General features: G+C 54.6%; 54 protein-coding genes, 2 tRNA genes and 1 other RNA gene (2 of these 57 cut by a window edge). 27 read left to right on the top strand and 30 right to left on the bottom strand.

Annotation, left to right across the window (positions count from 1 at the left end):
• The 5 genes from B5E56_RS00815 to B5E56_RS00795 form a co-directional block, all read right to left on the bottom strand.
• Positions 1-3,295, bottom strand: the 5' portion of a protein-coding gene (locus B5E56_RS00815) for a DEAD/DEAH box helicase family protein (RefSeq protein WP_087387849.1). Its footprint begins 80 nt before the window's first position; the window shows 3,295 of its 3,375 coding nt (coding positions 1-3,295); its start codon is at positions 3,293-3,295; its stop codon lies beyond the left edge, outside the window.
• A 23-nt stretch (positions 3,296-3,318) separates the two neighbouring features.
• Positions 3,319-4,299, bottom strand: a complete 981-nt coding sequence (locus B5E56_RS00810) for a DUF2971 domain-containing protein (protein ID WP_087387847.1) — start codon at positions 4,297-4,299, stop codon at positions 3,319-3,321.
• A gap of 9 nt (positions 4,300-4,308) precedes the next feature.
• Positions 4,309-5,487, bottom strand: a complete 1,179-nt coding sequence (locus tag B5E56_RS00805; protein ID WP_242958703.1) for a restriction endonuclease subunit S — start codon at positions 5,485-5,487, stop codon at positions 4,309-4,311.
• Positions 5,487-7,076 (bottom strand): type I restriction-modification system subunit M, encoded by a 1,590-nt coding sequence (locus B5E56_RS00800; RefSeq protein WP_087387845.1) that lies wholly within the window; start codon positions 7,074-7,076, stop codon positions 5,487-5,489. Before B5E56_RS00800 ends, B5E56_RS00805 begins: the two co-directional genes overlap by 1 nt.
• A 110-nt stretch (positions 7,077-7,186) precedes the next feature.
• Positions 7,187-7,585: an SLOG family protein gene (locus B5E56_RS00795; RefSeq protein WP_242958702.1), complete on the bottom strand. Its 399-nt coding sequence runs from the start codon at positions 7,583-7,585 to the stop codon at positions 7,187-7,189.
• Positions 7,586-7,772: 187 nt separating this feature from the next.
• On the opposite strand from B5E56_RS00795, the gene B5E56_RS00790 reads away from it, so the two are divergent.
• A complete protein-coding gene (locus B5E56_RS00790; RefSeq protein WP_087387841.1) occupies positions 7,773-8,015 on the top strand; it encodes a helix-turn-helix domain-containing protein in 243 nt (80 codons plus the stop codon).
• A 42-nt stretch (positions 8,016-8,057) separates the two neighbouring features.
• Here B5E56_RS00790 and B5E56_RS00785 read toward each other — a convergent pair whose 3' ends face one another.
• From B5E56_RS00785 to B5E56_RS00775, 4 genes are all read right to left on the bottom strand, one after another.
• Positions 8,058-9,623, bottom strand: coding sequence for a recombinase family protein (locus B5E56_RS00785; protein WP_087387839.1), 1,566 nt, complete (start codon positions 9,621-9,623; stop codon positions 8,058-8,060).
• Positions 9,574-9,765 (bottom strand): hypothetical protein, encoded by a 192-nt coding sequence (locus tag B5E56_RS14335; protein ID WP_143383101.1) that lies wholly within the window; start codon positions 9,763-9,765, stop codon positions 9,574-9,576. Before B5E56_RS14335 ends, B5E56_RS00785 begins: the two co-directional genes overlap by 50 nt.
• 273 nt (positions 9,766-10,038) lie before the next feature.
• Positions 10,039-10,857, bottom strand: coding sequence for a hypothetical protein (locus B5E56_RS00780; RefSeq protein ID WP_143383100.1), 819 nt, complete (start codon positions 10,855-10,857; stop codon positions 10,039-10,041).
• 1 nt (position 10,858) lies between these two features.
• Positions 10,859-11,758: a hypothetical protein gene (locus tag B5E56_RS00775; RefSeq protein ID WP_087387835.1), complete on the bottom strand. Its 900-nt coding sequence runs from the start codon at positions 11,756-11,758 to the stop codon at positions 10,859-10,861.
• Positions 11,759-12,171: 413 nt separating this feature from the next.
• Between B5E56_RS00775 and B5E56_RS00770 the strand changes: the two genes are divergently transcribed.
• Positions 12,172-12,375 carry a hypothetical protein gene (locus B5E56_RS00770; RefSeq protein ID WP_087387833.1) on the top strand — a complete coding sequence of 68 codons (204 nt, stop codon included), beginning with the start codon at positions 12,172-12,174 and terminating at the stop codon, positions 12,373-12,375.
• Positions 12,376-12,413: 38 nt separating this feature from the next.
• On the opposite strand, the gene B5E56_RS00765 is transcribed toward B5E56_RS00770, so the two are convergent.
• The gene (locus B5E56_RS00765) at positions 12,414-13,352 is read right to left on the bottom strand and encodes a site-specific integrase (RefSeq protein WP_087387831.1); all 939 of its coding nucleotides are present in this window, start codon (positions 13,350-13,352) and stop codon (positions 12,414-12,416) included.
• A 1,296-nt stretch (positions 13,353-14,648) separates the two neighbouring features.
• Between B5E56_RS00765 and B5E56_RS14550 the strand changes: the two genes are divergently transcribed.
• Positions 14,649-14,819 carry a hypothetical protein gene (locus B5E56_RS14550; RefSeq protein ID WP_158098628.1) on the top strand — a complete coding sequence of 57 codons (171 nt, stop codon included), beginning with the start codon at positions 14,649-14,651 and terminating at the stop codon, positions 14,817-14,819.
• 217 nt (positions 14,820-15,036) lie between these two features.
• A complete protein-coding gene (locus B5E56_RS00760) occupies positions 15,037-15,669 on the top strand; it encodes a hypothetical protein (RefSeq protein ID WP_087387829.1) in 633 nt (210 codons plus the stop codon).
• Between the two features lie 154 nt (positions 15,670-15,823).
• On the opposite strand, the gene B5E56_RS00755 is transcribed toward B5E56_RS00760, so the two are convergent.
• Positions 15,824-15,899, bottom strand: a tRNA-Ala gene (locus tag B5E56_RS00755).
• 239 nt (positions 15,900-16,138) lie between these two features.
• Here B5E56_RS00755 and ffs point away from each other — a divergent pair.
• The 5 genes from ffs (at position 16,139) to B5E56_RS00730 (ending at position 19,511) form a co-directional block, all read left to right on the top strand.
• Positions 16,139-16,403: signal recognition particle sRNA large type (gene ffs / locus B5E56_RS00750), an RNA gene on the top strand.
• A 95-nt stretch (positions 16,404-16,498) separates the two neighbouring features.
• Positions 16,499-18,205, top strand: a complete 1,707-nt coding sequence (dnaX, locus tag B5E56_RS00745) for a DNA polymerase III subunit gamma/tau (protein ID WP_087387828.1) — start codon at positions 16,499-16,501, stop codon at positions 18,203-18,205.
• Positions 18,206-18,219: 14 nt separating this feature from the next.
• Complete coding sequence (locus B5E56_RS00740; protein WP_087187190.1) at positions 18,220-18,567, top strand: YbaB/EbfC family nucleoid-associated protein; 348 nt, start codon at positions 18,220-18,222, stop codon at positions 18,565-18,567.
• A 79-nt stretch (positions 18,568-18,646) separates the two neighbouring features.
• Entirely contained in the window at positions 18,647-19,303 is a 657-nt protein-coding gene (locus B5E56_RS00735) for a YoaK family protein (RefSeq protein WP_087387826.1), read from the top strand.
• A 132-nt stretch (positions 19,304-19,435) separates the two neighbouring features.
• A tRNA-Ala gene (locus B5E56_RS00730) sits at positions 19,436-19,511 on the top strand.
• Positions 19,512-19,878: 367 nt separating this feature from the next.
• On the opposite strand, the gene B5E56_RS00725 is transcribed toward B5E56_RS00730, so the two are convergent.
• The 7 genes from B5E56_RS00725 to B5E56_RS14330 all read right to left on the bottom strand — a co-directional run bounded on the left by B5E56_RS00725 (position 19,879) and on the right by B5E56_RS14330 (position 25,408).
• Entirely contained in the window at positions 19,879-21,297 is a 1,419-nt protein-coding gene (locus B5E56_RS00725) for a protein kinase domain-containing protein (protein WP_158098627.1), read from the bottom strand.
• On the bottom strand, positions 21,266-22,003 hold the full coding sequence (locus B5E56_RS00720; protein WP_087387821.1) for a protein phosphatase 2C domain-containing protein: 738 nt from the start codon (positions 22,001-22,003) through the stop codon (positions 21,266-21,268). Before B5E56_RS00720 ends, B5E56_RS00725 begins: the two co-directional genes overlap by 32 nt.
• The gene (locus B5E56_RS00715) at positions 22,000-22,695 is read right to left on the bottom strand and encodes a vWA domain-containing protein (protein WP_087387819.1); all 696 of its coding nucleotides are present in this window, start codon (positions 22,693-22,695) and stop codon (positions 22,000-22,002) included. Before B5E56_RS00715 ends, B5E56_RS00720 begins: the two co-directional genes overlap by 4 nt.
• On the bottom strand, positions 22,682-23,560 hold the full coding sequence (locus B5E56_RS00710) for a hypothetical protein (protein ID WP_087387817.1): 879 nt from the start codon (positions 23,558-23,560) through the stop codon (positions 22,682-22,684). Before B5E56_RS00710 ends, B5E56_RS00715 begins: the two co-directional genes overlap by 14 nt.
• Positions 23,561-23,573: 13 nt before the next feature.
• Positions 23,574-24,191 carry a TM1812 family CRISPR-associated protein gene (locus B5E56_RS00705; protein ID WP_087387815.1) on the bottom strand — a complete coding sequence of 206 codons (618 nt, stop codon included), beginning with the start codon at positions 24,189-24,191 and terminating at the stop codon, positions 23,574-23,576.
• A gap of 285 nt (positions 24,192-24,476) precedes the next feature.
• The gene (locus B5E56_RS00700) at positions 24,477-24,683 is read right to left on the bottom strand and encodes a helix-turn-helix domain-containing protein (RefSeq protein ID WP_087387813.1); all 207 of its coding nucleotides are present in this window, start codon (positions 24,681-24,683) and stop codon (positions 24,477-24,479) included.
• 419 nt (positions 24,684-25,102) lie between these two features.
• Positions 25,103-25,408, bottom strand: coding sequence for a hypothetical protein (locus B5E56_RS14330; RefSeq protein ID WP_143383098.1), 306 nt, complete (start codon positions 25,406-25,408; stop codon positions 25,103-25,105).
• A gap of 827 nt (positions 25,409-26,235) precedes the next feature.
• Between B5E56_RS14330 and B5E56_RS00690 the strand changes: the two genes are divergently transcribed.
• The 5 genes from B5E56_RS00690 (at position 26,236) to B5E56_RS00675 (ending at position 30,886) form a co-directional block, all read left to right on the top strand.
• A complete protein-coding gene (locus tag B5E56_RS00690; RefSeq protein WP_242958701.1) occupies positions 26,236-26,796 on the top strand; it encodes a hypothetical protein in 561 nt (186 codons plus the stop codon).
• 22 nt (positions 26,797-26,818) lie between these two features.
• Positions 26,819-27,343 carry a hypothetical protein gene (locus B5E56_RS00685; protein ID WP_158098626.1) on the top strand — a complete coding sequence of 175 codons (525 nt, stop codon included), beginning with the start codon at positions 26,819-26,821 and terminating at the stop codon, positions 27,341-27,343.
• A gap of 41 nt (positions 27,344-27,384) precedes the next feature.
• Entirely contained in the window at positions 27,385-27,945 is a 561-nt protein-coding gene (locus B5E56_RS14800) for an InlB B-repeat-containing protein (protein ID WP_242958716.1), read from the top strand.
• On the top strand, positions 27,833-28,156 hold the full coding sequence (locus tag B5E56_RS14795; RefSeq protein ID WP_242958700.1) for an S-layer homology domain-containing protein: 324 nt from the start codon (positions 27,833-27,835) through the stop codon (positions 28,154-28,156). Before B5E56_RS14800 ends, B5E56_RS14795 begins: the two co-directional genes overlap by 113 nt.
• Positions 28,157-28,411: 255 nt before the next feature.
• A complete protein-coding gene (locus B5E56_RS00675; RefSeq protein WP_087387808.1) occupies positions 28,412-30,886 on the top strand; it encodes a toll/interleukin-1 receptor domain-containing protein in 2,475 nt (824 codons plus the stop codon).
• A 76-nt stretch (positions 30,887-30,962) separates the two neighbouring features.
• Here the strand turns inward: B5E56_RS00675 and B5E56_RS00670 are convergent, their stop codons facing one another.
• Entirely contained in the window at positions 30,963-31,865 is a 903-nt protein-coding gene (locus tag B5E56_RS00670) for a LysR family transcriptional regulator (RefSeq protein ID WP_087387806.1), read from the bottom strand.
• Positions 31,866-31,990: 125 nt separating this feature from the next.
• Between B5E56_RS00670 and B5E56_RS00665 the strand changes: the two genes are divergently transcribed.
• The gene (locus B5E56_RS00665; protein WP_087187174.1) at positions 31,991-32,920 is read left to right on the top strand and encodes an AEC family transporter; all 930 of its coding nucleotides are present in this window, start codon (positions 31,991-31,993) and stop codon (positions 32,918-32,920) included.
• A gap of 54 nt (positions 32,921-32,974) precedes the next feature.
• On the opposite strand, the gene B5E56_RS00660 is transcribed toward B5E56_RS00665, so the two are convergent.
• On the bottom strand, positions 32,975-34,351 hold the full coding sequence (locus tag B5E56_RS00660; RefSeq protein ID WP_087187173.1) for a PucR family transcriptional regulator: 1,377 nt from the start codon (positions 34,349-34,351) through the stop codon (positions 32,975-32,977).
• Between the two features lie 420 nt (positions 34,352-34,771).
• On the opposite strand from B5E56_RS00660, the gene B5E56_RS14790 reads away from it, so the two are divergent.
• The 6 genes from B5E56_RS14790 to B5E56_RS00635 all read left to right on the top strand — a co-directional run bounded on the left by B5E56_RS14790 (position 34,772) and on the right by B5E56_RS00635 (position 39,223).
• Positions 34,772-34,927: a hypothetical protein gene (locus B5E56_RS14790; RefSeq protein WP_242958699.1), complete on the top strand. Its 156-nt coding sequence runs from the start codon at positions 34,772-34,774 to the stop codon at positions 34,925-34,927.
• A gap of 23 nt (positions 34,928-34,950) precedes the next feature.
• Positions 34,951-35,436 carry a hypothetical protein gene (locus tag B5E56_RS14785; RefSeq protein ID WP_242958698.1) on the top strand — a complete coding sequence of 162 codons (486 nt, stop codon included), beginning with the start codon at positions 34,951-34,953 and terminating at the stop codon, positions 35,434-35,436.
• Positions 35,345-36,571: a CocE/NonD family hydrolase gene (locus B5E56_RS00650; RefSeq protein ID WP_242958697.1), complete on the top strand. Its 1,227-nt coding sequence runs from the start codon at positions 35,345-35,347 to the stop codon at positions 36,569-36,571. The genes B5E56_RS14785 and B5E56_RS00650 overlap by 92 nt, the downstream gene beginning before the upstream one ends.
• Complete coding sequence (locus tag B5E56_RS00645; protein ID WP_158098625.1) at positions 36,538-36,771, top strand: hypothetical protein; 234 nt, start codon at positions 36,538-36,540, stop codon at positions 36,769-36,771. The genes B5E56_RS00650 and B5E56_RS00645 overlap by 34 nt, the downstream gene beginning before the upstream one ends.
• A 110-nt stretch (positions 36,772-36,881) precedes the next feature.
• On the top strand, positions 36,882-38,231 hold the full coding sequence (locus tag B5E56_RS00640) for an MFS transporter (RefSeq protein WP_158098624.1): 1,350 nt from the start codon (positions 36,882-36,884) through the stop codon (positions 38,229-38,231).
• A 23-nt stretch (positions 38,232-38,254) separates the two neighbouring features.
• Positions 38,255-39,223 carry an alpha/beta hydrolase gene (locus B5E56_RS00635; RefSeq protein WP_087387799.1) on the top strand — a complete coding sequence of 323 codons (969 nt, stop codon included), beginning with the start codon at positions 38,255-38,257 and terminating at the stop codon, positions 39,221-39,223.
• Positions 39,224-39,273: 50 nt separating this feature from the next.
• Here the strand turns inward: B5E56_RS00635 and B5E56_RS00630 are convergent, their stop codons facing one another.
• From B5E56_RS00630 to B5E56_RS00615, 4 genes are all read right to left on the bottom strand, one after another.
• A complete protein-coding gene (locus B5E56_RS00630) occupies positions 39,274-40,092 on the bottom strand; it encodes a cyclase family protein (RefSeq protein WP_087187165.1) in 819 nt (272 codons plus the stop codon).
• Positions 40,093-40,137: 45 nt separating this feature from the next.
• The gene (locus B5E56_RS00625) at positions 40,138-40,410 is read right to left on the bottom strand and encodes a hypothetical protein (RefSeq protein ID WP_087387796.1); all 273 of its coding nucleotides are present in this window, start codon (positions 40,408-40,410) and stop codon (positions 40,138-40,140) included.
• 2 nt (positions 40,411-40,412) lie between these two features.
• Positions 40,413-41,699: a DUF362 domain-containing protein gene (locus B5E56_RS00620; protein ID WP_087387794.1), complete on the bottom strand. Its 1,287-nt coding sequence runs from the start codon at positions 41,697-41,699 to the stop codon at positions 40,413-40,415.
• A gap of 186 nt (positions 41,700-41,885) precedes the next feature.
• A complete protein-coding gene (locus B5E56_RS00615; RefSeq protein ID WP_087387792.1) occupies positions 41,886-42,791 on the bottom strand; it encodes a 3-hydroxyacyl-CoA dehydrogenase family protein in 906 nt (301 codons plus the stop codon).
• A 341-nt stretch (positions 42,792-43,132) separates the two neighbouring features.
• Between B5E56_RS00615 and B5E56_RS00610 the strand changes: the two genes are divergently transcribed.
• Together B5E56_RS00610 and B5E56_RS00605 are read left to right on the top strand one after the other, a co-directional pair.
• Positions 43,133-43,999 (top strand): nitroreductase family protein, encoded by an 867-nt coding sequence (locus B5E56_RS00610; RefSeq protein ID WP_087387790.1) that lies wholly within the window; start codon positions 43,133-43,135, stop codon positions 43,997-43,999.
• Positions 44,000-44,071: 72 nt separating this feature from the next.
• Entirely contained in the window at positions 44,072-45,643 is a 1,572-nt protein-coding gene (locus B5E56_RS00605) for a sigma-54 interaction domain-containing protein (protein ID WP_087387788.1), read from the top strand.
• A 90-nt stretch (positions 45,644-45,733) separates the two neighbouring features.
• On the opposite strand, the gene B5E56_RS00600 is transcribed toward B5E56_RS00605, so the two are convergent.
• From B5E56_RS00600 to B5E56_RS00590, 3 genes are all read right to left on the bottom strand, one after another.
• Complete coding sequence (locus B5E56_RS00600) at positions 45,734-47,032, bottom strand: MFS transporter (RefSeq protein WP_087387786.1); 1,299 nt, start codon at positions 47,030-47,032, stop codon at positions 45,734-45,736.
• Positions 47,033-47,268: 236 nt separating this feature from the next.
• The gene (locus tag B5E56_RS00595; RefSeq protein WP_087387784.1) at positions 47,269-48,435 is read right to left on the bottom strand and encodes an iron-containing alcohol dehydrogenase; all 1,167 of its coding nucleotides are present in this window, start codon (positions 48,433-48,435) and stop codon (positions 47,269-47,271) included.
• A gap of 14 nt (positions 48,436-48,449) precedes the next feature.
• Complete coding sequence (locus tag B5E56_RS00590; RefSeq protein ID WP_087387782.1) at positions 48,450-49,628, bottom strand: thiolase family protein; 1,179 nt, start codon at positions 49,626-49,628, stop codon at positions 48,450-48,452.
• Positions 49,629-49,931: 303 nt separating this feature from the next.
• Between B5E56_RS00590 and B5E56_RS00585 the strand changes: the two genes are divergently transcribed.
• The 4 genes from B5E56_RS00585 to B5E56_RS00570 are packed head-to-tail and all read left to right on the top strand — an operon-like array spanning position 49,932 to position 52,775.
• Positions 49,932-50,777 carry a 3-keto-5-aminohexanoate cleavage protein gene (locus tag B5E56_RS00585; protein WP_343214214.1) on the top strand — a complete coding sequence of 282 codons (846 nt, stop codon included), beginning with the start codon at positions 49,932-49,934 and terminating at the stop codon, positions 50,775-50,777.
• Between the two features lie 19 nt (positions 50,778-50,796).
• On the top strand, positions 50,797-52,248 hold the full coding sequence (locus B5E56_RS00580) for a 4-hydroxyphenylacetate 3-hydroxylase family protein (RefSeq protein WP_087387780.1): 1,452 nt from the start codon (positions 50,797-50,799) through the stop codon (positions 52,246-52,248).
• Positions 52,249-52,254: 6 nt separating this feature from the next.
• Entirely contained in the window at positions 52,255-52,566 is a 312-nt protein-coding gene (locus B5E56_RS00575; RefSeq protein ID WP_242958696.1) for a NifU family protein, read from the top strand.
• Complete coding sequence (locus B5E56_RS00570; RefSeq protein ID WP_087387778.1) at positions 52,551-52,775, top strand: hypothetical protein; 225 nt, start codon at positions 52,551-52,553, stop codon at positions 52,773-52,775. Before B5E56_RS00575 ends, B5E56_RS00570 begins: the two co-directional genes overlap by 16 nt.
• Before the next feature lie 66 nt (positions 52,776-52,841).
• On the opposite strand, the gene B5E56_RS00565 is transcribed toward B5E56_RS00570, so the two are convergent.
• The 3 genes in view from B5E56_RS00565 to B5E56_RS00555 are tightly spaced (each overlapping or abutting the next) and all read right to left on the bottom strand, a layout consistent with a single transcriptional unit that may run on beyond the window.
• Entirely contained in the window at positions 52,842-55,187 is a 2,346-nt protein-coding gene (locus tag B5E56_RS00565; RefSeq protein WP_158098622.1) for an ABC transporter permease, read from the bottom strand.
• Positions 55,175-55,837, bottom strand: coding sequence for an ABC transporter ATP-binding protein (locus tag B5E56_RS00560; RefSeq protein WP_087387774.1), 663 nt, complete (start codon positions 55,835-55,837; stop codon positions 55,175-55,177). The genes B5E56_RS00565 and B5E56_RS00560 overlap by 13 nt, the downstream gene beginning before the upstream one ends.
• On the bottom strand, positions 55,827-57,175 hold the 3' portion of the coding sequence (locus B5E56_RS00555) for a zinc ribbon domain-containing protein (RefSeq protein ID WP_087387772.1). Its footprint extends 373 nt past the window's final position; the window shows 1,349 of its 1,722 coding nt (coding positions 374-1,722); its start codon lies beyond the right edge, outside the window — the gene reads right to left on this strand; its stop codon occupies positions 55,827-55,829. Before B5E56_RS00555 ends, B5E56_RS00560 begins: the two co-directional genes overlap by 11 nt.

The following is a 57,175-nucleotide window of genomic DNA, read 5'->3' as shown; positions in this document are numbered from 1 at the left end:
GCTTCAAAAAGCTGATGGGCTTGTCGAAAGGTGGTTTGGTCAATACCGCTACGCTTTCCATGTAACCATTGAGCTCAATATGATTGATAACCTTGTGTAAGAAGGCAATCTGCTGCTGATTGAGAGACTGGTCGTTGATAAATGTGGAAAAGGCCTGCATGGCTGCGCCGTGGTCCAGCTTGGCGATTTTCCGCACCAAAAGTCCAAAGGGTGTATCGCCAAACTCCCGGGTATAGTCCTCTTTATTGCCCAGTTCGCTGGTAAGTACCCGCTCCAATTCCTGATAGTCGCCCATAGACAGCGGAATATTGTGGGTCAGCTTGTAGATGGCCAGCGTATTCCCGTGCTCATTCACATAGCGGTTGACCTTGGCCCGGTAGTCCTCAAAGTCATAGGCGGCATCCAGTGGAGAACCCTCCTGCCGGTCAATGACCGGGTCGGTGAGTTTGGTGATGATGCGCTTCTGTTCGCCGCCGCCGTCGTCCAAGAACTTGATGAGATCCCGCAGCTCTTTCCGCGCCCGCTCAAAAAGCAGAATGTCACCCGCTTCCCAGAAGGCGTCAGTCTGAACCTCCCGAATCACATCCAGTTTGTCTTTCACCTGAGGGATGCTGACCTTACGCTCCAGAAGGGCGGCGGTGTCCCGCAGTTGCTTTTGGGCATAGCGGAACGCCGGCAGCTGTTCAATGCTGGAGAGAATCAGTCCATACATGAAATTGTCGAAGCGCTTGGCAAACTCATCGGTGTCGTTCAGTCGAACCAGGGGCGCGATATGCTCCAGCAGTTCTCCCTTGTCGCTCTCACTGATGAGAGTGAATGCCTCCGGCTTCTTAAACTTTTCCACATACTGCATCCGCAGTTTCACGGAAATCAGTTCCGGCTGAAGCTCGGCAACCTGTCCATGGCAGGCAGATACCAACTCACTTCGCCAAGCCTGATAGTCCTCCCCGGCAAAGGCGCTCTCCTGGAGGGCCATAGCGATTTTTACCTGCTTGCCGAAGATGTTTTCCGATAGAGTTTTCGTCTCCCGGGTTTCATAGCCCTCTTTGTGCTCCCGGAAATACTCAAAGTTACCGCAGTAGTCAAAAATCAAAAAGCGGCGCTTGTCCGTATATTCCCCGTCAATCTGGTCGATGCAGGCAAGTCCTTTGCACAGCCGGGTGCCCCGGCCAATCATCTGCCAGAACTTTGCCTTGGAGCGCACCTTCTTGAAAAATACCAGATTGACACACTCCGGCACATCGATGCCCGTATCCATCATGTCCACGGATACGGCGATGTGAGGCTCCTTCTCCGCCTGCTTGAAGTCGTCGATAATGGTCTGGGCATAGGCGTCGTCGCAGATGACCCGCTGGGCAAATGTCCCGTGGTACTGAGGATAGAGCTTGTTGAACCGCTCCAGAATGAACTCCGCGTGGCGCTTGTTCTGGGCGAAGATGATGGTCTTGCCCAGCCGGTCGCCGCCGGCCACCTGGATGCCCCGCTCCATGAGATCCTGGAGCACGGTGTCCACCGTCAGCTCATTGAATACAAATTTGTTCAGTGCCGCCGAGGGGATGAACTCCGGCATCACGCCGTCCTCGATGAAATCGTCCTCATAGCGCTCCTTGTCCTCCTCGGACAGGTCGTCGTAGGTGATGCCCTCGTCCAGAAACTTGGTCTTGACCTCGTAGTTGTAGTAGGGAACCAGCACATGGTCCTGATGGACCGCCGTCTCGTAGTCGTAGGCATAGGTGGGCACGCCGTGCTCCATCTCAAAGAAGTCGTAGGTGTTGCGGTCCACATCCGTCTTGGGCGTGGCAGTGAGACCCACCATCAGGGCGTCAAAATACTCAAAAATTGCCCGGTACTTCTTGAAAATACTCCGGTGGCTCTCGTCGATAATAATGAGGTCAAAGTGAGCTGGGGTAAAGAGCTGCCGCCCGTCCTTGGATTTTGTGTCGTCGATGGCGTTGAGAATCGTGGGATAGGTGGAAAACACAATGCGGGCGTTTCGGTCGTCCTTGTTGGAGCAGAGATTGCACAGGGACATATCCGGCAAATAGTTTTTGAAATCGTCCTTGGCCTGCTTCACCAAAGCGGTGCGGTCGGCCAGAAACAGAATATTGGTGACCCATTTGCCCCGGCTCAGCACATCCGTCAGACTGGAAGCCGTCCGGGTCTTACCGGTGCCCGTGGCCATGACCAGCAGATGCTTTCGGAAGCCCTTCTGTACCTGGCCGCAGACGGCCCGGATGGCCTCCTTCTGATAGTAGCGGTCGGTGATTTTGTCGTCGATGGGGATGTCGTCCAGGTTCTGCCGTTCCTCCCGGCGGTTCATCAGCTTCTGCAAATCGTCCTTGCTAAAAATACCGCTGACCTTCCGCTGAGGGCCGCTCTGGTCGTCCCAGAAATAGGTCTCAAAGCCGTTGGTGGTGAACATCATGGGGCGGCGGCCAAACTTCTGCTCCAGGCAGTCGGCGTATAAAACCGCCTGCTTACGCCCGATGTTGGGGTCCTTGCTCGACCGCTTGGCCTCCACCACCGCCAGGGGCAGACCGTCTTTGCCGAAGAGGACATAGTCACAGTAGCCGGGCTGACCGGGCACGCCGGCCATGCCCTCCACCTCGTACTCCTCCCGCACGTCGGCGTCGGGGCCGTCGAACTTCCAGCCCATCTGCTTCATGTCCACATCGATGTAGATTTTCCGGGTCTTGAACTCCGAGAGTTCCTCCGGCTGGAAGGTGCGCGCCTGCTGGTGCTGCTCCTTGGCTGCCGTGTACTGGGCGGCCATCTCTTCGATTTGCTTGCGCAGCGCCTCGATTTGAGCCTCTTTTTCGTCCAGCAGGCTCTCCTGCTCCTTGACCTTGGCGGCGTCCACTTCCACCTGTCCAGAGGGAATGAGGGAGGGGTCAAACCTGCGTTCCTGATAGTCGCTGCCGTAGCAGTAGTCGATCCACTCCACGAACTCAAAGAGGCCCCGGAGCGCCGCCAGGGCGTCGCTCTTCTGCACGCTGCGCTCCGTATGTACCGCCAGATTGCCCAGCTTGATGATAAAGGGAAACTTGCCCCAGGTGTTGGAGTCCACGGCAAAGCGGAAGGTGGGCTCGTGGATGAGGGACTGGAGATTGTCCTTGTAGGGCAGCTTCATGGTGATGTCGGCAGCGTAGACCCACTTCACCGCCAGCTCCAGCGCCTTGCGGCAGCCCACGGCGCACAGGGCCGGGGCGGAGGCAAAAATCTTCTCCGCCTCCACACACGCCGGTGCAAAGAGGGCGTATTCAGTTCTTTCAGTCAAAAATGAGAAGTTAGGCATAATTGGTCACCGCCTAAGACAATTTAGTACCGCAAATCAATCTCTGAATAGTCTCCTTTAGCCCCATACCCATACCGACATAGCATATCCTCTAAAACAGTTTTTTGCATATCTTTTATATCTTTTTCACATCCCATTGGTGCTAGAGTCACACTTTTTAGAGAATTCTTACTTAAACTCAATTCAATAAATGGGATAATATATCCATTACTGTCCCGATATTTGATTGGTATAGGAGATTCTTGCAGAACACCATTATTTGTTTTTCTTCCTACATCTATGATAATCCGAACTTCTTCCTCATGAGAAAAATGCTGACTCTTAAAAACCAACGCCCACTGCGCTAATTGGGCTGAAACAAGCGCCCGCACTAATTTGTCATCCTGATTGTACTTTCTGGACTCTTTTATAATGCTTATAAAACCTGTAATCAGTTCTTTTTGTTTTTCTTTTCTGTATACCACAGGATATATTTTAAAGGCGACTTCTTTACCTATAAATTGCGCTTCTAACGACTTTTCAATTTTATTGGTCGCAAGTTCAATGTTACGCCCATCATATAGGTTTCCCTTAGCGTAATATTTCCACATTGCCAAAGAATCCCCATCTAGCGATAATGATGCCAAAAATTGCTCGCTATTTATTCTTGTGGTTTTTCCTCTATCTCCCACATGATAAAATATTGTGGTTTTAGTAGGTGGGGTATTCACTAAAATAGAATATAACTCCTCGTTTATCTCACCTTTTTGATACATTTCATTGCAAATTTCCACAAAAACTTTTCTAGCGAATATTCCTTCTGTTTTATCATTTAAACAGTCAAAACGGCTTGCCCACAATATCAGTTTATCAGGGACACCGTTTAAAATGGATTGCAAAGCAGAAGATGATGTATAATGATAAATTACCTCTCCTGCAAAAATCGGAGGCATGAACTTCTTATAAAGCTCATTGCAGGATTCAAAGCCTAGATTGTTCACTAATATATCTAATTCGCTTATCATCGTGTCACCTTACCCAAAATACTTCTGCATCAGCGCCTTTTTCAGCGTTTCCAGCTTTTCCAGGCTGCGGCTGACGGTAGCTTTTGTTTTTTCTGTTTGCTCGACAAGTGCGGCAAATTGGTTTTGTAATGTCAGCGCTGGTATATATACCATAAGACCTTGCACATCTTTTTGGTTTATACTGGCTTGATTAACAGACTTCTTTGCCTTACCAAGAATTTGATTGTAGATAAATTGGGAGCATAGCAGATAAACTATATAGTATACATTGAATTTGCTTTCGTCGATATGTAGCCGCATCATATTGGATTCATATACCGTTTCTTCAAGCAACCCCTGTATTAATCCACATTTCCCCAAATATTCTATACTGTTTACACGATTTATCACAATATCATTTTCGTGCAGCAAAAATTTCTGTATCTCTTCATCAGAACACAGTAGCCGTTTAAGTTTCTGGAAATCTGTTACTTTACCATTATAAAAACCGTCTATCCTCAGAATGGGGATTCCGCTTCCATCAACTACATAATCAGATTGCGGTTTATAGAGTCCATTTTGTGGTTCGACAGTTAATACAGACCCCAATTTAACCATCGGAAATCTATAAGGATTTACTACCGGGTCCCCAAACATCTCCACAAAACGCGCTTTGACCAACTCGTCCAGCTTATCCAGCTGCTGGCGGCGTTTGGCAATCAGGTCGCTGACCTTGTCCAGCACAGCCGCAATTTTGCGTTGCTCATCAAGGGGAGGGAGAGATATTGCTAAGTTTCCGATTTGTTTTAAGTATATGCCTTTCTGCGCTACACCTCTGGATTCTTGTTCAAGATGTGGGCGCATATTTTGCAAGTAATACATGAGAAATCGATTATAGACAATATCTGATTTTGGTTTAAGAACTGCTACGCTACGTTGAACACAGATATTAGTCAATCTGTTAGGCACAATAGCCACACGACCGATTGTACCTACAATAGTCATAAGCAAATCGTTTGCTTCAATATTTGTTCGTTTGTTTTCTGTATCAAAAGCGTCTTTGGATAAATACCGTGGGTCGTTTAGCGTGATGCAATCATCATCAATATTTTTTGAGCTTAGCATTAAGTATTTGCTTTCTCCAACACCGGTAGGTGGATTATGGCTTCCGTCTGTAATCTGTATACAAATATCCCCCAGTCTTACCATTACAGCATCCCCTCCAGCTCCGCCCAGGTCTTTCCTTCGAGTTCAGACCAAGGTGTTCCTTCCAAATCGGACCACAGCAATTTGATGCCCTTCTGAATCTCTGACTCCGTGGCGACAATATCCTTCATAATTTCCTGCGTAGAGGGATACTCCACCGGCACATACTCCACCTTCTTGTACTTATTGATGGAGAGGTCATAGTCGTTGTCCGCAATCTCCTGCTTCGGCACAAAGAAGCTCTGCTCCGTGCGCTGCCGGTCTGCCTCCTTATCCAAATTGTGGAACCGCCCGATGATATCGGGAATGTCGTTGTCCGCAATCTCACTGCGCTTGTCGTCCAGAGAGAAGCCGTCGGCCTTCATGTCGTAGAACCACACATTTTCCGTGCCGCCTGCGCCGGTCTTGGTGAACACCAGCACCGCCGTGGACACCCCGGCGTAGGGCTTGAACACGCCAGAGGGCATGGAGATGACCGCCCGGAGCTGATGGTTCTCCACCAGCTCCTTCCGAATGGCCTTGTGGGCCTTGGAGGAGCCGAACAGCACTCCGTCCGGCACGATACAGGCGCACTGACCGCCCTTTTTCAGCATCCGCAGGAAGAGAGCCAGAAACAGCAGCTCGGTCTTTTTCGTGTTGGTGACGGCTTTCAGATTATCGCTGATGCTCTCGGCGTCCACCGTGCCCTTGAAGGGGGGATTTGCCAGGCACATGGTAAACTTGTCCCGAATCTCGTTCTGCTTGGACACGCTGTCCTTGTAGTCGATCTCCGGGCGGCTGATGGAGTGGAGCATCAGATTCATGGCGGAAATGCGCAGCATGGTCCGGTCGGTGTCAAAGCCGGTGAACATGGGGCCTGCAAAATGCTCCCACTGCTCGCTGGTCATGGTGTTTTCATAGTGGCTCCGAACATACTCCGCCGCCGAAACCAGAAAGCCCGCCGTGCCGCAGGCCGGGTCGCAGATAATGTCCTCCGGCGTGGGACGCAGCAGCTCCACCATCATCTCCCGGATGTGCTTTGGTGTGCGGAACTGGCCGTTCTGGCCTGCGGTGGACAGCTTGCTCAGCATATACTCATACAAATCGCCCTGCATATCCAGCCCCGTCAGGTCGTGCTCATAGAGGTCGTCCAGGCCGGTGATGATTTTTTGCAGTACCTGGGGCGTGGGGATAAGGAACATGGCGTCGCTCATATAGCGGGCAAAGGCGGTGTTGCCCTCGCTGCCGTCCGCCTCGTTCTCGATTTCCACCAGTTCGCCCTGCTGGTTGAAGTCCGGCAGATGGCCGTGCTTCATGTTCTTGATGGCAGGGAAGACCCGCTGGGAAATCACGTCGTAAATCGCCCGGGGGTCGTCGTTTTTGAACTTGCTCCAGCGCATGGACTGGCCCACAGCGGACTGGGGAAAAATCTTGTCCAGCTTCTCGCCGCTCAGGTTCTCAAATTCCTCGGTCTCCAGCTCTTTTTCATCCAGAGAGCGGATGAACATGAGATAGGTCAGTTGCTCAATGACTGTCAAAGGGTTGGTGATGCCACCGGCCCAGATGTCCGTCCAGATTTTATCCACTTTATTTTTAATGGTGCCTGTGACCATGTGTGTTCCTCCTGCCGCCCGGTTTTCAACAGAATCTCCGGGCATTTTCTATGATATTCCATTTTATCGTATCCAAGCGCTTCCCGCAAGAATGAGTTGCAAAGTGGCAGCTATCTCCACACAACCCGTACATCTTTTCCCTTGGCATACCGCACCGTGGCGGCGGTGCCGCCGGTGAGGCGGCCGTCGTAGACGGCAACCACCCGCTGAGATTGGTCCACCATATAACGGTTGCGGCGCATATAGCAGCCTTTGAAATACGAATCAGAATGAATCTTCACCGTATCGCAGCACTGGATGAGCCTTTGAAAGGTTTCATCCGGTGTTTTCATGCGTCCGGGGTAGGGGATAGCAGCTTCCAGGGTGATGGGGTAGATCTCCTTCAGCTCCGCTATAATGTCCGCAAAGAGTAAATCGGCTCCGGTAGCAAAACCGCTGATAAAATGGGTATAGCCGTCCTCAATAGCTGCCAGAATCTCTTGACGCAGCAATTTCTGAATTCTGTCCATTTTTTCCTCCGGAATATCACGGTGCCCCGTGACACAACATGTCTTTTCCGTTCCCATCGTACTACCTCCAAATTAGTGATGTATCACTATATTACCACAAATTTTCGAGTTAGTGAAACATCACTAATATGCCAATCCGGGATGACATATCATATGGAAAAGACGATATGTCACTAAGGAGAAGGCGATGGATACACGGGAAGCGATTGTATTCCGAATTAAACAACTGTGCGAGGAACGCGGTCTGACGCCGAACGGTTTGAGCAATCTTGCCGCTGTACCCCAGGCCACGGTCAAAAGCATTCTGAACGGCGAAAGTCAGAATCCGGGTACCGTCACCATCAAAAAATTGTGTGATGGCCTGGAAATCACATTGGGGGAATTTTTCTCCACGCCGGAGTTTGATGCTCTGGAGCAGGAAATCAAATAAATGCAAAAAAGCCGCCGATGCAACGCACCGGCGGCTTGTCGTTTAGTTATCCAGACTGTTTAGCACATCCAGACCCACACGGAACTGAATGTGAATCTCATACCCCCGAGAGACGGTCACGCGCTCGACGAGCGCTGAAACAATACGGCGCTTTTCTTCCATGGTAGCGTTCTGATAGACCTGGGCGTAGCCCTTGAGCTGCTGGAAATGCTCCTCGACCGCCTCCTGTCGCAGCTGGGTCTCCCGCAACAGAGCCTTCTGTGCTTCCATCTGCTGCGCAAATTCCTTCGCCATTGCCTTGGCTTCGTCCATCCGCTCCTTCAAATCTTCGGCGGTAAAAGGGCTTTTGCCTTCCAGCACATCCACCATATGACTGCTCAGCTGTTTACGCTCCTCCACCGCCCTATTATACGAACTCTCCAGCTGACGCAGCTTGATGCGGGCGGCGTTCAGCTCCTGTTGGCGGCGCTTTTTCAGATAGTCCTTCTGGTCGATGACACGGATGCGGTCCAGAACCTCACAAACTGCCGCCTCCACCACCGCATCTACCTTATCAGCCCGGTATGTACTCTGCCCGTCGCACAGCTCTTTATGCTGAATGCGATTGTAACAGCGGTAGATAGGTACCCGGGGATTGACGCCCTTTTTCGGATGGTGTGTGCTGCGTACCGTGGTGGAGATGAGCCGCCCTCCGCAGGTTCCGCAGAAGATATTGCCGGAGAGCAGCGCCTGTCCGTTCCGAGTCACCGGCGAGAGTCGGGAGCCCTCGTAGTCGCTGCGATGCTGCTGAATCTGTGCCTGCACATGGTTAAACACCATTTCCGGAATGATTTGCAGATGGGGAAAGACTTCTGACAGGGACTCTACGCTACGGAGTACGCCGGTGTAGAGCACATTCTTCAGCATATTCTGAATGGTGGAAGGATGAAACGGTTTTCCATTCCGGTTCCGATAACCTTCCTCCGTCAGCGCAGTGGCAATTTTCCGGCTGCCGTACCCATTGAGTGCCGACAGCGCAAAGATATGCGCTACCACAGGTGCCTCCTCTTCGTTCACGAGGATCTCATAGACCTCATGTCCGCGGGCATTTTTGCGCCCCTGCTTTTCCAGACGGTAGCCATAGGGAGCCTTCCCGCCCCGGAAACGTCCCTCCAGAACAATTTGTGCCAAGCGGGTTTTGGTCCGCATGGAGGTTTTGACGCTCTCGCACTCTGCCGCCCAGCTGCGGATGTAGTTCATCAGATGGTCGCTTTGGGTATCGAAATGCTGCTGTCCTTCCATGACGCTCCAGATTTCCACGCCACAGGAAGCAATGGTTTTGGCGATAACCGGCGTATCATCCGCAATGCGCCCCAAGCGGTCCATCATGTAGACCAGGAGCACATCAAAGGCTCCGCCCTCCGCCTCTACCAGCAGCTCTGCCACGGCGTCCCGGTCCTTACCCCGAATCTTAAAGCCGGAAACGCCTTTTTCATACTTCTCGTCAATAATCTTCCAGTCCGGATGTTGAGCCGCAAAGGCCCGACACGCCTCCCGCTGCATGGGAAGGTCGTTATCTTCAACCTGCTTCATGGTTGATACCCGGTACAGACATATCACCCGTTTCATGGGTCTCACCTCCTTTCTCCGCCTGCGCCAAGGCAAGCTCCGTCAAAATCGTGCTGAGCTGGGTATGCACGTCCACCGGCGTCTGTGCAGGAAATTCCAGCTGCACATGACAGCCTAAAATGTCTTTCTGCTGGTAATGCATAATCTTCCTTTCCGCCGCAGGAAAGGTCAATTTTCAAATGTTCAAAATAAGTTGGTAACTTTTTGAATGATAGATATAACAAAAATCGGAAAGGGTTGTTCGTTGTATTTCAGCTTCTTTTTTCGGTGTAAGTCGCTGCGGCTTCTTGTGATGGAGAAAACTCTCCTCACCTATCATTATGGCAGAAATGCACCACCAGAAAATTTCAAACGGTGTCAGGCAGCAAAATGGGTGTTCCGCAAGGCGGTTTGCGGAACACCCAAACGGTTCTACTTACTCTACTGGCACGCCCCGGCGCTTGTATTCGTCGCCCAGCCAGCTATGCACCGCTTTTTCCAGTTCGAAGTCGAAACACGGTTGGGCAGTGCGGTCCTTGAGATACCGCTTCAAATCGTCGTGGGCCACAGACTTCTCCGCCTGATGGATGGCGTCCAGATAGTCCTCGCAGGTGCCCTTGTCGATCTCGCCGTCCAACAGGAAGACCTCCCCGTCCTTGTGGCAGATGTAGTCAATGGTGTGAGGACGCTCCCAGGGCGTTAGATACTTTGCCAGCTTGATGCAGCGTACCGTCTCCTTGCGGGGATGGGCCTCATGCTGCACCTTACTCAGTTCCACCGCCAGCGTATATGTCACCAGATACTGCGTCAGTTCCAGAGAAAGCGGATAATTGTGCGTCTGTGCCATGAGAACAGCCAGCGTCTCCATGACCAAATCCTCGGCGTCCTCATCGCGCTCGAAGGTGTCCAGCCAACGCTCCCGGGTCTCCTCGGGCAGCATCTGAAGCGGCTCCTCATCCCAGGTGGGCTGATAACATCCGGTGCCCTCCCGCAGTTCGTCCAGCACCTCAGCGGCGTGCAGCGCCGCATGAAGGGCGGGGGATACCATATAGCGCAGTTCCAACGCCGCCGTATCTGCTTTCAGTGATTCATAGACCTCATACCGAAGGGTGGGAATCAGCATTGAGTTCGTGTGAGGCGTCGTCGTCTGCCAGCTATGTACCTTGTCCAGCACCGCTCCGACCTGCCGCCCTTGCGGGGCGGCGGTCAGAATACGGGAAAGGGTACGCAAAGTGGAGTAGTTCATCAAATCCATATCAGTTACCCTCCAGCTTCTTTTTGATTTCCTCGAAACGGGGATAATCCCAGACGGCTGGGCTGTGGCTGCTCACGACCACACGAAGCAGAGCAAAGAGTTCTGCCAGCAGTCGAGTGTTCTCATCGTCCCTGCCCCGGCTGATGCGCTGCAGCACCTCCGTCTGCACCTTCTCATGCAGGGCGTTCACCAGGGCGTTGTACTCCCACACATCCTGCTGATAGGCCAGCGCCTTGAGAATGCCGGCACAGCTGTAAAATACCTTGGCAGGGGCTCCAATAGGGATGCAGCAAGGCAGCAGCGACTGTACATTGCCGTCTTCATCCAGCGCCAGGAAATAGGGCGCCAACTGCATCTGACCCTCCTCACGGGCCATATGGAGCATCTGCCATAGACGAACCTGACGGGCCAGCACCTTGTCGCCATCGGTGTTGTCCACCAGTACCTCGAAGATGAGCAAATCACCGAGACGCTCTGCCAGACGACCGGAAATGGCCTCAGCTTCCTCGCCGGTGAGATGCTGAATCTCGTCCAGCAGCTGTACCCGCTGATTGCAGTAGTCGCCCAGAGAGGACAGATACTTCACATCCAGCGCCAGCTGACGAGCCTTGGCGCTGAAAATGGGAGCAGGGAGAGCGGGATTGACCAGATTTTCCGCATCCTCCAGCGCGACAGAAACATTCTCAGCGCAGCTGCCGTTCTTCACTTCCTCGCGCACACGGTCCATGAGAGTAGCCTTGGTGACCGCTTCCAGATGCTTGGCGAGTTCCCGAATCGTATCCACAGGCTGGGTCAGACAGTTACAGTGAATCGCCTTCATGGCTTCCTGCAATTCCTCGGGATTCTGTGCCGTCACCAGATTCTGCGCGACGGCGATGGGGTTTACTGATTCGTTTTTCATAGGGGAATTCCTCCTTTAATTTGTTGGAAAACAAAAAGTACCGTGCAGGCGTGTGCCTACACGGTACTCGGAGGATTCCGGAGCATTGGATTTTCTCCTGCCGCAAGGGTAGTCCTTCTTGCCATGCGCGGCAAAAAAGGGTATACTATCCCTGCGGTGCGGAGTCATCCGTTGTGTAGGTGGCCTAATCACCTGCGCAGGCATAAGGGAGTTGGCGCTCCCTTATGCTGCCGTACGGTTTTGTTTTCTGAGTACAGTATAATATATGTGTATGCACATATCAAGAGTGCAATATCGACAAATATTTCGCAGTTGATTTGTTGGATATGTGCATACACATATATCTTGGCAGAATTCTCCGCAGCAAGTATACTTTATATAGCGGAAAATGACAGGAATGAGGGGGTGCAGCTGTGGCACAAACAGAGGCTCAACTGCGGGCGAGCAAAAAGTATCATCAAAAATTTGATAATCTGCAGATTCGCGTCCCGCAGGGAGAAAAGGATGTGATTGCAGCACACGCAGCATCCCAAAATGAATCCCTGAATACCTTTGTTCGTCGGGCAATCTCCGAAACCATGGAACGGGATAAGCGCGATACAAAAGAAGAGGAATGATATTGTCGTCCTGCCTGTTTGCGGCGGGACGACTTTTTTTAACGGCTGAAATAGTAGCTCTGCACCGTCACCTTGTCCCGCCAGTGAGCAAGATGCAGAATACTCACCGCCCGCAGGGCCAGACGGTCCAGCACGACGGGCTTGCCCTGGGCGATGGCCAGCGCACGATTCTTGCCGCGCAAGATGTAGGGCTTATCGAAGTAAGAGAGGGGTTCCAGCTTGTCCCGATGCTTCTTGTTGTTGCGGTGCCACTGGTCCGCCAGCTCTTTGTAGAGCGCTTTCCGATATCCCGGCTCTGTCTTCAGGCGCTCTGTATAGTATACCAGCATTTTGTATGCGTGTTCGCGGCGCTGCCCGTGATAGTCAAAGCCGTGGACAAATTCGTTCATCCGAAAGACCTTCCGCTCGGAACCGTCGAAGAACTTCCGAACGGCCGCCACATCCTCCGGCAGAACCTTCTGCTCCTGATATTTTCCCCCCTTGCCCTGGCGGACGATGACACTGGTGTTGCCGTTCCGCTCTTTGATGTCGCTGCCCCGCAGTTGGCGCAGCTCGTCCACCCGAAGCCCAATCATGGCGTTCAGTTCGGCGGGACGGCCTCCATCGGCCTTGCCGATTCCGCTGCTGCGGCTGAACTCGCTGGCGTGGCGTATGGGCTTTTCGATTTCCGCCAGTTCCACGCCCGTCGCCTTGCAGAGCGGCGTCAGATAGCTGTGAATGGTGGACGCCGTCTTGCCGTTCGCTTTCAGATAATCGGCGTACGCCTGTATTTTCTCCTTGTCGATGTCAGAGAGCCGGCGAATGCCCAGGCCTTTGAAATAGTCCGCTGACTTATGGAGCCAGTTTTGATAATCCTTTCTGGTCTGGTCGCTGACCGCCATGGCGTTGCCATCCTTGTCAGTTCGATGGCTGTAGGTAAACACATCCGGCACGTTTATCATCTGATGAAAGAGGCTCCCGCCTTCTTTTCTTCCCATATAGAAAACTCCTTTCTGTCTGATGGGCGCACTTCTCCCCATGATTTCGAGCCCTCCGGCGCCGGGGATTTCGACCCGCCGTTTCGTTCAACTGATAGCACTGCTGTTTTTCTCAACATCCTTTTTTTGACCCCACCCTAAATAGGAGTGGAGGGGAGTGACTAACCCGCGGGGCAGCACCGCCAAGACAGAAAGTGATTTTCAAAGGTTTTTGGAACTTTTTCGGATGCGTATAGCATCCGCTATATGAGGTGTCGCACGAGCGACGGGCATGGCCCAACGACTCATATAGAGGAAATTTTCAAAATTATTGCGATGGTCGGTTATATTTTGGTTTATCTCCAAAATATAACCTCCATCGATGCGGAAAGCGGCTCATCGTGCGATACCACGGCGCTGAGACCTCCTCTCTCTGGAGGAGATCTCACAGTGGCATACCAAGCGCCGTCCGGCCCTTTGGTACGCGCGCCGTGTACCGATGCTCTGTTTTCGCACCTTCTGTCCTTTGTTGGTGTGGCTTGCAAATATCGGCCGCCCCCGCTTTCCGCGTTGGATGCGACTTTGATATTCGCTCGACCACTGTCCGCGATGTTACTGCGGACGTATAGCCCTGTTGCTCTTAACCGTGCGACGGGTCTCATACGTACCACGAACGCCAGCAAAAAGCAGATTATTGCAAACAGGACCATGTTTTCACCTCCTTTCATCATCAATAGATTACGATATTAGTATAGTAGAAATCGATGCCATCAAAATTTCATTTGCCGGGAACGAAGATGCGGACAAAACGAAACGCCCCCCTCTCCCGTAGGGAAAGGGGGGCGGCGTGTATCTATGCAGCAATGAAAATAAGACGATAGAATCCTTACTCGGAAATATTTAAGGATTGCGGACTGTATGCGTAAACCCCGTAATCCTCGAAAATTCTCCATAATGCTCCGTTTCAAAATCATATACCCCGTAATAAACACGGGGTCAGAATTTCGAAAACCCCGTAATAGTTCTGAAAACCCCGTAATCTTCGGAAACTTCCCCGTAATATTCAATAATAGTTTGGAATTCTCGTATTCAATGCCGAAAAAATGCGTAAAACCCCGTGTTTATTACGGGGTCTGGCTGTGATATGGCCCGTTTTAAGAGCGCAATTTGTGCAGAAAACACGGCAAAAGTTAGACGAAAATCTAACATATTTAGATAATTATCTTACCTGCTTAGATTAAAATCTAATATGTTTAGACACACAGGTGAAATGAATAGTTAAAACCAAGCTCAAAATTGGATAGGAGGTAAACCAGAATGGATCTCAACGAAACACCTGTGGTGCGGGTCACCTACCCGGAGCCGTTTCCAAAGGAATACAAACCCAGCAAAGCGCAATTGGAACGGTTGGCTCGTACATTCGCGAAAGCGATTCGGAAGGAGTATGAAGCCGGTATTCTGGATAAACACGGAAACCGCATAAAATAACAACTGACAATAGCCCACGGGGGATAACAAGGTATCCCCCGTGGGCTGTTGCAGTTTAATGGCTGCATTTAACAACGCATTGAATGTTCCGTTGCAAAATGATACACTTGAATTGTTATAATTCAAGTGGCAATAGCGTGGATTGAATGGGGCTGAACTTTTACTTATTCAAAAAACAGAGCAACGGCTGTGTGAGCGATTGAAGTGAGGTGGTTCAATGACGATTCAAATTGCAAATGCGCTATACCGCTATTTTGAGGCCTTGTACGAACTCAACCAAAACATTTTAGTTCTGTGCGGTGTGGATGTTTTGGACAATTGCGAGCAGTATGAAAAGCACGTCGAGTCTGTCATTCAGCTGATTCCAAGGTTAGTTCCTTATGTGCGCAGCGCCGGCGTTTATAAAATAAGCAGCCGCGACGGACTGTTGGAATTTTCAAATGAGATACCTTTTTTGAATGATGATTATCAGCAGCTTTTGAAAAATCATTATGATTTTCTTATCACAGTAAAAACTATTCGGAACAAGCTGGAACACAGAATGCATGGAGCAACTGTTTCATCTTCCGGAAGCGGCAGCGCTATCTTATTTGAGATAAATTACAAAATAGAGGACCCGGGAGAGGAAAAGATGTTGCGCATAACCGCTGGCGCATTGATTTCTTTTGCGAAAGAAATCAATATCATGTTCTCTAAAATTCAAACGCTTGTGGACGGGTTTGCGTATGAAAATCAAAAAACAGACTATGCTTACTATCGAAGATTAGTCAAATATGATTTTTGCAATTTCAATAAGCTGTATGAGAGCAACTTGCTTAGAGAATTTGGCAAAGCAATGCTTTCGTTCTAACATTCGATAAAACCACATTGATTTTAATTGTCTCAGCAAAAAACGAAGAACACGGCGGGAAGTACCTTGCTTTTCGGTATTCGATTTTTGACATCGTGGCCACATCCTTACGGCAAAAGCAAAAAGAAGCACCTGCATTTGCAGGTGCTTCTTTTGGTGGACCTAATCGGGATCGAACCGACGACCTTACGGATGCGAACCGTACGCTCTCCCAGCTGAGCTATAGGCCCATATTAAGTTGTTTGGTGGGGCCTGTGCAGCGGACAGCTTGCGCTCCCAGCTGAGCTATAGGCCCATATTATTAAAGTGTATTTACTCAACACTCCAGTATTATAGCATAATTAAACCGGTTGTAAAGAGGTTTTTGAAAAAAACTAAAAAGTGATATTGATAAATGGTCGGAAATGATGTATGATATCAAATACAGCCTTCCAGCGGACGGCGCTGATGCGTCCGGTCCAAGGCAAGGCCGCACTAGTCGGGGAGTTAGCGGTGCCCTGTACCTGCAACCCGCTACAGCAGGGATGAATCCCGGCCCCCGGATCTGCGTTGTGTCGTCTGACCCCGGTAAGTAGTGATGATGGATCGGTCCCGCGCAAGGTCGCCCCGTGAACCGTGTCAGGCGGGGAACCGAGCAGCACTAAGCGGACCGCGATCTGTGCCGCGGGGTTCCCGCTCCTGAGCCGGCTGCCAGGGTAACGGGCATAGCGCTGATTCCAAAGGTCGGTGTGCGGTCTTGCCATGAACCGGATGTACAAGGAGGGGCGAAGCGACGCGGCTTTCCGCATCCTCCGCCCCTCTTTTTCACTTTTATGACGAGGTGACCGGCGTGTATCAGGCTTTATACCGAAAATGGCGGCCCCGTACCTTTGACGACGTGGTGGGTCAGGCCCATATCACCGATACGTTGAAGCGGCAGGTGGAGACCGGACGACTCTCTCACGCCTATTTGTTTACAGGTACCAGAGGCACAGGCAAGACTACCTGCGCCAAAATCCTGTCCCGGGCGGTCAACTGTGAGCACCCGGTCAACGGGAATCCCTGCAACCAGTGCCCGTCCTGTTTGGGCATTGAGAATGGCTCTATTTTGGATGTGTTGGAGCTGGATGCGGCCTCCAACAACGGCGTGGACCAGGTTCGTGCCCTGAGGGATGAGGCGGTATATACTCCAGCGGCGGTGCGGAAACGGGTGTACATTGTGGACGAGGTCCATATGCTCTCTACCGCGGCATTCAATGCGTTGCTGAAGATCCTGGAAGAGCCTCCTGCCCATCTGATGTTTATTTTGGCCACTACGGAGCTGCATAAAGTGCCGGCTACCATCAAGTCCCGCTGTCAGCAGTTCTCCTTCAAGCGCATTCTGCCCGGCGATATCGCTGCCCGGCTGGCCTATGTGGCGCGCCAAGAGGGTCTGGAGCTGAGAGGAGAGGGCGCGGAATTACTGGCCCGGCTGGCGGACGGTGGACTGCGTGACGCCCTGTCCCTGCTAGACCAGTGTGCGATACCGGACGGCCCTATCGGTGTTCAGGAGGTGCTGGACGCCTTAGGGTTAGCTGGGAACCTGGAGACAGCCCGCCTGATGGAGCAGATCGGAGCCGGTGATACCGCTGCCGCCCTGGAGACCCTGGCTAGACTGTATGGTGCCGGCAAGGAAGTAGGGAGCCTGCTGGGTGAGCTGTCTGCCCTGACAAGGGATCTTCTGGTACGAAAGACGGCCCCCAAGGGTGGAGCAGCACTGCTGACTGGTGGCTACGATGAGAATACCATGCGGCGGCTGTCCAATCTGTTTCAAACGCCCCGGCTGGCCCAGATGCTGGGTGTGCTCCAGTCTACCATTGCCGACCTGTCCCGCAGCGGCAACCGCCGCACAGATGCTGAGCTCTGTCTGATCCGTCTCTGTGATCCGGTGCTGGATGAGAGTATGGCGGGAATCAATGCCCGTCTGTCCAGAGTAGAGGAACTACTGGCAGGTGGGATACCTACCGCCTGTGCGGTACCGCCTGTACCGCAGAAAAAGGTGCCGGATAGCCGGAGCGGGCAGAAGGATACCCCGCCCTGGGAAGAGGAGCGCCCCCCGCTGCCAGAGGAACCCGGGGAGCGTATCGCTTATCAAGCAGAATCGGAGCCTGCCCCGGCGCCTGTTTCTCAGATGGAGAAGAAGCCTGCCGATACCCCGGTTATGGCGGCGCCGTCTGGTGATTTGTGGCCAGGGCTGGTGGCTGGGCTTCGGGGAAAGTTCCCGGCAGTCTATCCGTTTCTCAGCAATCCGTCCGCAGTACAGGGCCTGCTGGAAGACAGCGTGTTAACGCTGTGGGTGGATACGGATTTTACCAAAAACATGGTGGGCACTTCTGCAGTGCTGGAAGCGTTGGAAAAGCTGGCTGCTGTGCAGACCGGCCGGGCTGTACGGTGTACTGTAAAGGTGGGTGCACCGCCAAAAACAGCTCCGGCGGCACAACAGCCAGCCGAGCATGATAATCTGGATGATCTGTTGGCAATGGGCCAGCAGTTTGACAACATTATTATTGAAGAATAAAGGAGTTGCGACCTATGGCAAAGGGATTTAACAGCCGCGGATTTGGCGGCATGGGCGGCGGCATGAACATGAACATGATGAAGCAGGTCCAGAAGATGCAGCAGGATATGATGAAGATGCAGCAGGAGCTGGAGACCAAGACCTACACTGCGGCAGCCGGCGGTGGTGCGGTCAGCGCCACTGTGACCGGCAAGCGCGTGCTGGAGAGTGTTACTATTGACCCCGATGCGGTAGATCCTGAGGATGTGGAGATGCTGCAGGATATGATTGTGGCAGCCGTGAATGAGGCGCTGCGTGCGGCGGAGAACGACTCTGCCTCTTCCATGCAGCAGCTGACCGGCGGCCTGAACCTGCCCTTCTGAATTTGAAACGGGAAATGGCCGCCTGTGGGCGGCCATTTCCCATTAAAAGCAATGAACCCGAAAGCGGAGGAACATGAACATGGAGACGGCCAAGGGGTTGCAGACATCGGAACGATTTCGGATCGGTGCGCTGTTGGCGGTAGCAGGTGGCCTGCTGGATGCCTATACCTATTTGATGAGGGACGGCGTATTTGCCAATGCACAGACAGGTAACATTGTTTTGTTAGGTGTGCGGGCAGTGAAAGGGGACTGGAGCGGTGTGCTACATTATTTGCTGCCCATCCTGGCATTTGCAGCTGGTGTGATCGCCGCTGAGTGCATCAAGGAACGGATGAAGGAAGCGCGTGTCATTCATTGGCGGCAAGTCACGGTTTGTTTGGAAATGATTCTGTTGGCGCTGGTGGCGTTTCTTCCGCAGCGGTTGAATGCACTGGCCAATATTATGGTCTCATTTGTATGCGCCATACAGGTAGAGAGTTTCCGGAAGGTCCGCGGCAATGCATTTGCGACTACCATGTGTACCGGAAATCTGCGCAGCGGTACGGAGCGGCTATATCAGTTTATCCGTACCGGGGAGAAGGATCATCTTTTGCGGGCTGCACAGTATGGTGGAATCATTCTGTTTTTTATTGTTGGTGCGGCGCTGGGTGCATGGTGCAGCAGCTTTTTAAGCTTGTACACGGCGGCTGTTGCCTGTGGGCCATTGCTGATTGCATTCTTCTTGATGCGCCATTGATAGATAGAAAAGTGTTTGGCACTGGGTGTTGGTATGTATTTTGCCTAAAGTAAAAAAGATTGAAAAAGGGCTTGACAACAGAGAGCAGAGCTGGTAAAATACAACCTGTTCCGTCGGTGAACAAACACATTTGGGGGTATAGCTCAGCTGGGAGAGCGCTTGAATGGCATTCAAGAGGTCAGCGGTTCGATCCCGCTTATCTCCACCAACTCGAGAGAGTGAAAAAAGACTTGAAACTTCGGTTTCAAGTCTTTTTTTATTTCCCAATCTGAATGTATATGCCTGTACTTCCAGACTCCCGGGTTCTATACCAACGATCAGAAACATACATCTGTATGCGTCCTCATGTTCACCCTCAAAGAGGTCTGCCAAATAATCTGCAGTGTTAGGACTTGCCTTGCACAGCACAGTTTTACAATTAGATACGCCTTCGCCATACTGGCTCACAAGAAAGGTCCTGATTTCGTGGGAGGCCTCGATACGTATCAAGTTGCCTTCCTGGAAGTTGGCAGATGTATCCTCATAATTCAGTTTTATTTTCAGCCCCATAGCTGAATAGATTTCTGATATCTTCACTACGTTTCCTCCATAAATCTTGCCATTCGAATAAAGGAGTACTGTTTTCCACCAACCTCAATTGTTACATTCATTTCAAAATAAATGGCATCGCCGTTATCGAGCAGAATCGCTTTTTTGATGCCGATCCTATGATATTCTCCGGTCTGGTATTTTTTAACTACAATGTTATTTTTTGAGAACTCATTGTAGGCCCAATATCCTTTTGAGTCCTTGGCAATTGTCAGGTAGTTGTCCGCTGCTCTGATAGCCTTTGATGGATCATCAGCTCGTAATACATAAAGACTTTTTATCTGATTTTTGCCTTCTCTGAGAATATACGAATTTACAAGCTTACCTTTTGTGCTGCCATCCAGGGGCGTACCTTTTCTGTAATCACTGCCCTCGGAAAGAACGTCATAAAAGTTTAATCTGGCTTTTGGCTTTGAAGGTGCATCACACCAAGGACATCCACTATAAACACGATTGGCTTTGCGCGGATAGTGCCATGCACCACAGGAAGGACACTTGATCACCTTGTTGCTAGCTTCGAGTAGTGCAAATTCGAATTCCTGGGCAGATGGTCTTGCCATGCGATTTCTTTTACCATCGACAAAGCATTTGCGGAATAGTTCTTTTAGCTTTACAGTCAGGACAATATCTGCAGGGAGCATATTGGTAGAATTCTCATCGGTTACATAAGTAACTTTTCCGGCCAATGCAGCTTCTTCATCCTCTGGTGAACCATCGAGGACCTCATCGCTGATATAAGGGTGACCTACACGAAGCAATTCGAAAAGAATAACTGCTAACGAATAGTTATCTGATAAAACGTCGGGATTCTTCTGGCGACTGATTACCTCTGGCGCAATGTATCGTGGAGTTCCCAACACGGCTGCATTGCCTTTACCTGCAACATAGATGTTATCAACATCGATCATCTTTATTGAGGCGCCCTTGCCGATTTTAACTAAAATGTTATTACCGGAAATATCGCAATATGATAGGTTGCTTCTTTCAAGAGCTCCAAAAGCCTTGGCTATAAGATAGCCTAAAAATATTCTTTCTCGCAAGCCGAAACCTTGGTTATACCATTCAGCGAAGGAAAGATTTTTGTCAGGAATTAGGTACGTATTGAGAGGACGGTGATCAACAACACGATCCATTACATATCCAACATATGGTGCCTCTATTAGTTCATGTATTGCCACAAAATTAGGTGGAACCTTTACGTTTTTAATAAAGCTCAATCGTTCGAGAATCTCCGAGTCAACAATATCCGATCCTGTTGGATAGTAGAGCTTAATCATCTTACTGCTGTTCTCTGCCTGATAAACAACGCCCTGAGCACCATAACCGGCAAGTTCACCTAATTTGTATTTTGTCCCTTCTACAGAAGTTATTATCTCACCGCTCAGGTCCTGCATTCTTACACTCACACTTAACCACCCCTAACGTTCTGTCATCCAAGCTAAAATCAGAAATGTCAATTGTTAGTAGTTCCAATTCATCTTTTAGCTTTTCAGTAGGCGTGTTCTCTTCAATTTCTCTGACTAGTTCATATTCACTGCCGTCCCGTAGTCCATTTGCGATACCATCAGTACACATAAACACTACATAAGAAATATGCAAATCTAAATGGACTTCTTCAATCCATATCTCTTTCGAACTCACAAACGAACTTAAACATCTCGTTTGATTAGCAAATGGCATCTCATCCGAAGGAGCTTTTACCTTTAGACCATTTGAAGTCATAACCAACACCCCATCTCCAAGGGAAACAAGAACCATTCGATCATATAACTTCATTGCAATCTTAAGCGTTGCACAGCAATCGTCCAGCTTTTCTCCATTCAAAAGGCTTGTCCATTCAGCAATCAGCCGTTGGGGAAGCTCGTGCTTCTGACATCGATTTTGCCTTATTTGTTCAAATACTTTTACAGCGGCTCTCACAGCCATTTTTGACCCAAGAGCGGCTTTCGGGCATGATCCAACACCATCAGAAACCGCTAACACAAAGTCATCTTCCATAAAAGCGTAAAGAACAGCATCCTGATTGGGAGTATTGGATAATCGATGGGATATTCCGGTGTCGGTAATCACAACAGCATACAGATCTCCGTGCTGTTCTTCTTTGGAAATCATATGACAATATCCTCATCGTCAATATCAAACATAGGGGCCATAACACTAATCTCATTTGGATTCATACTTGTCATTCTTGCTACTGTTGACATGGTAACCCATTTAAAAAACTTAGCTATTCCGGATGCATCTTGTGTTTTGATTACCGGCATCTCTGGATTATCAATGAAGCTTTTCAGCATCTCAACATCGGCATCCTCGCCAATGCCCAACGCCATGCGCTGGCACTTTGAAGATCTCTCGCCCTTATGAAGAGCAACCAATGGCGCCCAATCAAAATAGTTCTTCCTACGATACATTTCCTCAGTGCAATCTGTAGGTAAACCATCACTGATCAGCACAATTGTCGGTGTATATGCACGAGAACTGACAACATTTCTATCCTCTATCATTTCACAGACTACATCGAACGCCTGACCCATAGGGGTATTTCCCGTAGCGCCAAGCTCTGTTAAAACCAGGCCATCTATATCTGCCAGGGGCTGAAGTACTTTTACATCCCCGCCGAAAGTAATAACAGATAATTGAAATTTTCCTCTAATATCATCTGCTGCGTTCAACGCATTAAGCATCTCTCGAAGAGCAAGGTTGAGCTCGTTGATTTTTTCACCTCGCATGCTACCAGAAGTATCTGCCAGTACAAAAATTGGCAAGGGACGTGGCTCTCTTGCGACATAACTATTTAATCCCATCCAAACGAACCTCTTTTCTTAGCTTGTTCAAAAAATCCTTTACTGAACGACTAATGCTTGCTTCATCTCGGCCATATTTCTTTGCGATTTCTCTTTGTGTAGGAAGAACACCTGTTGTTGTCCAAGCATCCATAATCTCTTTACTGACAAATGAGTATTGGCTGCTTTGCGTTTCAGAAAGCTGGTCACAAAGCTTAATCGTAATCATATCTGAAATTATTGGTTTTTGCCTTTGTTGTAATCCTTGAAATACCTGATTGATAGCGAAAAGGATTTCTTTTATAGTTTCTTTCTCATAAATTGAAGCTTCAGCAGATATGTTGCCAGCCAATTGATCCCAAATAATTCTTATCTCTCCAGCCTCATTTACATATGTGTCACTTGATATCTGCACAATGGCCATCTGCGCAAGTTTACGTACTTTTTCTACCGGAATCTCCATTGCTGCAGCTAATTTTAGATACAGTGTTTCATCCGATATCCCCGCGTCTATATTTGTTGCCAAGCGTATATATTTACTTACTGCACGCTTCTCTTCCTCGGTGACTTTTAAACCATGAAATCTTTCTATATGTGTCTGATTACCCATAATATGTTGATATTCAAGCTTCCAGGCTGCATTGAAGTAATGAAGAAAATCGCCCTTATCTCTTCTAAAGTTATTTATACAAAGAGTTGCAATCTTGGTAATTTCACATCCGTATTCTTCATATTTCTGTTTGTTTACAGCTAACAAATAACAGTACAGATACTCCACCATTTTGTAGGCTTCACGCTTGAAAGCTGTATATTGTGTTTCCCTATCTAACTCAAACAGACGTGATTCCTTTATCTGTCGTTCATATTTTTTCTTATCGTATTGCATTGTGCCACCCGTATTACAATGACAGAAGTGCTTTCAGCATTTTCTTTGCTTTATCTGGTGTTGAACAATGAAGCGTATTAGTGATGGTGCTAAGACAATACAATGGAACCATGTCGCATATCTTCGTATTAACGGCTTGGCCATCAACAAAACTTGCTTGGCCATAAACGATGCTATCTATGGAGCAATCGAGAAAGTTTTCAGCAAAGTGTAAGGCTGTAAATAGTACAACCAGAAGATCTTTGGGGCCATAGGTTGTGTCTGCGAGAATGTGGGTCCCAGTATCAAGGCAATCAACAATCTGACCCAGCAAATACTCATGAGTTGCTTTTGTCTCTTCAAATTCAGTATCGATAATATTTATATCGAGTGTTGCCCCAATAGAAGCATTAACACTATTGAGTTCGGCACAGAAGTCTTCTGTGTTTTTCTCATAATGACCATACTGATCTTTTTTAACTAAGAGAATGACTTTTATCTCATCATCCGGGCGTATTGTTTCAGCTAAGAAGGAATTGATTGGATAGCGGACGGCCTTCCCAGAAACCGGAAGAGACTGGTCGTCACTTGTGTATACAGAAAAATCAACCTTTTCTTTCATTGGAATATTACAAAGAACGGTTTTCTTCATCGTTATTTCCCCTTAAGCTAATTTCCGTTTTTATATTCGAGTTATCTGTTTTGCTCGTTGGTCTGCTCATACTTCTTTTCTATTCATTAGATACAAACGGCAACCTTGTCTTGGCTCGAATAGATGCACTGTTATGTTCGGCTCTTACGTATTTCGTCGAATCATCAAGGAAACCACCATTATGAAATATTGCTGAACTTCCGTGCAGTAATTATGCCTCAATAAAAAGTATCCTCTTTATCAGATCTATTTCTATATAGCGAGGCAAACCGCAAAACTTGACATTTATTCTTTGGGGTTTATATCCACAATATCGTCCAATGTACAGTCTAGTGTCTTACATATCTTTGCCAGAACTTCTATTCGAACATCCTCATTTTTTCCAAGTCTAGCCATTGCGTTTGTTGTAATTTTTGCCTCTCTTATTAAATCAGTTTTCAACATATTCCGTTCCTTCAAGATATACCATAGCTTGTCATATCTAACAGCCATCGTTACACTCCTTATTATTACGGTGAACCTATAAAACTACTGCTTTATTATAACATAGAAATTGAGAATTTAAATTCTAAAACAATAACTATGTGCGGGCTTGTAAGTAAGCACTCCCAAAGATTTTTTTGATTCTCAGACAATGCCTTCGAGCGTCTACAGCGATATCAACAACGTCAGCATTTACGCCAAGAATGCCGTGGCCAGAGCCAAAGCTGTAGGCCTCATCACAGGCGTGATGGCCACCATGCTGAATCTCACCAGCACGGTGCCTCGCGCGCAGGTTGCGACCATGCTCATGCGCTTCTGCGAGAACGTGGCCAAATGTTTCCCATCAACGACAAAATATCGGAGCTCTTTGCTATCGCAAAGGGCTCCGATAAGATATTCGCGTGCATTGAGCTTGGAAACCATCAGAATCACCAATCCGAATTTATTCTGGTCTCGGAATCCTTCCAGGGGTCATCAGTGTCTTGCTGTAGTTCACGATATCCTTCTTCCATCATGACCATAGCCAGAAACTCTTCTCCTGCGTCGACCGTGCCGTCGCCGTTAAAATCAAAAAGGTCTTCCCAAAATCCACACATTAGAATGCGCTCCTTTCTGCAATACAGGATGGGTGTACCGCCTATTTGTAGTGTAATAGCAGATATGTCCAACAATTGGGACAATTTATCCTCTGGCCAGAATTCAGACGGCAGCAATTGAGATCGCGCATCGCTCATTTCATCCACCAAATTGGTTGTATAGTTGTATATTTGAGCGATGCTTTTTTGACATTCCAGAAAGCCATGACGAGCACACGCAAACTATTACAGGATTTTCCGCACATGGCGAGGGGAGAATCCTGTAAACAGGGAACTTCCAATTACCCGGATTTTCCCGCAATTCGGGCTAATAATATTACATATATTTCCATAAATATCGGTTTGCACAATACCCGGATTTTCCCACGCTGGATGGACATAGGCGTCTGACAGCCACGCTCTACTGGCGGGATGCAGCTTTACCCGGATTTTCCCACAATTTTTTACACCATTCGGCGCGCAGGACCTTGTGCATCAAGGCTCTACGCGCCGTCCCGACCCCGGAGGTGGGGGAAAATTGCCTGCCATTCTCACCCCTGAAAAGTTCTCGAAAAAAGTGGAATCCGAGTGGAATTGCCCCAAACTGCCTCCCTGAAAGGGGGTAAAAAACTAGGAAAAACGGGCCGTTTCCGGCCCGTTTTTCTGGAAAAGTGGGTGGGGGAGAGAATGGCATTCAAGAGGTCAGCGGTTCGATCCCGCTTATCTCCACCAAAACAATAACTCACACAGTCAATGCTGTGTGAGTTATTGTTTTATCCAAGAAGAATATGAGGACGAACACTCAGTTAAAAGATGTGTTCCTAAGCCCGTGCAAAAAATGCACGGGCTTTTTTTATTTTCAATGAAGTAACAAGATTGGAGGTTTACAGTGGGGAGTAAATTTTTTGAGGAACTATCCCGGTGTCTCGGAAAGGAGCAAATTGAATCCCTTAGCAAAGAGGACAGGCGGCTGGAGATTTTTCTCCATGGACAGCCTGTCCTTTCTGTTTCTCCTGGGAACGAAGTATTTATGCTTCCGTCCGGGAGCAAGAATCCAGAGGCCAACGAGCTGTATCACAGGGTCGCCATTGCAGCCGACAGAGTATTTGAATATGTGGAGGCTATGGACCCCCCTGCTCCGTGCTCGTGGTCTTGACAATAAGTTTCATCTGCTTGCGGATTTCGGCGGGGCTGTGCTGGCGGGCAGAGAGCGAGGCACCGGCCGGGGCTATGAGTTCGTTACATGGATCTGGGATTATGAAAGGGTCGGCGTCAGCCATGGGCACTATTATGAGGATGATTTTGCAGGAGCCAAACGGGACTTCGCTGTCCGCTCTGGTCTGATCCCCAAAGCCAGTCTCTTCTCCAATGAGGAGTTGACAGAGATTTATCGTGCAACGGATCATCTGTTGGCAGAAGACCCAAATTTGAATGACAAACAGATAAGAGCCATTCAAGAAGCCAGAATCAAAATCGAGTTCTCTGTCCCTGACCTGGACACCCAATTGGAACACAGACAGGATTATAGCCCTCAGATGGAGATGTAGGGCTCGGCATTGGAGGAATACGATGAGAATGAATGCTGTGTTATCAAATCCGAAGCATCCCGAGTACGGACAGTTTACCGTTCCCCTCCCAATCCCGCACAACCAGTATGACGGAATCATGGAGGCGCTGAATGCGATGGACATGGGAGATCCCCTGGCGAGGGACTGCCAAATGGACGAGATCCTTGGTGAGTACCCCATCCTGAAGCGACTGGAGGGAAAACCTGTAAATATCGACGAGCTGGACTATCTGGCCAAGCGGCTGGACAGCTTCTGTTATGCACAGGAGGGTGCTCAGTTCCAGGGGGCGGCGGTCAGCTACGACTATTCCGACATGACCGACCTGATCAACTTGACATTTTCCTGCCAGCAGGTCACGGTCATCACAGATTTTTCTGATTTAGAGCAGGTCGGCAGAGATCATTACATGGTGCTGAATGGCGGCTGCGCCAGCAAAGAGGAGCTGGACGCCCTTGACGGCTATGAAACTGCCCTGCTCCTCATTGATGAGGGCAATGGAGTCATCACACCATACGGAGTATTGTAACCCGCTATAATGTGACAGTCGAGGAATCTTCCAACGGTACTGTGAAGGTGTCCAACAGCCGTCCTTCTGCCGGGTTGACAGTCACTGTAACATTGACTCCCGACGAGGGCTACAAGGCCGATGGTGTTACCGTTACCGATGCCAAGGGGAACGCCGTTGCCGTGACTGACAAGGGCGACAGCAAGTATACCTTCAGAATGCCCAGAAGCAATGTCACCGTGAAGGCCTCCTTCACTAAGGACGATACCCCCGTGGAGACCGGCCTGCCCTTCACTGATGTGAAGTCCGGCGACTGGTTCTATGAGGCGGTGAAGTACGTCTATGACAATAAGCTGATGGACGGCACCTCCACCACCACCTTTGCTCCCCTCATGACCACCAACCGGGCCATGGTCGTCACCATCCTGTGGCGGCTGGAGGGTCAGCCTGAGACCGACGCCACCCTGCCCTTCACCGATGTGGAGAACGGTGTGTGGGTACACCGACGCTGTGAACTGGGCCGCCTCCAAGGGCATTGTCAAGGGCTACAGCGACACCGTCTTTGCTCCCAACGACACCGTGACCCGCGAACAGCTGGCTACCATCCTGTACCGCTACGCTGAGAGCAAGGGCTACGATGTGTCTGACAAGGGCGACCTGACCACCTTCGCTGACAGCACCGGTACCTCCTCCTGGGCCGCTGAGGCTATGGAGTGGGCGGTTGGTTCCGGTCTGCTCACCGGCAAGGACGGCGGTAAGCTTGACCCCACCGGTACTGCTACCCGGGCTGAGATTGCAACCATCCTTATGCGATTTGCGGAAAACGAGAAATAAGCATCTGCCAATAGGCGTTTCTCCTCCGAAAGCGGGGCGGAAGTTTTTGACTTCCGCCCCGCTTTTATTTGAACTCCGCAATGGGATTTCGCAGAGTTTTCTTGCTGTGCGAAGAAAGGGGATAGTTGTAGAAAGGACAAAGGTGTAGTATAATAATTGACAATCTGTAAAATATCGGAAGGCCTTGTGGCGAGAATCATTTGCTGCATATTGGGTCGGGAGCGGCAACCAAATGGGAAGGAGAAGTGAGCATTCATGGAAATTGATGTATTTGTCAGCCATCATACCGCGTCCTCCTTGCATATTGTGGAAGGTATTGTCAATAAATTGGAGGCCGACGGCGTTCGCTGCTGGTATGCGCCCAGAAATACAGAGGGCGCGTATGCCTCCAGCATTGTAAAAGCGATCAATCAGTGCGCAATTTTTCTCCTGATCCTGAATCGTCAGGCATCGGAGTCTGTTCATGTGCTGAACGAAATCGACATGGTGAGCCGCAGACTTACCCGGAATGAAGAAGTAAAGATTATCCCATTCCATGTAGCCGATGATGAGATCGGTGAGGAGGCCCAGTATTATCTGGGCCGGTTGCACTGGATCGATGCTATGACGCCGCCCATGTATAAGCGCATCGATGAGCTGGTGGAGCGCCTGGAGATGCTGCTGGGCAAGAAAAAGGGAGAGCGTACACAGCAGACGCAAAGCCCCATCCGTCAATATCGACTGCTGGCCCGTATGCCCCAGGCCAGAGATGTATTTGAGGGCAGAGAGACACTTTTGGAGCAGATTCACGCTCACCTTGCTCAGGGGAAACGTTGCATCTTTCTGGAGGGGATCGGCGGTATCGGGAAGAGCGAACTGGCAAAGCAATATGCGTTAAGATTCCAAAAGGAATACGAGCAGACGCTGTTTGTCAGCTATCAGGGCAGCCTCCAGCGCTTGGTTTGCGACGAAGAGGCGGTCTCCATTGAGAATCTGGAGCCGCAGAAGCCCACAGAAGATGAGCGGGCCTTTTTCCTGCGGAAGCTGCGGGTGCTGCAGAGCATTACCAGTGAGAAAACCTTGCTGATCGTAGATAATTTTGATGTGGATGGGGACCCGGACCTGGACAAATTCCTGGAGGGCAGCTACCATGTGATCTTTACCACCCGCAATGCCCATCCGGGATATCCGGCGCTCCGGGTGGAGGCCATGCAGGATTTTGATGTGCTGCTGGACATTTTCCAGAAAAACTATGGCGAGTGTGTGGAAGAGGGCGACAAGGACAGCCTGAAGAAGATTTTTGACAGGATTGCCTGCCACACTTATACGGTGGAACTGATTGCCAAGCAGATGAGCGCCAGCTTTCTCAGTGCGGACGAGATGTTGGCACTGTTGGAGCAGGGAGATATGCAAAGCGGACTGGCGGAGACCGTATCCGGCCGACAGTCTGTAAATACCGCTTTTGGGCATATCTGCTCAGTGTTTAATACCAGTAACCTGAGTGACGAGGAGAAGCAGATCCTGCGCTGCCTGTCTCTGATGGGGCACAGCGGTGTGCCTGCGGTCCGTTTTCGGGAGTGGATGGATCTGCCTTCCTTTGAGCCCATCAATCAGCTGATCCGCAAGAGCTGGGTGCTGAAAGGGGCAGAAAGACGGATCTCTCTGCATCCTCTGGTAATCGAGGTGGTCCATGCGGTTTTGAGGCCTGATGTGGATCAGTGCGGCAAATTCCTGGACAATATGTCCCGGTTCCTGTTCACTGCCTGGCTGCGGCCCTATCAGGAAAATCTGGCGGTTACCGACAGTGTGCTGGCTCTGGCGGATTATTTTCCGGAGCCGGATACCCGGGCAATCGATGCCTTTGAGCCGATCTCCGGCTTTCTATGGCAGGTCGGGCGTTTTGATGCATCCATTGAAAATGCCCATCGTTTTTATAATGCCTGCCGCAAACAGCTGGGAGAGGACAACCCCATGACCGGCTACGCAGCGAAAAACCTGGGAGGATGCTACTTCAACAGCCGCCGCAATAAGGAATCCATCCCCTGGTACCGACTGGGACTGGAGCTAATGCTCCGCAGCGGTATGCCGGAAAATGAGGATCTGGCTATGGCTTATGAAAAGGTGGCCCGCTGCTATACCTGGGAGTACGACCAGGACTTTGACAAGGCGCAGACCTATTTTCAACAGGCCCTTGCCATTCGCCAGCGCAACATTGCAGCCCTGGAGCGGGGAGAGAAGCGGGATATGCTCATGAAAAATGAGCAGTATGACCTGGCACTGGCTCAGGAGCGGGTGGGCGAAACCTATATGGAAATGGGTCGGATGTACCAGAGACAGGGGAACTATCAGAAGGCGCTGGAATGTACCCTGCTGCATGAGCGGACACTATCAGAGCGAAACCCGTCAGGACTTGCTTATTCGCTGTATGATCAGGGCGTATCTCATTATCACCTGGGCCTGGAAGCGGAGGCAGATGGGCGCGGAGAGGATGCGCGGGTTCAGTGGACACAGGCGGAAGATAAACTTGTACGGGCCCTGGAGATCAATCAGCGTATGCGGGGAGCCCTTGCGGCGGATACCATTGAGAATCAGGAGATGCTTGGCGACCTGTATGCCGCGCAGGGGCGCTATGGCGAGGCCTCCAACGCTTATATGGCGGTTATTTCCATGGTAGAAAAACTGTTTGGAAAGGATTCAGACAGGATTGAGTCGGTAAAGCAGAAAATGGATTTTTTCGGGGCGGATACTTAAACTGCAAAAAGCCACCTGCGCACCAAAGGGCGCAGGTGGCTTTTATTATCATGCGGTTGAACGGAATGGTGTGAGATCAGCCGGGTGGGGCATAGTTGGCCAGCCAGTTGAGAAAGGAGGATAGGGCGGGGGTGACCAGCTGGCGGTCCCAGGCGGCCACCAGATCAAACAGATGGCTGGAGGGCTGCTCTTCCTGTTCCAGTGGGATAAAGACCACGCCGGGATGCTGCCGGAACTGAAAATCGCTCATCAAGCCGTAGCCGTTGGGGTCGATCTGGAGTTGAAGCAGCACGGACTCGTGGCTGGTCAGCCTGCGGGTCTCTGACGGGCGGAAGTGGTGCTCCAGAAAGTAGTTCAGAATGCTGGCATAACCGTTGGGGCTGACGTCGGGCCGCATGGTGTAGTAGGTGGCCCCCGCCAGATCGGCCAGCCGGAGGGTGGTCAGGCCAGCCAGGGGACTTTGCTTTCCTACCAGCACGAACAGGGCGCCGTCCTCCAGCTTTTGAGAGGCCAGACGGGGCTGATCCAGCAGCTCAAAGCTGACGGTGAAGGCGCCGTCCAGCTTCCCATGGACAAGGGTGGGGACCAGCGTGCCGAATTCAAACCAGTCCAGAGTGACGGAAATCTGGGGAAAGTCCTGGCAAAACCGACGGAGCAGGTCCGTGATCTCGGTGGACAGGGCGCTGAATGCACCAAAGTGCAGCTTGTCCGGCAGCGGCGCGGCGTCCTGCCGGAGGGCGGCGGCGGCATTTTCCATCCGCTCCAGCAGATCAGTGGCCTCCCGGTAGAAGCGGGTCCCGGCGTCTGTCAGCCGGACCATACGGGTGTCCCGCACAAACAGATGGACTTGCAGCTCTTTTTCCAGCTGGTGGATGTGCTTGCTGACGGCGCTTTGGGCCAGATAAAGCTCCTTTGCCGCGGCGGTGAAGGAGCAGTGATCGGCTACCGCCAGAAAGGTTTTTAATAATTTATCATCCATAGAGCGCTCTCTCCTGTATGCCTCTATCTCAATTTGGAATGGGCTTATCTGCAATCATGATTTCTCTTTGGGCGGGAACTGTGCTTTAATGCAGGTACCATAGACAAAATTAGGGAGGAATCACGGTGCTGAACAATTTACTGACGGTAACCGGGCAGGTGGCCACGCTGTTTTTGATGATGGCAGTGGGATTTGGCCTGGGAAAGATGAAAAAACTCTCCTCCGCAGGACTGAGCCAGATGTCGTTTTTGCTGCTGTACATCGTATGTCCCTGCGTCATGATCGAGTGTTTCCAGGTGGAGCGGACGCCGGAGCTGGTGCAGCAGCTGTGCGTGGGCGCGGTGATCGCTGTGGCCTGCTATCTGGTCTACCTGGCGGTATCCATGCTTTTCTTCCGGAAATGTCCGGCGGATACCAGGGACAGCCTGCGCTTTGCCATGGTGTACGGCAATGTAGGCTTTATGGGAGTCCCTCTGGTGGAATCCATCCTGGGCAGCGAGGCACTGGTGTATGGCGCCCTCTCCCTTGCGGCCTTCAACCTGACCACCTGGACGCTGGGTGTGGTCATCATGGGAGGCAAACAGGCCTTTTCTATCAAAAAGGCCATCATCAACCCGGGTGTGATCGGCCTGGCGGTGAGCCTGGTAATCTTTTTCGGCGGATTTCGTTTCCCCGACGCAGTGTCCTCTACCATCTCGTTCCTGGGCGACCTGAACACGCCGCTGGCCATGATCGTCATTGGCGCGCAGCTGGCCGCAGCTGACCTGGGGGGCGCCTTCCGGCAGCCGGTGCTCTATCTGGCGTCCTTCCTTAAGCTGATCCTGGTGCCCGGGCTGACGGCGCTGGTCCTGCTGCCCTTTGGACTGCCTGCCGGACTCTACTGTGCCCTGGTGCTTCTGGCCGCCACGCCGGTGGCCGGTACCACCAGCATCTTCGCCCAGCAGTTTGGGCGGGACACGGTGCCCGGCGTGCAGGTTATTACCCTTTCCACCCTGCTGTCTATCATCACTCTGCCGGTATTTGCGGTCATTGCCAAGACCATCAGCGGCTTTTAACACAGTGTAACACATTTCAGGGAGGCGGTCCATTGGACCGCCTCCTTTTTGCATTTATTGGATCAGCTGCAAAAAGGCCAGCGTCAGCTGGATCCGCATCCGCTCGCTGCCGTCCTCCAGATGCAGGCCGAAGCGCTCCTTGATTTGCCGGATGCGGTAAAACAGGGTGTTCTTATGGATAAACAACTCATCTGCCGCTTTGTGGGGGGTCTCAGCATATTTCAGATAACTGGACAGGGTAGCCAGGTACTGGGTCTGGTTGGCATGATCGTACTCCGCCAGGCGGAGCACAGCGGGATGGCAGAAGGAGCGCAGGGGGGCATGGCGTGACAGTAGCTCTCCGATATGATAGGGCAGGTAGTCCCGATAGCAGTAGACCGTCTGGCCGGGATTGACCCGGCAGCCCAGTTCGAAGGCGGCCAGGCTTTGCTGGTAGGCCTGACGGAGTTCCAGCAACGTCTGAAAACGGCCGCTGATGGCGGCAGAGAGCTTGTTTTTGGACAGATATTCCAACAATCCGTCATTTAAGGCTTCCTCCGCGTAGCTATCGGCGGGATAGGTAACGAAATAGACGATTTTATTGTCATAAATGACCCAGCGGCTGTTAGGCAGCAGGGAATGGAGCGCTTCCGATACCAGTCTGGCTTTTCGATCAAAAACGCCGAAGTGCTGATCGAACACCGTGATGATATACATACTGTTGCTCAGCACCCAGCCCAGCTGGGCGCTGCGGACGGTGGCGGTCTCTCCGTCAGTTACATCGCCGTTGAGCAGGTCGCCCAGCAGCACGCTGTGCTGTAAATTGACGTTGGTGCCGTAAAAATCATTTTTCTGCATATCCAGTGCCACCAGCCGGCAGAGGAAATGGACCAGTTCAAAGTCGTAGCGGTGAAACGGCCGGTTGCAGTCCATCACGCCGATCTGGGCTACTTCGATGCCGTCGGAGTACACCAGGGCGGTAATCCAGCCGTGAGCAGCCTCCGGATCCTTCCGGTAGTAGGGATAGTGGAATTGCCGGGCGTGCTCGTATAGTTTGACCCGTTTCATGGCCTGAATGTTGGCATCCAGCATATAACCGATATCCTTCTGACGAGCCAAGTCGGCCCGCTGAAGGGCCAGGTCGGCATTGATGGCCAGGATCTTATAGCTTGTGTCTACTACGATCAGCGGGTTGCCCAGTACCCGGTAGGCGCAGTCCAGCAGGTGCTGAAGGCCCCGGCCGGTGGATAAGGCGCCTACCAGCTCTCCGCAGGCGGACTGATAGCGGTACTGCTGGGCCAAGCTTTCGCTGACCCGCCGGATCACATAGTCGGGGGGACTGGAGGTCCAAACCAGATTGACCCCCTCCCAGGCGGGCAGCTGACTATCATCCGGCATGGGGCCGGTGCACAGATAACTGATACCGAATCGGGGGGAAGGCAGATGTTCCAACGGCCCCACATAGAGAACCCCGATCTCCGGCGCGTCGTTATGATCGGAGGCAAAAAGGTATCGATCTCCGCGTGACGGTCAATGGAACGCAGCCAGACTACGTCTTCAAATTTCGACTCCTCCAGCAGACGAAACAGTTCCAAGCATACTTCCCTCCATCCTGGTTCCATTGTGCTGAAGCACAAATGCGCCGCGCATTTTACCGGGTCAGTTTACACTCCAGCACATTTTGAATCGCTTTTTATTATAGTACAATACACCACATGAAAGCAAGGAAAGTTGCTGAATCTATTCAAAATTAACAATGAAGGGTATAAAAATGTCTGCATCTGTGCGTGAAGAAGTAAAGGCCAAGCTGATCCAGCGGCAGCGCCCCTGTTTGGGAAAAAGCCCGAAGAGCTCACCGAGGACCTGCGTTTTGTGGAGGATCTGAACGCGAAATCCGTCCATTACTCCCAGATTACCACCTTCCTGGAGGACGAGTTTGACGTGGAGATCCCCTACATGACCTTCCGCCGGAAGAAGACCATCGGCGAGGCCATTGAGTACGTGTACGATCTGGTCGAGAACGGCTAAAAAAGCGAGAGGAGCTGAATACCATGGCAGAGTGTCCCAAGGGTGAATATGTAGTCAAGAAGGAAGTGTTCGGCGGCGAGGAGCTGGAGGCCATCTACCGGGTGGCCCGCAAGCCGGTGGCCAATCAGGAAGAGATCGACCTGGCCACCAGCGACGACCCCATGGCCCGGATGGGTCAGGGCTTCTGCCCTGCCTTCAACCAGCGTGTCTATGAGGCCGCCCCCGGCATCCTGTGCGAGCAGGACGTTCCAGTGAAGATGCGGGACGGCGCGACGATCTACTGCGATATCTTCCGTCCCAAGGATGAGAGCCGCACCTATCCCGCCATCGTGTCCTGGAGCTGGTTCGGCAAGCGCCCCGGCGACGGCATGAGCGAGTGGCAGATCATGGGCGTGCCCCCCTCACACCGTCTCCAAGATGGCCAAGTTCGAGAGCCCCGACCCCATGTACTGGTGCTACCAGGGCTACGCGGTGGCCAACGTGGACGTGCGGGGGGCCGGCCACTCTGAGGGCGACGTACATATGTTTACTCACCAGGACCGGGAGGACGGCTACGACTTCGTGGAGTGGCTGGCCGTGCAGCACTGGTGCAACGGCAAGGTAGGTATGTCCGGCAACTCCGGCGTTGCTATGCACCAGTGGGGCATCGCCGCCATGCAGCCCCCCCACCTGGCCTGCATCGCTCCCTGGGAGTGTACCACCGACCTGTTCCGTGAGAGCCTCTACGAGGGCGGCATCCCCGCCCTGAGCTTCAATGAGTTCATTGCCGCTCAGGTCACCGGTACCGGCGGCGTGGACGACCAGGTGGCCATGGCCCGCAAGTACCCCTTCATGAACGCCTACTGGCAGGACAAGATCGCCGACTGGGCCAGCGTGAAGATCCCCGTCTATCAGACCGCCGGCTGGAGCCACTTCCACCTGCCCGGCTCCATCAACGCCTGGCGCCGGTGCAAGAGCCGCCGCAAGTGGCTGCGCATCCACCGGGACTTTGAGTGGCCCGACACCTACACCCCCGAGAATCTGGAGGATCTGAAGCGCTTCTATGACCGCTATCTGAAGGACATCCACAACGGCTGGGAGATGACCCCCAAGGTGCGTGTGGACGTGATGGACGCCTTTGACCTGGACCATGCCGACCGCCGTCCCGAGACCAGCTTCCCCCTGGAGCGCACCCAGTACAAGAAGCTCTACCTCAACGCCGCCGACACCAGCCTCCAGACCACCCCTGTGGAGACCGAGAGCCAGATTTCCTACGACGGCAACACCGGCAAGGTGGAGTTCGACATGGCCTTTGACGAGGATACCGAGCTGACTGGCTATATGTACCTGCGCCTGTATGTGGAGGCCGACGGCCACGACGACATGGACCTGTTTGTCAACATTCAGAAGGCAGACGCCTCCGGCCGCTGGATTCCCTGGTTCACTCTGAACGAGCCCCACCCCGGTGCCTGGGGCAAGATGCGTGTGTCCCGCCGTGAGCTGGACGAGAAGCTGTCCACCAAGTTCTGCCCCGTGCTGGCCCAGAAGCGGGAGCTGAAGCTGTCCAAGGGCGAGATCGTGCCTGTGGACATCGCTATCAGCTGGCCAAGAACATCGGCAGCTATGCCTGTGTGCTCCAGGGCAAGGTGGACGCGGTGGTCATGACCGGCGGCGTGTCCAACAGCAAGCGCTTTGTGGACAAGGTCAAGGAGTACGCCGGTTGGGTGGCTCCCTTCATTGTCTACGGCGGCGACTTTGAGATGGAGGCCCTGGCCAGCGGTGCCATCCGCTACCTGACCGGCGCCGAGGCCCCCAAGGAATACACCGGCGTACCGGTGTGGTCCGGCTTTTCTTTTGAACCCTGAGGTAAGTTCCGTGTAACAGAATCAGCGCAGGCAGCGGCGCTTTTGAACCCCATGACCCATTTCGGCGCCGGATATGATGCCTTGATTCAATGAGAAAAGAGGAATGGAATATGAAAAACAAACATAAGGTTTCCTCTGCCGTCAACTTCGGCGGCTGGGGATGGTTTCTGGTCCTGATCTGTATCGTCTACCAGATGATGTACTCCGCCTTTGCGGTGGACGGCATCAACGGTTACGGCGCCAGCCTGGCCGCCTACCTGTCTCAGGTCAGCGGTACCGAGATCACCAGCGATATGCTGACCCCCATCGGCATCATCTGCTGCCTGTTGGGCCTGCTCTTCACCACCCTGGTGCTGAAAAAGGGCACCAAGTTGGTGGCCGTGGCCTCCTGCTTCGGCATGGCTATCGCGGTGTTCTGCTTCGGCCGTATCACCAACTTCACCAACTATACTATCGGCCTGTTTTTCGTGCAGATCTTCGGCACCTGTCTGGCCTTTGCCGTCCACCACGGCTTTGTGGGCTCCTGGTTCCCCACCCTGAAGGGCGTGGTTATGGGCTGGACCACCATGGGCCTGCCCCTGACCAGCATGATCCTGGTGCCCTTCGTGACCTGGTGCTTCGCCGGCAGCTGGGGCTGGACTGGCTTCTGTAACGCCCTGGCTGTGGTGCTGCTGGTGCTGGGCTTTGTCACCCTGATCTTTATGACCAATACCCCTGAGGAGAAGGGCTGCTATCCTGACAACATCTGTCCGGAGAACCGGGCCCATCAGGACACCCGGGAGGACCTGACTCGCTACTTCAAGACCAAGTATTCCATTGTAGACCTGCTGAAGAACAAGAGCGTGTGGATGATCGTCATCGGCTTCGGCATCCCCTGGGCCACCACCGCCGGCGTCATGAGCCAGATCATCGTGCGTATGATGAGCACCGGCTATTTCGCCGATCCCTTCGGGCCGGTGGCCATCCTGTCCGGCTGCACCCTGGTGGGTCTGATCGGCAGCTTCTGCTGGGGCTGGCTGGACACCAACATCGGCACCAAGCGGGCTGGCGTGTTCTACAACCTGGCCTATGTGGTGTTCCTTATCGGCATGATGTTCCTGCACCAGATGCCTGTCATTATGTGTACCGTGCTCACCGCCTGCCTGTGCTTCACCGCCGGTGGCATCCCCAACCTGATGCCCAGCATGGTCATCTCCAAGTTCGGCCGCTATGAGTTCATGTCCGCCAACCGGGTGTGCACTCCTCTGGCCACCATCATCCAGAGCTGCGGCTTTGCCATCCTGGTGCTGGGCAAGAGTCTGGGCGGCGGCAACAACTGGTTTGCCGGTTACGGCGTGTTTGTGGTGCTCTGCCTCATCGGCGCCTTCGTGATCTCCCGGATCGACGACAAGAAGGAGTCTGACGACGCCGCCATCGAGCAGGAACTGCTGGAGAAGGCCAAGAGCCACAGCGCAAAATAAGAAAACGGAGCGAAAGCGTACAGATGAAACAGATGCGATATCAAGACCCGTTTCTGCGCAGTTTTGTAAAGCTTTTGCCCTCCCTCCGCAGTTCCCAGCGGGAAGCGGTATTGGGGCAGCCCATCACAGGGCTGCCCTTTTCCGTACCATGCGCTGGCAGGGAGATCCCCGTGTGGGTCCATCCGGCCCGGTCCAAAAACCGGCCCGTGATCTTTGAACTGCACGGCGGCGGCTTTGTGCTGGGAGACGGGGAGAAGTGCGACGGCTTTTGCGAGCTGCTGGCTCAGGAACTGGATATGACCGTGGTGGGGGTGGGCTACCGGCTGGCGCCGGAATATCCCTACCCTGCCGCCGTGGAAGATGTATATGAAGTGGTCCGCTGGTTAGCCCAACACCCGGACCGGTATTCCATTGATCCGAAACAGATGATCGTGATGGGATACAGTGCCGGCGCCAATCTGGCTACGGTGTGCGCCATGCTGGCCAAGGAACGGGGGGAGTTCTCCCTGCGGGGGCAGATCCTGTGTTATCCCTACCTGGACAGCGTGCATCAGCCCAGTGAGAAGCCCCACTTTGCGGCGGATATGGACCAGGAGGTCATGGAGGCCTTTGCCGCGCTGTACTGCACCCAGGCCCAGCGGACGGACCCCCACGTCTCGCCGGTCTGCGCCACGCTGGAGCAGCTGAGAGGGCTCTGCCCCGCCCTGGTGCTGCTGGCCGAGCGGGATGCCCTACGGCAGGAGGGAGAGCACTATGTCCGGATGCTGCAGGAGGCAGGGGTGGACACGGAATACCGCGTGCTGAACCAGACCCACCACGGCTTTCTGGAGGACTGGGCCAACCGGCCCTGCTATGAGGCGCTGCCCTCGGATGTGCGGGAGAAGCATGATCCCGCCTTCCAGCAGGCTGCCCAGTGGGCGGTAACCATCCTGGAGCGCTTTGTCCGGCGGATCTGTGAGCCGGAGGGACCTGTGGAGAACACGGAAGATTAAAAAAAGAGATGACAGGCCAAAGCCTGTCATCTCTTTTTTATGGATATGGATCAATACACGCCGTACTTGTAGACGCGGTCGGGCACGTCCTTGTTGATCTTGTCCTCGTCGATCATGGCCACGGCCCGGACAATGGTGCCGTCGCCCATGTACCAGCGCAGGGGGAAGGCACAGAAGGTGAAGCGCTGACCCTTGACCTTCTCAATGTCGCCGCCCAGGTTCTCAATGCCCATGACGTTGTTGCTCAGCAGGATGGTGTGGACGGGCTCCCACTCAGGGAAGTCCTCCAGAGGCTCATGGCCGAACTCCTTCTTGTACTCGTCTACGATGCGGGGGACGTAGGGCCCGGGGCCGTGCTGAGCGGCGTAGGTGTACAGGATGTGGTCCAGAGCCTGCAGGTCAAAGCCCACGCCCTTGACCTTGTGATCCACCAGCCAGTGGGCGCCCTCGATGGACATACCGGGGGAATACATGAAGTAGTCGTCATTCTCGCCCCAGCGCTTGTTCATGCCGGTGCAAATAAGGACCCAGTCGCCCTCCTGAATGCCGCCCTCCACCTTGGCAGCGGCCTTCTCAATATCCTCCACGGTGATGAGCTCCCAGTGCTTCTTGGGAATGTCCAGGCAGACAGCGGGGCCATAGTAGTTCTCCAGGGGCAGCTCATGGGTGAAAGCGCCCTCGGGAATCACGTGGGAGGGGGAGTCGGCGTGGGTGGAGTTGTGCATATGGAAGTCGTTAAAGGTCTGCAGCAGGCGGTAGTGCATGGGCATATGCTGCACGCGGTCGATATGGAAATCGCCGTTGGACGGCCACAGGGGATTGCCCCGGCCAAAGGGATGAGACAGGTCTACAAGAACGGTCTTGCTCATAATAATAACTCCTTTTCGTTTAGAATGGATTTGGAATCTTTAAATTCAGGAACAGGCGGCGGGCTGAAAGCACTGGTCGGCGGCGGTGCGCACCATCTCCTCCCAGGAGGAGAACTGGGTGCTCTCCTGCACAAAGCGGTCCAGCAGAGCCTCATTATAGATGAGCTGGTCGGAATTCCAGTTGACGAACACCGCGCTGGAGTAACGGAATCCCTCAAAGGACTGGAAGCGGGTGTGGGTCTGCATAAAAGCGTCGCTGAAAATGCGGTTGAGCAGATCCTTCATCTCCTGGGGATAGTCCACATATTGAAACGCCATGGTCAACCTTCCTGACTGCCGTAGAATTTCTTGGCCTGCTCCTCCACATACTTACGCCACACCGGCTGGTCGGCGGCCATACGGGGACGGATGTACTCGCTCATCTGGCCGCCCTTGCCGTGGACCAGCTCACCGTTGCTGATGGACATATAGAGCAGCGGCTCGGAGGGGGGGCAGCCCTCGATGTGGATGGCGTTGGGGTGATCCTTCAGGTACTTGCGGGTGCAGTTGCCGTGGAGCACCAGCTTCTTGTCGTCCACGTCGGCAGGGATCTGGTTCTTGCCGCCGGCCACCACCACGAAATCGGAGCGGCGCTCATAGTCGCCGATGGCCTTCAGCGTCTCCATGTTGATGGCCAGCAGGGCCTGGCAGCTGGAGCAGGCGCCGTCGCACAGCACCTTGTACTCGGGCCAGCGGGTGCTCATGTCGCCGATGTAGGGAACCCACATCTTCTTGTAGCAGTCCTTGACGGAGGCACCCACCACGTCGATGTCCTCCCGCTCGGTGATGCCCAGGCCGGTCTCGGCGGCCACCCGGAAGTAGTCCACTGCCTCGGCGTCGATGCCTACCAGGTCACAGGCGATCAGGTCCACGGCCACGGGGTCGGTGGAACCCAGGATGCAGCCCACCTCAATGGGCACCGGGGTGTGGGGGGAGTAGCCGCTGGCGGGACGGATGGCGTCCACGATGTTGATATCGGCCCGACAGATGCTCCACACGTCCATCATGGCCATGGTCAGGTTCTGCTGGTGCATCTGCAGGTGAACGGCGTCCTGCACCACGCCCTTGATGTTCTTCAGGGCGCAGGAGAATACCATACTGGCATGGGCCTTGAGGATGGGCAGGTTGATCAGGTGGTCGGCCTCCAGCAGACGGCGGGGCAGCTTGACGTGGTGCAGGTTGGAGCGGTAGCCCCGGACAGCCACGTTGATCAGGTCCTTGTCGGCCTTGATGTCGTAGAGCTCCACGCCCTCCTCCCGGGCCACGTCGGCGATGCCGGAGACCTCATAGCACTCCATGGTATCGCAGCCGATGGCGGCGGCCTCGGCGATGACAATGCTCTTGGGATTGGCCTTCTTGACCTCACGGATGACGGCACGAACCACCTCGGGGTTGGTACACACGGAGGTGTCGGCGGGGGAGGCGTGACCGGCGTTGGGCTTGAGCATTACGGTGGTGCCGGGCTTGATCATGTTGGTGACGCCGCCCATCAGGTCAAAGACCTTGGTGACGCTCTCCTGGATGCTGGCCTCCTTGGCCAGAGCGACCAGCGCTTTTTTGTCAGACATACTCAGTTCTCCCTTCAGAATTTGGTGTGTCATTCATTACACCCATGATAACTGCAAATCAAATGCCAAGTATTTTTGGGGTAAACGGCCTGATTTTTGGGAAATAACGGGGGAATTTTGTTGCGCAACTGATACAAACAAGATGCTCTGTTGCAAAAATGAAACAACCGGCGGATTGGGGCGGGATCAGAGCAGCTTGTGCAGCTTCAGCAGCTCCGCAAAGGCGTGATCCCGGAACTTGCACACGCCGTCCACCGTGTTGCCCATGGCGGGGTCCCGATTGGCGATCTCCTCGTCCACGCCCTGGGCGTACACCTCATTCCAGGGGGTGGGCTCCTCGCCGTATTTCTCGGCGATGGCCCGGAAACCGCCGTCCACACCCAGGCTGATGGTGAGCAGCTGGCCGGTCACCGCCATACGCATACCGGGGCCGAACATGATGGCCTTGTCCATATCCTCCACGGAGCAGACGCCGTCGCGCACGCACTCTTTGGCGGCCTCCAGCGCGGCCCAGGACAGGCGGTTGACGATGAAGCCGTAGATCTCCTTCTTGCAGACCACCGCCACCTTGCCCATGCCGGTGTAGATCTCCTTGGCCCGCTGGATGGCCTCCGGGGAGGTCTGCTCGCCGCCGCACAGTTCAATGAGGGGGAGCAGATAGGAGGGATTGTAGGGGTGGCCCACCAGGATGGACTGGGGATAGAGGGCGTCCTCCTGCAGCTTGGTGGGGAAGAGCTTGGAGGTGGAGCTGCAAATGACGGCGTCGGGGCCGGTCACCTTCTGGATGGCGGCATAGGTGGATTTTTTCAGCTCCAGCCGCTCGGGGATGCACTCCTGCACGAAGTGAGCCCCCTTGACCGCCTCCTCCAGGTTGTTGGAGAACTGGCAGTCGGCCAGAGCCTGGTCGGCCTGGGCCCTGGTGGCGGCCCCCGCATCCACCAGAATGTCCAGAATGTGGCTGATGCTCTCCCGCATCTTTTCCTGGGGGACCACATCATAGAGGACGGTCTCGTAGCCGTTCAGCATGGCATTGGCAGCCAGACCGGCTCCGATCATGCCGGTGCCAACAAACACTGCTTTGATTTTGCCCATGGTTGATTCCTCTTTTCTTTTTGATCTTTGTCAGCTGGGTTGTCGCGGACAACATTGTGCTTGCCTGTGAATAGAGCAAATCCCATGCCAAAAATTTCAGGGGAAAAACAGCTCTGTTTTCCTGGATGATCGGGGAACGTTGCGAAATGGCAACAGAGGGTGGAGGGCGAAGCAGCAACGAGTTGCAAAAATGCAATGGACAGGGGCAACATTGGGCCGGCAGCATATGGATAAAGCTGGCATCCAATTTGCTTAATTCCTTTTGTTAGGCCTGCGCCCATTAGACATCGAGTTGACAGGCAGGCTATAATAGAGATTACTCAAATGGAAAGACAAGGAGCGTGGAGCTGGTGAGGAGCTTTCATTTCAAGGCAAACCCGGATCAATGTATCCACTGTGGCAGGTGCGTTGCATCTTGTTCTTCGGTGATCCTGTACTTTGATGAACAGGGGGTCCCAAAGATGAAGGCGGAGGCGGACGGCATTGTGGGCTGGGACGGCTGCTACCGCTGCCAGCACTGTCTGGCGGTATGTCCCACCGGCGCCATTTCTATCTTTGACAAGGACCCCAAGGACTCCCTGCTGCCGGAAGAGGGGGCTAACGCCCGCCAGCTGGAGGCTCTGATGCGTAACCGGCGGGCCTGCCGCCGCTATCAGGACCGGGAGGTACCCAGAGAGGAGATCGATCAGATGCTCCGGCTGCTGGAGAATGTCCCTACCGGCAGCAACTTGCAGACCCTGGGCTTCAACGTGGTGTACCGGAAGGCGGAGATGGACAAGCTGCGCAAGCTGGTGCGGGAGGAGGCCTTCCGGCTGGCGGAGCAGGGGATCTATCCCGGTTCCTTCACCAAAAGCGACTGGGAGAAGCAGCTGGAGTGGGAGCCGGGCCGCAATCCGGGCGATATGTTCTTTGTCAACGCGCCCCATATTCTGGTGATCCACTCCCAGCGGGGCAGAGGCCAGTGGCAGACCGACCCGGTGCTGGCCGCGGCCTGGTTTGACCTGATCTGCGCCTCCCACGGCCTGGGGTCCATCATTATGTCCTACCCGGTGGGGGCCCTGTCCCATATGCCGGAGGTGGAAAAGCTGCTGCAAATTCCCCAGGACCGGTATTACAGCCTGATTCTGGGGTTCGGCTATCCGGAGTATCCCTATGCCCGGGGCGTCCAGCGGGAGGGCATTGCCCAGATCAAGGAACTGACCTTTTGAACAAAATGGATTTCCCTTTGCGGCACTTGCGTGCCGGTACAATGCCCGACAGAAACGGTGAGGAGGAGCGCGATGAACCAATATTCCGCCATAAGAGAAGTAAGAAAGCTGCTGAGGCTTGTGATGGATGAGAGTGACCGCCCGGAGCTGGTGGCCAAGCTGGAGGAGATCGATCACCGCCTGCAGGCCTTCCATGACCGGGGCATTGACTTTAAAGAGGTAGTGGACGGGCTGGATGACAGCATCATGATCACGGATGCCGATGGGACGGTCCTCTACATCAATCCTGCCTATACCCGCAATACGGGGATCACCGAGGAGGAGGTCCTGAACCGGGATATTCATGCCCTGATCGGGGAGGACAAGCTCTTTACCGGTGGGGCGGTGACCAGCGTGCTGGAGAACAAAAAGAGCGCCTTCCGCCTGTCTACTACCTATAAAACCGGGGAGCCCCTGGTGGGCTATGTGATGGGAACCCCCATTTTTAAGCCGGACGGCAGCCTGCGGCAGGTAGTGGCCTGCAGTCGGCCCATTATGAGCCTCAGTTCCCTGCAGGAGGATTTCGAGGCCTTTGTCAAAGAGGTCAACGCCATCCACCCCAGAACCATCAGCAAGGATTCAGACAAGCACCTGTCGGGCAGCATGGTAGGAAAATACGGCTCCCTGAAACAAATTGATACCCTGCTGGACCGGATCGCCCCCACTGACGCCTCGGTGCTCGTCACCGGAGAGTCGGGGGTGGGCAAAGAGGTGGTGGCCGACGAGATCTACCGCCGCAGCCTCCGCCGGGACAAGCCTTATGTAAAGATCAACTGCGCCTCCATCCCGGGCCACCTGCTGGAGTCCGAGCTGTTCGGCTATGAGAAGGGGGCCTTTACCGGCGCCAACGCCAAGGGCAAGGTGGGCCTCTTTGAGTACGCCAATCACGGCACCCTGATGCTGGATGAGATCGGGGATATGCCCATGGACCTGCAGGTAAAGCTGCTGCGGGCCATCCAGTCCCAGGAAATCACCCGCATTGGCGGCACCCGGCCCATCAAGCTGGACATCCGTTTTCTGGCCCTGACCAACGCGGATTTGAAGAAAAAGGTGTCGGAGGGCACCTTCCGGCAGGACCTCTACTACCGGCTTAACGTGATCCCCATTGCGGTGCCCGCCCTGCGGCAGCGCACCGAGGACTTTGAGGACCTGTGCGAGTACTTCATTGATCGCTTTACCAAGAAGTACGACCGCACCTTCAGCCTGACTCAGTGGCAGATCGACTATATGAAGCGCTATTCCTGGCCGGGCAACATCCGGGAGTTGGAAAATGTGATGGAGTACCTGATCCTGTGCAGCTCCGGCATTGGCCGGATTGAGGACGACGTGCTCCGCGGCCTGCTGAACGTGCCGGAGGAGGTCCCCGAGCCACAGCCCGCCGCCCCCAAGGCAGAGACACCCCAGCCGGAGCCCGTCCCTGAGCTGCCTGCTGAGGGCGTGGACTTCAATACGGCGGTGGCGGACTTTGAAAAGCGCCTTCTGGAGCAGGTGCTGAAAGGCTCCTCTAACCTGCGGGATGCCAGCCGCAAGCTGAACATCAACGCCTCCACCATCTGCCGTAAGATCAAGCAGTACGAAATTGACTACGAAAACCGCAGAAGCTGATTCAAATAAGCAGCAAGGCCCGCCGGAATCTTCCGGCGGGCCTTGCTGCTTAGAGGGATATAAATGGAATAGAAAGGGAATGGAATCAGCTTACTTCAGCAGCTCCTGCTCGGTAGCCACGTCCTTGTTGTACTTGGTGGGGTTGATCACGGCGGTGAGGATCATGTTGACCACCAGCAGGCCGATGTAGAAGATGTAGGCGCCCCGCAGGCTGCCGGTGACCTTCAGCGCGAAGGCGTTGACCAGGTAGTTGGTCATCAGCACGATCTGCATCAGGGGGAAGAACACGGAGTTCACCATGGTGAAGCCGTGACGGCCGAACACGGAAGCGGGCAGGGATACGATAAAGTTGGCGGCGGCGCCCACGGCGATGCCGATCATGGCCACGGACACATACACGCCGATGGTGGTGTCGGTGCAGTTGACGGCCAGGGCGATGCAGTACCAGATCAGGAAGAGGATAATGGCCTTCTTGACGCCGAACTTCTGGTCAATGGCGCCGAAGAGGTAGGAGCCGCACACGCCGATGATGGCGCACACGGTCATCAGGCCCACGGCAGACTCCTGGGAGAAGCCCAGGCTGGTGTTGCGGACCACCAGCTGGCTCATGACGCCGGTGGTGACCAGCTGGTTGATGCCGATGATGAGGGCGCACAGCCACAGCTCACGGGTCTTGAGCAGCTTGCCCGCGGTCCAGCCGCCGTTGTCCTCGCTGTTGCCCTGGAAATACTCCCGCTCATACACTTCCTTGGTAACGTTGTCGGGGTACATTCCGCACTCCTGGGGGGTGTTGCGGACGAAAATCAGGCCGATGATGCCCAGCACGATGGCGCCGATGGCCACATAGCTCATGCCGCTGGCAAAGCCGAAGGTGCCGATGGCGAAGGAGATCAGAGGCACATAGAAGGCGGAGCCGCAGTTGTGGCCCATGGTGGTGAAGCCGTTGGCCAAGCCCTTCTTCTTGGGGAACCACTGGGCAATCAGGGTGTTGCCGGCGATGTAGGCGGCGCCGTTGATGAAGCAGGTAACCAGGGTCAGGGCGATGCAGTAGGTGACCAGGGTCTTGCTGTTGCCCAGGAAGATGTAGGAGGCGCCGGCGCCGATGAGGCACACGCCGGACAGCAGACGGGCTCCCACCTTCACGTTGATACGGGCAATGAAGATGTAGACCACCACGCCGATCATACCGGCCACGGTAGCCATGCTCAGTACGCTGGGGTAGTCCACGCCGGTGGCCTCGGAAAAGGCCGGGGCCACGATGTTCAGACCGTCAATGGAAAAGCCGATCAGGAAGAAGAACATCAGGGCCTGATAGAGAATGATGCCCCAACCTTTGGAGAAATTCATCTTCATGTTTTCACTGGCGATCTGGGGATTCTTTTTACTCATAGTTTTACTCACTCCTCATTTTCGCTGTAGGATGTGGATGTTGGCTGCGCTGTGCCGGGTTTGCTCCGGCTGCAAGACGTGCCTCCTCTCTCCGCACTTGATTTAGCGAAACAGAATAAAAGCAATCCTGATGCCAACACAAATACCGAAAAATAGGGCCGAAAACGGCTGCTGAGCGGGAGGAAAGGTACTTACCTGTTGCACAGCGGCAATGAACATTTCCGAATTGCAACAGCTTACCCCTGCGCCAGCTGCAACAAGCTCAGCACCGCGCCGTAATCCAGGGGACGGAAATTGCCGCCCAGAGTGCCGGACCCGCCGGGCAGAGCCTGCTGGGCCAGCTCCTCCAGGGAGACATTGCCGAAACCGGCCTCCCGCAGGGTGACGGGCAGGCCTGCCGAGCAGAGGAAATCCTGAAAGGCTGAGATCCCGTTCTGGGCGGTCTGGATCTGGCTGGAGCAGGGGGGAACCTGCCACACCAGGGTGGAGAAGTCGGCAATGGCCTGGGTCTCGTCGGTGAGCATATATTTGCACCAAGCCGTCATAAGGATGCCCAGGGCCACGCCGTGGGGGAGCCCCAGGGCGGTAGTGAGGACGTGGGAGATGGCGTGACAGGCGAAATCCCCCTCAAACCCCAGCATATCGCTGTGGGCCACGGTGGCGGCCCACATGAGCTGGCTGCGGGCGTCGTAGTCGTCGGGGCGGGCCAGAGCCTTGGGCAGCTCGGCGATAACAGTGCGCATCACAGCGGCGCACATCTGGCTGCGGAGGGTGCCCTGCTGACCCTTGTGGAAGTAGCGCTCAAAGGCGTGGGAAAAGATGTCCACTCCGCAGGAGGCGGTCTGCCGGGGAGGCAGGGAGAAGGTGAGGGCCGGGTCCATCAGGGCGAAGCGGGGGCGGGTCAGCGGCTCTTCCAGAGCTACCTTTAAATGAAGTTCATCGTGACAGAGCACTGATACGCTGTTGGCCTCGCTGGCGGTGGCGGCGGTGGTGAGTACCACCCCGATGGGCAGAGCCTTTTGGGCTTTTCCCTTGCCGGAGTAGATGTCCCAGAGAGGGGCGGTGCTTTTGGCCCCCAGGCTGACGGCTTTGGCGGTGTCAATGACGCTGCCGCCGCCCACGGCCAGCAGGAGGGTGATCTTCTTCTCCCGGGCCAGCCGCCGCCCCTCCTCCGCCTTGGAGAGGAGGGGATTTTCCTGAATACCTCCGAACAGAGTGACCGTCAGGCCGTGGGCCTCCAGATCGGCGGTGAGCCGGTCCAGCAGGCCGCTGCGGCGGATGCGGTCGCTGCCGTAGAGAAGCATGACATTTGGGCCGAAGGGGGCGGCCAGCTCCCCGGCCCGCCCCTCCGCATCCCGCCCGAAGATGACCCGGGTGGGGAAGGAAAATTCAAAATCTTTCATAGGCGTACCGAAGCTCAGGCCATCTCAATGAGGACGGCGGTACCCATGCCGCCGCCAGCACACAGGGTGGCCAGGCCGTATCTGCCGCCACGGCGCTTGAGCTCGTGGAGCAGGGTGACTACCAGACGGCTGCCGGTGGCGCCCACGGGGTGGCCCAGGGAAATGCCGCCGCCGTTGACGTTCAGCTTGTCCCCGTCAATACCCAGCGCCCGCTGGCAGGCCACGCACTGGGCGGCAAAGGCCTCGTTGATCTCAAAGAGATCGATGTCGGCCACAGTGAGGCCGGCCTTCTCCAGGGTTTTCTGGGTGGCGCTGATGGGACCGATGCCCATCAGGTCGGGGGAGACGCCGGTGGTGGCAGTGGCCACCGCCCGGGCCAGCACAGGCAGCCCCAGAGATTTGGCCAGCTCCTCCTCCATCAGCAGCACGCCGGAGGAGGCGTCGTTCATGCCGGAGGAGTTGCCGGCGGTGACCCGACCGTCGGCCTTGAAGGTGGGCTTCAGCTTGGCCAGCTTCTCCAGGGTGGTGTCCCGGCGGACGTGCTCGTCGGTGGTAATGACGGTGTCTCCCTTTCTGCCGTGGACAGTGATGGGGATGATCTCCTCTTCAAACTTACCCGCATCGATGGCGGCGGCGGCCCGCTGCTGAGAGCGGAGGGCGTACTGATCCATGTCCTCCCGGGTGACGTGATAGGCGTCGGCCACGTTTTCGGCGGTGATGCCCATGGCGGGGCCCACGCCCAGGTTGGTCAGGGAGTCCCACATGGAGTCCCGCAGCTCCATGTGGCCGTATTTCTTGCCGTAGCGGGCGTCAAACACCATAAAGGGAGCAGCACTCATACAGTCGGCACCGCCGGCCATGATGCACTTGGCCTCTCCGGCCATGATCTGATAGAAGCCCAGCTGAATGGAGGACATGGAGGAGGTGCAGTTGCGGTGGACGGTGATGCCGGGCACAGTTTCGGGCAGACCGGCTTTGATGGCAGCCACCCGGGCCAGGTTGTTCTCCAGATAGGTACGCTGGTAGTTGCAGCCCCAGATTACATCATCGATCAGGGCGGGATCCACGCCGGAGCGCTTCACCAGGGCCTGCATCACCGGAACAGACAGGTCCAGAGCGGTGAGGGTTTTGAACTGGCCGCCGATGGTTCCGATGGGGGTGCGGCAGGCGGCAACAATGGCAACATGATTCATAAGTATGTCTCCTCTCTGAATGTGGTAAGGTGGATTCAGGAGAGAGATGATGCAAGCCGGATGCCAACAATCTCGGAGCGTTTTTTCATAAAACTGCCCGGTTGAGTTGTTGCGCGATGCAAATATGCAACAGAGAAGAGAAAACAACGGGCGGGTTGTTTCCGAAATGCAATAGCGAAGGTGGATGAAGCTGCAAACCGGCCCGGAAAGACGAAAATAAATTGGCATGAGTCTTGCTTCTTATCTTTGGCGTTATGAGATCCGTCCCAATGGGCGGACATCAGGTTTTAAGGAGGAATGGAAATGAGCCAGGATAAGACCATTATTACTGTGGCCACCACCGGCGCGTGGCCCAAGAAGGAAAACAACCCCAACGTGCCCATGACCCCCGCGGAGATTGCCGAGGATATCTACGCCTGCTGGAAGGCGGGAGCTGCCATCGCCCATATGCATATGCGGGACGATCAGGGCAACGGCGCCATGGACAAGGATAAATTCCGTGAAACGGTGGAGCTGCTGCGGGGCAACCATCCCGACTGCGACATCATTTTGAATATGACCACCTCCGGCGCTGCCTCTTTCCCCAACGAGGAGTGCCGTTACGAGCACATTGTGGAGCTGCGCCCCGAGATGGCCTCCTACGACTGCGGTTCCATGAACTGGATGCACACCGGCCTGTTCCTCAATCCCCCCGCCTTCCTGGAGAAGCTGGGCAAGATCATGGAGGACAACCACATCAAGCCGGAGATCGAGGCCTTTGACCCCGGCATGATCGCCAACGCCCAGTATTACCTCAAAAAGGGCGTGCTCAAGGCTCCGCTGCACTTCCAGTTCTGCATGGGCTGCGCCAACGGCATCCCCGGCACCATGAAGAACCTGATCTTCATGAAGGAGACCATGGAGTCCCTGTGCCCCGGCTCCACCTGGAGCTGCTTCGGCGTGGGCCATTCCGCCCTCACCATGTTGTACGGCGCTGTGGCCCTGGGCGGCCACATCCGCGTAGGTATGGAGGACAACGTGATGTACAGCAAGGGCGTGCTGGCTGAGAGCAACGTCCAGTTCGTGGACCGGGCCCGCCGGGTCATCGAGGAGTTCGGCAAAAAGGTTGCCACTCCCGACGAGGCCCGGGAGATCCTCAGCCTGAAGTAAGAGAAAGGAAGGGAACAACATGGCACTGATGACAGGGGAACAGTACATTGAGAGCATCCGCAAGATGCATATGCAGGTCTATATGTTTGGCAAGAAGGTGGAGAATCCGGTGGACGATCCCATCCTTCGCCCCTCGCTGAACAGCGTGCGCATGACCTATGATCTGGCCCAGAAGCCGGAGTACCAGGACCTGATGACCGCTACCTCCAACCTGACCGGCCAGCAGGTCAACCGCTTCACCCACATCCACCAGTCCGCCCAGGACCTGGTGAAGAAGGTGAAGATGCAGCGGCTGCTGGGCCAGCAGACCGCCGCCTGCTTCCAGCGGTGCGTGGGTATGGACGCCTTCAATGCTGTTTACTCCACCACCTACGAGATCGACCAGAAGTATGGTACCAGCTATCATGAGAATTTCAAGAAGTTTGCCGCTTACGTCCAGGAGCACGACCTGACGGTGGATGGAGCCATGACCGACCCCAAGGGAGACCGGTCCAAGGCTCCTCATGAGCAGGAGGACCCAGATCTGTTCCTGCGTGTGGTGGAGCGCCGCCCCGACGGCATTGTGGTCCGGGGCGCCAAGGCCCACCAGACCGGCGCGCTGAACAGCCATGAGATCATCATCATGCCTACCATCTCCATGGGACCGGAGGACAAGGACTATGCCGTATCCTTTGCCGTGCCCATGGACGCCGAGGGTATCTTCATGATCATCGGCCGCCAGAGCTGCGACACCCGGAAGCTGGAGGGCAGCGAGCTGGACGTAGGTAACGCCGAGTTCGGCGGCGTGGAGGCCCTGGTGGTGTTCGACGACGTGTTTGTGCCCAACGACCGCATCTTCATGTGCGGTGAGACCGAGTTCGCCGGTATGCTGGTGGAGCGGTTTGCCGGTTACCACCGCCAGAGCTACGGCGGGTGCAAGGTAGGCGTGGGCGACGTGCTGATCGGCGCGGCGGCGGTAGCCGCCGACTACAACGGCTGCGCCAAGGCCTCCCACATCAAGGACAAGCTCATTGAGATGACCCACCTGAACGAGACGCTGTATTGCTGCGGCATCGCCTGCTCCGCCGAGGGCCATGCCACCGCCAGCGGCAACTATATCATCGATCTGCTGCTGGCCAACGTGTGCAAGCAGAACGTGACCCGGTTCCCCTATGAGATTGCCCGGCTGGCCGAGGACATTGCCGGCGGCGTGGTGGTTACAGCTCCCGCCGAGGCCGACCTAAAAGACCCCAAGCTGGGGCCCTATGTGGAAAAGTATTTCAAAGCGGCCCCCGGCGTGTCGGTGGAGAACCGCTTCCGCATCCTGCGCCTCATTGAGAACCTGACCCTGGGCACCGCCGCCGTGGGTTACCGCACCGAGTCCCTCCACGGCGCCGGTTCTCCTCAGGCCCAGCGCATTATGATCGCCCGCCAGGGCAACCTGCCTATGAAGAAAGAGTTGGCCAAGAAGATCGCCCACGTCAAGGAGTGAGGAAAGGTGTCTGAGTACAGTGAGATCTTGGACCGGATCGAAGGAGTTTTGGAGGAGAAGGTGCGCCCCAACCTGGCCCTTCATGGCGGCAATATCCGCAGCCTGGACTGCAAGGACGGGGTTTACCGCTTTCAGCTCACCGGCCAGTGCGCCGGCTGCCCCTCTGCCATGCTGACCACGGAAAACCTGATCCGCTCCGCTCTGCTGGAATCCATTCCTGAGCTGAAGGACGTGGTACTGATGGGAGGCGTGAGCCAGGAGCTGCTGGACCAGGCCAAAGCCATTCTGCGGGGAGAGCGTCCGTGCGGATCGGAGTGAAATACTGCGGCGGCTGCAATCCCCGGTATGACCGGGTGGCCTTGGTGGAGCGCATCCAGAGGGAGCAGCCGGAGGACACCTTTGAACGGGCAGTTCCCGGTGTCTGCTACGATCAGCTGCTGGTGGTATGCGGCTGCTCCGCCCAATGCGCGGATTTGACAGGGCTGACAGGACGGGAGATCCGCAGCCTGTGGCAGGACCATCCCTGAAATTCCAATCAAACAAAAGAAAGCCTGTAACCATTGTGGTTACAGGCTTTTTTTGTAGGCTGGTTGCTATTTTCTGCGTGGACGAAGGCCGATAATGAAGAGGACCGCCGCAGCGCACAGCAGGGCCAGCAAAGCGGGCCAGGTGCCCCGGGAGGCCTCCAGAGCCAGGCCAGGCGGGGTCAGCAGGGAGACGGTCCGCAGGGCGGGGGAGAGTTGGGACAGGTCCATAAAGCACCCACCCAGCAGGCAGAGGATCAGAGCCAGGAAGGGGGCCAGTCCGTCCACCCGCCCATCGGTATTGGTGAACCGGATGAGCATCAGGGCCAGGGCGGAGACGCACAGGGTGTAGGCCAGGGTGGCCGCGGCGGTCCATAGGTCGGTACAGCCGCCGAAGAGCAGAATGCACAGGGAAACCAGAAGCCCCAGCCCTACCAGGGCCAGACAGTCGCTGCCGTAGGACAGCACCCGGCCAAAGGGGAGGGACCACATCCGACGCTCCACCAGACGGCCGTCCCGGCCTCCGGTCCAGGCCGCCGAGGTCAGCAAAGTAAACAGAACCATCAGCGCTGTAAAGCTGATCTGGCTGGGGACGAAGGGCAGGGGAGCGGAGGCACCGTTTTGCATCTGCATCTGGTAGAGAGGCGGCATGGAGGCTTCGGCCTCATCCATCAGTGTCTGGAGCCGAGCAGATTCCTGGGCGGAAAGGGCCCGCCCCAGATGGGCTTCCGCGTTGCCGCTGGCCTGGACCCGGCTGCGCTGGAGGGAGACTTGCCCGGCGATGATCTCCCGGGCGCCCTGGAGGGAGACGGACGCCGAAGCGCCCTCATAGCGGAGGGGGATTTGCTCCTCAGTGGTCAAAGACTGGCTATAGCCCTCTCCAATTGTGAGCAGACCTTCCACCTCTCCCAGCAGGAGCAGGTGAAGCCCCTCCTCTTTGCCGCAGCTGCGTACCGAGAGCTCGGTATGCTGGCCCAGACGCTGGACCAGCTCCTGGGACATAGCGCTTTGATCCTGATCATAGACCGCTAGGCACAGCTGCTGCCTGCCTCCCGCCTGAACGGAGGAGGCGGCCATCCCGCACAGCAGCGCCACTGCCAGCAGAACAACCAGTCCCCGCAGACCGCCGGACATGGCGGTGAGCTTGATGCCGGACAGGCTGGCCAGCCGGGCCGGGAAGGGAAGCAGGGAGGGGGCGGCTGTGGGTTTGACAGGACTGCCGTGGGTAGTGCGGGCGGATTTGCTCCTCTTGTTGCGGTGCAGCATGGACAGGGCGAACAGAAGGCCGGCGACTCCCATGGCCAGAATGGGCCAGAGCAGACCCAACAGCTTCACCGGCGGCAGACCGTAGGCGGCAGCCTCCAGTCCTAGTCCGGCGTAGTAGGGCAGGGTGAATTTACCCAGCAGAGGCAGGGGCATGGGGAGAAGCTGACGGGACCAGAGGGTGCCCCCCAGTACCAGGGAGAGAAAGAGCAGCAGATTGCCCCACCGCTGGACCGAGGCGGGATTGCCCAGCCATGCGGCCAGCCCCAGCAGAATCCCGAAGGCGGAAGCCAGCAGGAGAAGGGCAAGGCCTAGAAACAAAATGGGGTGTTCCGGCTGAAAGACTGCCAGCATCAGAATCTGGGTGGGCAGGGTCAGCAGATAGGCCACCAGGAATTTGGACAGTACAAAGGCTCCCGTAGAACCGCCCAAAGCCCTGTAGCGGGGGAGAATACCCAATCCCAACTCCTCGGGTAGGGTTTTGACAGCGGCAATGGAGAAGAAGAGGGCCAGTACAGACAGCACGCAGGCGGTCAGCCGCCGCTCCAGCGCTCCTTGAAGGTCGGCCTGGACTGCCTCATTTTCAAAGACATTCTGGCGGCCCAGGGCGTCATGAAGCAGATTGACAGAGGATTCCTGGTAGAGGGCCCACTGCTGCTCATTGTCCAGGTCGCCGTAGCACAGCTGATATACGGCTGTGTAGGCCACTTGATTGCCCCGAATGATGTCCATCACAGAGCCGAAGATGGAATAGATCAGGGTGGACTCCAGCTGCATATCTCCGTTGAGGACAATGGAGACTGGGCAATCGGTCATGGTGTACAGATCGTAGAAAAAGTCCTTGGGGATGGTGATAACCGCCGCCGCACCCTGATTCAGAGCCTGGGCGTTGCTGGTTTCCTCCTCCAGAACGGCCACATCGGAGAACAGTTCGATGCGCTTCATCTGGGCGATGAGGGAGCGGGACATGATGGTATCGTCCTCATCCCGTACCGCAATGGGAAAAGGCTGCACATAGCTCTGGGTGGTGAGATCGCCCAGCCCGATCCGGAAGGCCGCCAGCAGCAGGAAAGGCAGCAGTAGGGCGGCCACCCCGGCGCCGCTGAAAAACAGCTTCAGGTCTTTACAGAGGGCGGCTTTCAGTCCGGACATGGGTTTCCCTCCTCCGGGACAGGCCGGCCGGCTTCCAGGGTGAGGATCCGGCTGCATACCCGCTCCAGCTCGCCGGGCTGGTGGGAGATGATGGCGATGGCACAGCCCATGTCCCGCAGGTGCTCCACCATGGACAGGATAAGCTCCACCGAGCGGGCGTCCGCGCCTACGGTAGGTTCGTCCAGCAGCAGCACCTTAGGTGTGATCATCAGAGCGCTGGCCAGATGGAGGCGGCGCTGCATCCCGCCGGAGTAGGCGGAGACCGGCTGCTTTCCCTTGTCGGTCAGGTCCAACTGCTCCAACAGCCAGCGGCTGCGGATGGAGATGGCCTGACGGGGCAGGCCGCAGGCCCGCCCCCAGAACCGCAGGTTATCCAACCCAGTAAGGGTGTGGTAAAGGGAGAGCTCCTGGGGCACATAGGCTACCTTGCCCACGGCCTCCGGAGCCAGATGGTATTCTCCGGCGTCAGGCCGCAGTACCCCGGCCAGGATGGACAGCAGGGTGCTCTTGCCCGCGCCGTTGGAGCCACGGACGCCCAATACCTCCCCTTGGGACAGGGTTAGGGAAATGGGACCCAGCACAGGGGCGGCATGGCGGGAGTAGCGCTTTTCCACCTGCCGCAGGGTACATAAAACCGCGTTACCATCCATAGGAAGTATCCAGCAGCGGCTCCAGATTGCGGATCAGATCCTGCTCCACAGCCATACCCAGTTCCTGGAACAGCTCATAGTAGTCCTCATAGGTGAAGTCACTGATGTCGTAGGGGGGCACATCGGGGGCTTTGACGGAAGAACCATCCGTGGTATTGATGTTGATCTCCAGAGAGCTGAACGCACCGTCAAACACATAGGAATCGCCCTGGATTTGGAGGGTGTGGTCCACGCTGTTGTCCTGTCCCTGGGTTACGTCCAGCGTCAGGTTCACAGGCAGCATATCCGAGTATACTTGATAGGAGCCCTGGGGGATGCCCAGAGGAGATTTTTTCTCCGAATCCATATCGTACCGCATTTCCAGAGAGCCGCCGTAAGGCTGGGTAAGGCTGATGATGCCATCGGAAACGCTGCCGTTTTTGGTGTAGGAGTGAGTCAGCAGGAACTGGGGCTCACCATAGGCCTCTACATAGAAGGCCTCCTGCCGCCGGTCGGACTCCGCGCCCTGGGACTCATAGACCAGAGTGGTATCGGAATAGTCGGTATACAGACGGATCATACGGACCTGGTTGCCCTCCACATAGAGCTCCCAGGTAAAGCCGGACTCCTCCACCTCGCGGCCTGCATCGGCGGCGCTGTATTCCAGCTCATCCGCCAGAGAGAGCAGGGCATTGTCCAGCTCCTCCTCCAGATCATAGCCGCTGAAAACATCGTAACCAAAGGCGGCGGTCAGCATATCAGGGTTGATGAGCTTCAGGATCAGCTGTCGCAGGGTTTCGTCCTCCCGGAGGGTCTGGGCCAGCTTGAGCAGCATGGCCTCCACATCCTCTGCCCGGGGCTGGAAGGTGTAGCGGGTACCCGTCATGGAGCCGCCCAGCTGAGGCAGGTTAAAGGACACGCCGTCCTCCACCATTACATTTTCTTCGTTGACAACTGTATAGACAATATCCAGATAGGACTCCAGCAGAGAGCGCCACTCCTTGCCCGAAATCTCAGGCAGAGCCAGCACACTCATATCTACCTCCTGGCCGGTGAGCGCCTCTACAGTTTGGGAGAGATCCATGGTATAATAGGTATCCTGGATCTCGGGCAGATAAAAGCCCAGAGTTCCTTTGTCATAAGACAGCAGGCCTGTGAGGATGGGGCTGCCCATCAGGGTGAACTCTCCGTTGGCCAGTAAGGTGTCCCGGTCCAGATCCACTTTCAGGCTGACGGAGGAGTCCTCCAGGTACTGGTTGATCTCTGCGCTGTCCGTGATGGCGGTGATCGTCAGATCGGAAGAGAACGCGCCGCTGCCGATGGTGTCCACGCCTTCCTCCAGCATACCAAGCGCGCGAT

Source organism: Flavonifractor sp. An112 (assembly GCF_002161085.1).
GTDB lineage: Bacteria > Bacillota > Clostridia > Oscillospirales > Oscillospiraceae > Flavonifractor > Flavonifractor avicola.
Note: the sequence above shows the minus strand (reverse complement) of the source record. Positions and strands in the feature narration are given on the sequence as shown.

Bases quoted from the DNA above. Each gene is read 5' to 3' on its own strand.
- B5E56_RS00810 (WP_087387847.1), bottom strand. From the start codon at position 4,299: ATGATAAGCGAATTAGATATATTAGTGAACAATCTAGGCTTTGAATCC.
- B5E56_RS00805 (WP_242958703.1), bottom strand. From the start codon at position 5,487: ATGGTAAGACTGGGGGATATTTGTATACAGATTACAGACGGAAGCCAT.
- B5E56_RS00800 (WP_087387845.1), bottom strand. From the start codon at position 7,076: ATGGTCACAGGCACCATTAAAAATAAAGTGGATAAAATCTGGACGGAC.
- B5E56_RS00795 (WP_242958702.1), bottom strand. From the start codon at position 7,585: ATGGACAGAATTCAGAAATTGCTGCGTCAAGAGATTCTGGCAGCTATT.
- B5E56_RS00790 (WP_087387841.1), top strand. From the start codon at position 7,773: ATGGATACACGGGAAGCGATTGTATTCCGAATTAAACAACTGTGCGAG.
- B5E56_RS00785 (WP_087387839.1), bottom strand. From the start codon at position 9,623: ATGAAACGGGTGATATGTCTGTACCGGGTATCAACCATGAAGCAGGTT.
- B5E56_RS14335 (WP_143383101.1), bottom strand. From the start codon at position 9,765: ATGCATTACCAGCAGAAAGACATTTTAGGCTGTCATGTGCAGCTGGAA.
- B5E56_RS00780 (WP_143383100.1), bottom strand. From the start codon at position 10,857: ATGGATTTGATGAACTACTCCACTTTGCGTACCCTTTCCCGTATTCTG.
- B5E56_RS00775 (WP_087387835.1), bottom strand. From the start codon at position 11,758: ATGAAAAACGAATCAGTAAACCCCATCGCCGTCGCGCAGAATCTGGTG.
- B5E56_RS00765 (WP_087387831.1), bottom strand. From the start codon at position 13,352: ATGGGAAGAAAAGAAGGCGGGAGCCTCTTTCATCAGATGATAAACGTG.
- B5E56_RS14550 (WP_158098628.1), top strand. From the start codon at position 14,649: ATGGATCTCAACGAAACACCTGTGGTGCGGGTCACCTACCCGGAGCCG.
- B5E56_RS00760 (WP_087387829.1), top strand. From the start codon at position 15,037: ATGACGATTCAAATTGCAAATGCGCTATACCGCTATTTTGAGGCCTTG.
- B5E56_RS00740 (WP_087187190.1), top strand. From the start codon at position 18,220: ATGGCAAAGGGATTTAACAGCCGCGGATTTGGCGGCATGGGCGGCGGC.
- B5E56_RS00735 (WP_087387826.1), top strand. From the start codon at position 18,647: ATGGAGACGGCCAAGGGGTTGCAGACATCGGAACGATTTCGGATCGGT.
- B5E56_RS00720 (WP_087387821.1), bottom strand. From the start codon at position 22,003: ATGATTTCCAAAGAAGAACAGCACGGAGATCTGTATGCTGTTGTGATT.
- B5E56_RS00715 (WP_087387819.1), bottom strand. From the start codon at position 22,695: ATGGGATTAAATAGTTATGTCGCAAGAGAGCCACGTCCCTTGCCAATT.
- B5E56_RS00710 (WP_087387817.1), bottom strand. From the start codon at position 23,560: ATGCAATACGATAAGAAAAAATATGAACGACAGATAAAGGAATCACGT.
- B5E56_RS00705 (WP_087387815.1), bottom strand. From the start codon at position 24,191: ATGAAGAAAACCGTTCTTTGTAATATTCCAATGAAAGAAAAGGTTGAT.
- B5E56_RS00700 (WP_087387813.1), bottom strand. From the start codon at position 24,683: ATGGCTGTTAGATATGACAAGCTATGGTATATCTTGAAGGAACGGAAT.
- B5E56_RS14330 (WP_143383098.1), bottom strand. From the start codon at position 25,408: ATGAGCGATGCGCGATCTCAATTGCTGCCGTCTGAATTCTGGCCAGAG.
- B5E56_RS00690 (WP_242958701.1), top strand. From the start codon at position 26,236: ATGGACAGCCTGTCCTTTCTGTTTCTCCTGGGAACGAAGTATTTATGC.
- B5E56_RS00685 (WP_158098626.1), top strand. From the start codon at position 26,819: ATGAGAATGAATGCTGTGTTATCAAATCCGAAGCATCCCGAGTACGGA.
- B5E56_RS00675 (WP_087387808.1), top strand. From the start codon at position 28,412: ATGGAAATTGATGTATTTGTCAGCCATCATACCGCGTCCTCCTTGCAT.
- B5E56_RS00670 (WP_087387806.1), bottom strand. From the start codon at position 31,865: ATGGATGATAAATTATTAAAAACCTTTCTGGCGGTAGCCGATCACTGC.
- B5E56_RS14785 (WP_242958698.1), top strand. From the start codon at position 34,951: ATGGCAGAGTGTCCCAAGGGTGAATATGTAGTCAAGAAGGAAGTGTTC.
- B5E56_RS00650 (WP_242958697.1), top strand. From the start codon at position 35,345: ATGGCCAAGTTCGAGAGCCCCGACCCCATGTACTGGTGCTACCAGGGC.
- B5E56_RS00640 (WP_158098624.1), top strand. From the start codon at position 36,882: ATGAAAAACAAACATAAGGTTTCCTCTGCCGTCAACTTCGGCGGCTGG.
- B5E56_RS00635 (WP_087387799.1), top strand. From the start codon at position 38,255: ATGAAACAGATGCGATATCAAGACCCGTTTCTGCGCAGTTTTGTAAAG.
- B5E56_RS00630 (WP_087187165.1), bottom strand. From the start codon at position 40,092: ATGAGCAAGACCGTTCTTGTAGACCTGTCTCATCCCTTTGGCCGGGGC.
- B5E56_RS00625 (WP_087387796.1), bottom strand. From the start codon at position 40,410: ATGGCGTTTCAATATGTGGACTATCCCCAGGAGATGAAGGATCTGCTC.
- B5E56_RS00620 (WP_087387794.1), bottom strand. From the start codon at position 41,699: ATGTCTGACAAAAAAGCGCTGGTCGCTCTGGCCAAGGAGGCCAGCATC.
- B5E56_RS00615 (WP_087387792.1), bottom strand. From the start codon at position 42,791: ATGGGCAAAATCAAAGCAGTGTTTGTTGGCACCGGCATGATCGGAGCC.
- B5E56_RS00605 (WP_087387788.1), top strand. From the start codon at position 44,072: ATGAACCAATATTCCGCCATAAGAGAAGTAAGAAAGCTGCTGAGGCTT.
- B5E56_RS00600 (WP_087387786.1), bottom strand. From the start codon at position 47,032: ATGAGTAAAAAGAATCCCCAGATCGCCAGTGAAAACATGAAGATGAAT.
- B5E56_RS00595 (WP_087387784.1), bottom strand. From the start codon at position 48,435: ATGAAAGATTTTGAATTTTCCTTCCCCACCCGGGTCATCTTCGGGCGG.
- B5E56_RS00590 (WP_087387782.1), bottom strand. From the start codon at position 49,628: ATGAATCATGTTGCCATTGTTGCCGCCTGCCGCACCCCCATCGGAACC.
- B5E56_RS00585 (WP_343214214.1), top strand. From the start codon at position 49,932: ATGAGCCAGGATAAGACCATTATTACTGTGGCCACCACCGGCGCGTGG.
- B5E56_RS00580 (WP_087387780.1), top strand. From the start codon at position 50,797: ATGGCACTGATGACAGGGGAACAGTACATTGAGAGCATCCGCAAGATG.
- B5E56_RS00565 (WP_158098622.1), bottom strand. From the start codon at position 55,187: ATGTCCGGACTGAAAGCCGCCCTCTGTAAAGACCTGAAGCTGTTTTTC.
- B5E56_RS00560 (WP_087387774.1), bottom strand. From the start codon at position 55,837: ATGGATGGTAACGCGGTTTTATGTACCCTGCGGCAGGTGGAAAAGCGC.